This is a genomic window from uncultured Paracoccus sp. (genome assembly GCF_945915435.1).
In the GTDB taxonomy this organism is placed as follows: Bacteria; Pseudomonadota; Alphaproteobacteria; order Rhodobacterales; family Rhodobacteraceae; genus Paracoccus.
On record NZ_CAMEFG010000002.1, the window covers coordinates 56,012 to 112,632 of the forward strand.

General features: G+C 65.4%; 53 protein-coding genes and 1 pseudogene (1 of these 54 cut by a window edge). 39 read left to right on the forward strand and 15 right to left on the reverse strand.

The window, feature by feature from the left end; all coding sequences use genetic code 11:
* The 15 genes from Q0O97_RS01165 to allE form a co-directional block, all read left to right on the forward strand.
* Positions 1–1,229 carry the 3' portion of a hydantoinase/oxoprolinase family protein gene (locus Q0O97_RS01165; protein ID WP_294923611.1) on the forward strand. The gene continues 856 nt to the left of window position 1, outside the view, so only the last 1,229 of its 2,085 coding nucleotides appear in the window; its start codon lies off the left edge, out of view; its stop codon occupies positions 1,227–1,229.
* 12 nt (positions 1,230–1,241) lie between these two features.
* A complete protein-coding gene (locus Q0O97_RS01170; RefSeq protein ID WP_294923614.1) occupies positions 1,242–2,978 on the forward strand; it encodes a hydantoinase B/oxoprolinase family protein in 1,737 nt (578 codons plus the stop codon).
* Positions 2,978–3,823 carry a sugar phosphate isomerase/epimerase family protein gene (locus tag Q0O97_RS01175; RefSeq protein WP_294923617.1) on the forward strand — a complete coding sequence of 282 codons (846 nt, stop codon included), beginning with the start codon at positions 2,978–2,980 and terminating at the stop codon, positions 3,821–3,823. The genes Q0O97_RS01170 and Q0O97_RS01175 overlap by 1 nt, the downstream gene beginning before the upstream one ends.
* 32 nt (positions 3,824–3,855) lie before the next feature.
* Positions 3,856–4,524 carry a TetR/AcrR family transcriptional regulator gene (locus Q0O97_RS01180; RefSeq protein ID WP_294923619.1) on the forward strand — a complete coding sequence of 223 codons (669 nt, stop codon included), beginning with the start codon at positions 3,856–3,858 and terminating at the stop codon, positions 4,522–4,524.
* Between the two features lie 47 nt (positions 4,525–4,571).
* Complete coding sequence (locus tag Q0O97_RS01185; RefSeq protein ID WP_294923621.1) at positions 4,572–5,420, forward strand: EamA family transporter; 849 nt, start codon at positions 4,572–4,574, stop codon at positions 5,418–5,420.
* A gap of 188 nt (positions 5,421–5,608) precedes the next feature.
* Complete coding sequence (locus Q0O97_RS01190) at positions 5,609–7,255, forward strand: thiamine pyrophosphate-binding protein (protein WP_294923623.1); 1,647 nt, start codon at positions 5,609–5,611, stop codon at positions 7,253–7,255.
* A 76-nt stretch (positions 7,256–7,331) separates the two neighbouring features.
* Entirely contained in the window at positions 7,332–8,363 is a 1,032-nt protein-coding gene (locus tag Q0O97_RS01195; protein WP_294923625.1) for an extracellular solute-binding protein, read from the forward strand.
* A gap of 3 nt (positions 8,364–8,366) precedes the next feature.
* A complete protein-coding gene (locus Q0O97_RS01200) occupies positions 8,367–9,425 on the forward strand; it encodes an ABC transporter ATP-binding protein (RefSeq protein ID WP_294923626.1) in 1,059 nt (352 codons plus the stop codon).
* Positions 9,422–10,279, forward strand: a complete 858-nt coding sequence (locus Q0O97_RS01205; RefSeq protein ID WP_294923629.1) for an ABC transporter permease — start codon at positions 9,422–9,424, stop codon at positions 10,277–10,279. The genes Q0O97_RS01200 and Q0O97_RS01205 overlap by 4 nt, the downstream gene beginning before the upstream one ends.
* Entirely contained in the window at positions 10,276–11,088 is an 813-nt protein-coding gene (locus Q0O97_RS01210; protein ID WP_294923633.1) for an ABC transporter permease, read from the forward strand. The genes Q0O97_RS01205 and Q0O97_RS01210 overlap by 4 nt, the downstream gene beginning before the upstream one ends.
* A gap of 40 nt (positions 11,089–11,128) precedes the next feature.
* Positions 11,129–11,866 (forward strand): aspartate/glutamate racemase family protein, encoded by a 738-nt coding sequence (locus tag Q0O97_RS01215; protein ID WP_294923636.1) that lies wholly within the window; start codon positions 11,129–11,131, stop codon positions 11,864–11,866.
* Complete coding sequence (locus Q0O97_RS01220; protein ID WP_294923639.1) at positions 11,863–12,765, forward strand: polysaccharide deacetylase family protein; 903 nt, start codon at positions 11,863–11,865, stop codon at positions 12,763–12,765. The genes Q0O97_RS01215 and Q0O97_RS01220 overlap by 4 nt, the downstream gene beginning before the upstream one ends.
* A gap of 4 nt (positions 12,766–12,769) precedes the next feature.
* Positions 12,770–13,708 (forward strand): polysaccharide deacetylase family protein, encoded by a 939-nt coding sequence (locus tag Q0O97_RS01225; protein WP_294923642.1) that lies wholly within the window; start codon positions 12,770–12,772, stop codon positions 13,706–13,708.
* Between the two features lie 2 nt (positions 13,709–13,710).
* Positions 13,711–14,835, forward strand: a complete 1,125-nt coding sequence (locus Q0O97_RS01230) for a M20 family metallopeptidase (RefSeq protein ID WP_294923645.1) — start codon at positions 13,711–13,713, stop codon at positions 14,833–14,835.
* Positions 14,832–15,566, forward strand: coding sequence for a (S)-ureidoglycine aminohydrolase (allE, locus tag Q0O97_RS01235; RefSeq protein ID WP_294923648.1), 735 nt, complete (start codon positions 14,832–14,834; stop codon positions 15,564–15,566). Before Q0O97_RS01230 ends, allE begins: the two co-directional genes overlap by 4 nt.
* Positions 15,567–15,574: 8 nt before the next feature.
* On the opposite strand, the gene Q0O97_RS01240 is transcribed toward allE, so the two are convergent.
* Positions 15,575–16,498, reverse strand: a complete 924-nt coding sequence (locus Q0O97_RS01240; RefSeq protein WP_294923651.1) for a LysR family transcriptional regulator — start codon at positions 16,496–16,498, stop codon at positions 15,575–15,577.
* A 40-nt stretch (positions 16,499–16,538) separates the two neighbouring features.
* On the opposite strand from Q0O97_RS01240, the gene Q0O97_RS01245 reads away from it, so the two are divergent.
* Complete coding sequence (locus tag Q0O97_RS01245) at positions 16,539–17,975, forward strand: FAD-binding oxidoreductase (protein WP_294923655.1); 1,437 nt, start codon at positions 16,539–16,541, stop codon at positions 17,973–17,975.
* Here the strand turns inward: Q0O97_RS01245 and Q0O97_RS01250 are convergent.
* Positions 17,967–18,536 (reverse strand): cupin domain-containing protein, encoded by a 570-nt coding sequence (locus tag Q0O97_RS01250; RefSeq protein WP_294923657.1) that lies wholly within the window; start codon positions 18,534–18,536, stop codon positions 17,967–17,969. The two genes, Q0O97_RS01245 and Q0O97_RS01250, sit on opposite strands and share 9 nt — an antisense overlap.
* Positions 18,537–18,736: 200 nt before the next feature.
* On the opposite strand from Q0O97_RS01250, the gene tpa reads away from it, so the two are divergent.
* From tpa to Q0O97_RS01300, 10 genes and pseudogenes are all read left to right on the forward strand, one after another.
* On the forward strand, positions 18,737–20,116 hold the full coding sequence (tpa, locus tag Q0O97_RS01255) for a hypotaurine--pyruvate aminotransferase Tpa (RefSeq protein WP_294923660.1): 1,380 nt from the start codon (positions 18,737–18,739) through the stop codon (positions 20,114–20,116).
* Between the two features lie 277 nt (positions 20,117–20,393).
* A pseudogene (locus Q0O97_RS01260) lies at positions 20,394–20,543 on the forward strand (IS5/IS1182 family transposase); the annotation flags it as partial.
* Positions 20,544–20,838: 295 nt separating this feature from the next.
* On the forward strand, positions 20,839–21,630 hold the full coding sequence (locus Q0O97_RS01265) for a FadR/GntR family transcriptional regulator (protein ID WP_294923663.1): 792 nt from the start codon (positions 20,839–20,841) through the stop codon (positions 21,628–21,630).
* A complete protein-coding gene (rpiB, locus tag Q0O97_RS01270; RefSeq protein ID WP_294923666.1) occupies positions 21,611–22,057 on the forward strand; it encodes a ribose 5-phosphate isomerase B in 447 nt (148 codons plus the stop codon). The genes Q0O97_RS01265 and rpiB overlap by 20 nt, the downstream gene beginning before the upstream one ends.
* Positions 22,058–22,119: 62 nt before the next feature.
* Positions 22,120–23,043, forward strand: coding sequence for an NAD(P)-dependent oxidoreductase (locus Q0O97_RS01275; RefSeq protein WP_294923669.1), 924 nt, complete (start codon positions 22,120–22,122; stop codon positions 23,041–23,043).
* Positions 23,040–23,717 (forward strand): amino acid ABC transporter permease, encoded by a 678-nt coding sequence (locus Q0O97_RS01280; protein WP_294923671.1) that lies wholly within the window; start codon positions 23,040–23,042, stop codon positions 23,715–23,717. The genes Q0O97_RS01275 and Q0O97_RS01280 overlap by 4 nt, the downstream gene beginning before the upstream one ends.
* A gap of 9 nt (positions 23,718–23,726) precedes the next feature.
* Positions 23,727–24,401, forward strand: a complete 675-nt coding sequence (locus Q0O97_RS01285) for an amino acid ABC transporter permease (RefSeq protein WP_294923674.1) — start codon at positions 23,727–23,729, stop codon at positions 24,399–24,401.
* A 20-nt stretch (positions 24,402–24,421) separates the two neighbouring features.
* Positions 24,422–25,147 (forward strand): amino acid ABC transporter ATP-binding protein, encoded by a 726-nt coding sequence (locus Q0O97_RS01290; RefSeq protein ID WP_294923677.1) that lies wholly within the window; start codon positions 24,422–24,424, stop codon positions 25,145–25,147.
* A gap of 47 nt (positions 25,148–25,194) precedes the next feature.
* Positions 25,195–25,986, forward strand: coding sequence for a transporter substrate-binding domain-containing protein (locus Q0O97_RS01295; protein ID WP_294923680.1), 792 nt, complete (start codon positions 25,195–25,197; stop codon positions 25,984–25,986).
* Positions 25,987–26,064: 78 nt separating this feature from the next.
* Positions 26,065–26,961 carry a ribokinase gene (locus Q0O97_RS01300; protein WP_294923683.1) on the forward strand — a complete coding sequence of 299 codons (897 nt, stop codon included), beginning with the start codon at positions 26,065–26,067 and terminating at the stop codon, positions 26,959–26,961.
* Positions 26,962–27,164: 203 nt separating this feature from the next.
* On the opposite strand, the gene Q0O97_RS01305 is transcribed toward Q0O97_RS01300, so the two are convergent.
* The 8 genes from Q0O97_RS01305 to ssuD all read right to left on the reverse strand — a co-directional run bounded on the left by Q0O97_RS01305 (position 27,165) and on the right by ssuD (position 34,204).
* Positions 27,165–27,767, reverse strand: a complete 603-nt coding sequence (locus Q0O97_RS01305; RefSeq protein WP_294923685.1) for a nitroreductase family protein — start codon at positions 27,765–27,767, stop codon at positions 27,165–27,167.
* Between the two features lie 125 nt (positions 27,768–27,892).
* Positions 27,893–28,366, reverse strand: a complete 474-nt coding sequence (locus Q0O97_RS01310) for an Lrp/AsnC family transcriptional regulator (protein ID WP_294923688.1) — start codon at positions 28,364–28,366, stop codon at positions 27,893–27,895.
* Between the two features lie 55 nt (positions 28,367–28,421).
* Complete coding sequence (locus tag Q0O97_RS01315) at positions 28,422–29,201, reverse strand: ABC transporter ATP-binding protein (RefSeq protein WP_294923691.1); 780 nt, start codon at positions 29,199–29,201, stop codon at positions 28,422–28,424.
* Positions 29,188–30,009 (reverse strand): ABC transporter permease subunit, encoded by an 822-nt coding sequence (locus Q0O97_RS01320; protein ID WP_294923693.1) that lies wholly within the window; start codon positions 30,007–30,009, stop codon positions 29,188–29,190. Before Q0O97_RS01320 ends, Q0O97_RS01315 begins: the two co-directional genes overlap by 14 nt.
* 11 nt (positions 30,010–30,020) lie before the next feature.
* Positions 30,021–30,986 (reverse strand): aliphatic sulfonate ABC transporter substrate-binding protein, encoded by a 966-nt coding sequence (locus Q0O97_RS01325; RefSeq protein ID WP_294923696.1) that lies wholly within the window; start codon positions 30,984–30,986, stop codon positions 30,021–30,023.
* A 10-nt stretch (positions 30,987–30,996) separates the two neighbouring features.
* Positions 30,997–31,581 carry an NAD(P)H-dependent oxidoreductase gene (locus Q0O97_RS01330; RefSeq protein ID WP_294923699.1) on the reverse strand — a complete coding sequence of 195 codons (585 nt, stop codon included), beginning with the start codon at positions 31,579–31,581 and terminating at the stop codon, positions 30,997–30,999.
* Between the two features lie 21 nt (positions 31,582–31,602).
* Positions 31,603–33,039, reverse strand: coding sequence for an FAD/NAD(P)-binding protein (locus Q0O97_RS01335; protein WP_294923702.1), 1,437 nt, complete (start codon positions 33,037–33,039; stop codon positions 31,603–31,605).
* Between the two features lie 4 nt (positions 33,040–33,043).
* Positions 33,044–34,204: an FMNH2-dependent alkanesulfonate monooxygenase gene (ssuD, locus tag Q0O97_RS01340; RefSeq protein ID WP_366125237.1), complete on the reverse strand. Its 1,161-nt coding sequence runs from the start codon at positions 34,202–34,204 to the stop codon at positions 33,044–33,046.
* A gap of 391 nt (positions 34,205–34,595) precedes the next feature.
* Here ssuD and rarD point away from each other — a divergent pair, with 391 nt between their 5' ends.
* From rarD to Q0O97_RS01400, 12 genes are all read left to right on the forward strand, one after another.
* Positions 34,596–35,525 (forward strand): EamA family transporter RarD, encoded by a 930-nt coding sequence (gene rarD / locus Q0O97_RS01345; protein WP_294923836.1) that lies wholly within the window; start codon positions 34,596–34,598, stop codon positions 35,523–35,525.
* Positions 35,526–35,903: 378 nt separating this feature from the next.
* Positions 35,904–36,110 carry a hypothetical protein gene (locus Q0O97_RS01350; RefSeq protein ID WP_294923708.1) on the forward strand — a complete coding sequence of 69 codons (207 nt, stop codon included), beginning with the start codon at positions 35,904–35,906 and terminating at the stop codon, positions 36,108–36,110.
* Positions 36,107–36,394, forward strand: a complete 288-nt coding sequence (locus Q0O97_RS01355; RefSeq protein WP_294923711.1) for a DUF1971 domain-containing protein — start codon at positions 36,107–36,109, stop codon at positions 36,392–36,394. Before Q0O97_RS01350 ends, Q0O97_RS01355 begins: the two co-directional genes overlap by 4 nt.
* 98 nt (positions 36,395–36,492) lie before the next feature.
* The gene (locus Q0O97_RS01360; protein ID WP_294923714.1) at positions 36,493–37,488 is read left to right on the forward strand and encodes an MqnA/MqnD/SBP family protein; all 996 of its coding nucleotides are present in this window, start codon (positions 36,493–36,495) and stop codon (positions 37,486–37,488) included.
* A complete protein-coding gene (locus Q0O97_RS01365) occupies positions 37,485–38,300 on the forward strand; it encodes an ABC transporter permease subunit (RefSeq protein WP_294923716.1) in 816 nt (271 codons plus the stop codon). Before Q0O97_RS01360 ends, Q0O97_RS01365 begins: the two co-directional genes overlap by 4 nt.
* Complete coding sequence (locus tag Q0O97_RS01370) at positions 38,297–39,046, forward strand: ATP-binding cassette domain-containing protein (protein WP_294923719.1); 750 nt, start codon at positions 38,297–38,299, stop codon at positions 39,044–39,046. Before Q0O97_RS01365 ends, Q0O97_RS01370 begins: the two co-directional genes overlap by 4 nt.
* Positions 39,043–40,203 (forward strand): NnrS family protein, encoded by a 1,161-nt coding sequence (locus Q0O97_RS01375; RefSeq protein ID WP_294923723.1) that lies wholly within the window; start codon positions 39,043–39,045, stop codon positions 40,201–40,203. The genes Q0O97_RS01370 and Q0O97_RS01375 overlap by 4 nt, the downstream gene beginning before the upstream one ends.
* Before the next feature lie 302 nt (positions 40,204–40,505).
* Positions 40,506–41,423, forward strand: coding sequence for a DUF2189 domain-containing protein (locus Q0O97_RS01380; RefSeq protein WP_294923726.1), 918 nt, complete (start codon positions 40,506–40,508; stop codon positions 41,421–41,423).
* A gap of 202 nt (positions 41,424–41,625) precedes the next feature.
* Positions 41,626–43,452 carry a sigma 54-interacting transcriptional regulator gene (locus Q0O97_RS01385; protein ID WP_294923729.1) on the forward strand — a complete coding sequence of 609 codons (1,827 nt, stop codon included), beginning with the start codon at positions 41,626–41,628 and terminating at the stop codon, positions 43,450–43,452.
* A gap of 123 nt (positions 43,453–43,575) precedes the next feature.
* Positions 43,576–45,729 (forward strand): hydantoinase/oxoprolinase family protein, encoded by a 2,154-nt coding sequence (locus Q0O97_RS01390; protein WP_294923733.1) that lies wholly within the window; start codon positions 43,576–43,578, stop codon positions 45,727–45,729.
* A gap of 15 nt (positions 45,730–45,744) precedes the next feature.
* Positions 45,745–48,054: a hydantoinase B/oxoprolinase family protein gene (locus tag Q0O97_RS01395; RefSeq protein ID WP_294923736.1), complete on the forward strand. Its 2,310-nt coding sequence runs from the start codon at positions 45,745–45,747 to the stop codon at positions 48,052–48,054.
* 49 nt (positions 48,055–48,103) lie between these two features.
* Positions 48,104–48,607, forward strand: a complete 504-nt coding sequence (locus tag Q0O97_RS01400) for an acetone carboxylase subunit gamma (protein WP_294923738.1) — start codon at positions 48,104–48,106, stop codon at positions 48,605–48,607.
* Between the two features lie 160 nt (positions 48,608–48,767).
* Here Q0O97_RS01400 and Q0O97_RS01405 read toward each other — a convergent pair whose 3' ends face one another.
* A complete protein-coding gene (locus Q0O97_RS01405) occupies positions 48,768–49,778 on the reverse strand; it encodes a putative sulfate exporter family transporter (protein WP_294923741.1) in 1,011 nt (336 codons plus the stop codon).
* 165 nt (positions 49,779–49,943) lie between these two features.
* On the opposite strand from Q0O97_RS01405, the gene Q0O97_RS01410 reads away from it, so the two are divergent.
* Positions 49,944–50,852, forward strand: coding sequence for a LysR substrate-binding domain-containing protein (locus Q0O97_RS01410; protein ID WP_294923744.1), 909 nt, complete (start codon positions 49,944–49,946; stop codon positions 50,850–50,852).
* A gap of 52 nt (positions 50,853–50,904) precedes the next feature.
* Here Q0O97_RS01410 and Q0O97_RS01415 read toward each other — a convergent pair whose 3' ends face one another.
* The 4 genes from Q0O97_RS01415 to Q0O97_RS01430 form a co-directional block, all read right to left on the reverse strand.
* On the reverse strand, positions 50,905–52,719 hold the full coding sequence (locus Q0O97_RS01415) for an ABC transporter ATP-binding protein (protein ID WP_294923747.1): 1,815 nt from the start codon (positions 52,717–52,719) through the stop codon (positions 50,905–50,907).
* A complete protein-coding gene (locus Q0O97_RS01420; protein ID WP_294923750.1) occupies positions 52,716–53,558 on the reverse strand; it encodes an ABC transporter permease in 843 nt (280 codons plus the stop codon). Before Q0O97_RS01420 ends, Q0O97_RS01415 begins: the two co-directional genes overlap by 4 nt.
* Complete coding sequence (locus Q0O97_RS01425) at positions 53,555–54,562, reverse strand: ABC transporter permease (RefSeq protein WP_294923752.1); 1,008 nt, start codon at positions 54,560–54,562, stop codon at positions 53,555–53,557. The genes Q0O97_RS01420 and Q0O97_RS01425 overlap by 4 nt, the downstream gene beginning before the upstream one ends.
* 145 nt (positions 54,563–54,707) lie before the next feature.
* Positions 54,708–56,267: an acetolactate synthase large subunit gene (locus Q0O97_RS01430; protein ID WP_294923755.1), complete on the reverse strand. Its 1,560-nt coding sequence runs from the start codon at positions 56,265–56,267 to the stop codon at positions 54,708–54,710.
* Positions 56,268–56,621 lie beyond the last annotated feature (354 nt).

The window sequence follows — 56,621 nt, forward strand, 5'->3', positions numbered from 1 at the left end:
AAAACCTTGTCATCTTCGACATGGGCGGCACCACCGCCTCGGCCTCGCTGGTCAATGGCGGCGAGTTGAGCCGGGTCAGCGAATATGAATTCCGTGCGGGGATATCGACGCCTTCGCGCTTCATCAAGGCGGGCGGCTACATGATGAGCGTGCCGACCGTCGATGTCGCCGAAGTCGGCAGCGGCGCAGGCTCGATCGCCTCGCTGGACAGCGCCGGGCTGGTCCGGGTGGGTCCGGTTTCCGCGGGCGCCGATCCGGGACCGGCCTGCTACGGGCTTGGCGGCGACAAGCCGACGGTGACCGACGCGAACCTCGTTCTGGGCTATCTGCCCGAGGAACTGGCGGGCGGTGCGCGCCATCTGGACAAATCCGCATCCCAGACCGCCATCGCCGCCGGGCTGGGCGAGACGTTGAAACTTGATGTCACCGAGGCCGCCTATGGCATCCGCGAGGTCGTGAACGCCAACATGGCCCGCGCCATCCGTGCCGTGACGGTGGAACGGGGGGTGGATCCGCGCGACTTCACGCTGGTCGCCATTGGCGGGTCCGGTCCCGTCCATGCCGCCGCCATTGCACGGCTTTTGTCGATGGACAAGCTGCTGGTTCCGGCCACGCCCGGCGTGTTCACCGCTATGGGCATGCTTTCGAGCGACGTCGAACGTTATTTCACCGCCCCCGTCGGCGATGTGGTCGAGAATGTCGATCTGGAGAAACTGGCCTGCGCTACTGCGGAACTGCGCCAGCAAGCCGTGGCCATCCTGCGGGACGAGGGTATCCCGGACGATGTCATGGAGCTTTTGCCCGAAGCGAACATGCGCTTTCGCGGACAGGAGATGTCGCTGGCAATTCCCTTTGCGGAACCCTTCGATCCCGCCCGCGTGCGCGAGGATTTCCTTGAGACCTACCGCTCGATCTACAGCTATGTCTCGTCCGATGCCGTCGAGGTCGTCGGCATCCGCATGACCGGGCGAGGACTTCGGCAGGGGCGGCTGGATTTCCGCAAGCTTTCGGCCCCCGATCACGAAGAGGCGGGGCCGGTCGCACAGCGCAGGGTCTATTTCGGCAAGGATACCGGCTGGATCGAAACCCCGGTCTACGACCGCACACGTTCGCCGCGCAAACTGAATGGCCCGGTCATTGTGGAATCGAACGACAGCACGGTGGTCGTGCCGCCGGATGCCACGGTCGAGCGCGACGACTTCCTGAACCTCCACATCCGTCTTTCGTAAGGAGCGCCGGTCATGACCGAGATATCCACCAACGACCCGATTACCTTCGCCGTGCTGAAAAGCGCCGTCGAATCCATCGTGGACGACATGGCCTATACGGTGATGCGGACGGCGCGTTCGCCCATCGTCCGCGACGTGCTGGATTATTCGACCACCATGTGCGACGCCAAGGGCCGTATCCTGGCGCAGGCCAAGACCGTGGCGCTGCATCTGGGGGCGGTTCCCGACGCCATGCAGGCGCTGCTGGCACGGTTCGAAGGCGACCTGCATCCCGGCGACGTCATCATCTTCAACGACCCCTATGAAGGCGGCATGCACCTGCCCGACATCTTCATGTTCAAGCCGATCTTCCACGGCGACGAACATCTGGGTTTTTCGGTGGTGATCTGCCATCATTGCGATGTGGGTGGCCGCGTGCCCGGCTCGAACGCCAGCGACTCGACCGAGATATTCCAGGAAGGGCTGCGCCTGCCGCCGCTCAAGCTTTACGATCGCGGGGTCCGCAACGAAATCGTCTTCGACATCATCGGCCGCAACGTGCGCCTGCCGGATCTGGTCATCGGCGATCTTGAGGCCCAGTTGGCGACCTGCGCGCTTGGCGAACGGGAATTGCTGCGCATCGTCGACAAATACGGCGCGCCCGCCTTCAATCGATTCCTTGCTGATTTCCTCGATTACGGCGAGCGTCTGACCCGCAACGAGATCGCCAGATGGCCGGACGGCAGCTATGAGTTCACCGATTACATCGACGGCGACGGCTTCGATCCGGCGCCGATCCCGATCAAGGTGACGATCACCGTCAAGGACGACCATCTGGACGTGGATTTCACCGGCAGCGCGCCGCAGGTCAAGGGTGCGATCAACTCGACCCTGTCCTTCGTCAAGTCCGCGACCTATCTGGCGATCCGCTGCACGCTGGACAGCGAGGTGCCGAACAACTCGGGCATGTATCGCGCCGTCGACATCCGCGCACCCAAGGGCAGTTTCCTCAACCCGCACTTTCCGGCGCCCGTCGCGGCGCGCGCCCTGACCGGCTATCGCGTGGTCGATACCGTGCTTGGTGCGCTGTCGAAGATCGTGCCGACGCGCGTATCCGCGGCGGGCGAGGGCGGCAATTCGGTGGTTTGCCTGGGCGGCTATGACAAGCAGACCCGCCAGCCCTTCGTGATGGTCGACATGATCAACGGTGCCCTGGGTGCGCGTGCCACCAAGGACGGCATCGACGCGATCACCAACCCGTCGCAGAACATGTCGAACATGCCGGTCGAGCTGATGGAATCGACCTATCCGATCCGCATCGAGGAATATTCGCTGCGCACCGATTCTTGCGGGGCGGGCAGGCAGCGCGGTGGCCTGGGCGTGGTGCGCCAATATCGCCTGCTGGCCGAGGATGCGGTGCTGCAACTGCGCGCCGACCGTTACGAGCATCGGCCCTATGGGCTGTTCGGCGGCAATCCGGCGGCGCCCTCGCGCAATCTGCTCAGCCTGAGCGGCGGCGCATTCGAACTGCTGGACAGCAAGGTCACGCGCAACGTCGGCAAGGGCGATGTGATCCGCCATGAACAGGCTGGCGGCGGCGGTTATGGCGACCCCTTGCAACGTCCGCTGGAAAAGGTGCTGGAAGATGCGCTGGATGGCAAGATCACCCCGGCTTTCGCCCGTGAGCATTACCGGGTCGTGATCCACGACGGGCAGATCGACGAAAAAGCGACGGCGGAGTTGCGTGATCGTCAGCCGGAGGTCGTCTGATGTCCCCGCTGCGGCGTTTCGCGATCAACCAGATCACCACGCGCGACTGGACCCTTGAACAGGCGGTGAACGGCTATGCGCGGCAAGGTGTCGCCGGGATCGGCGTCTGGATGGAGTATCTTGACGCTGCCGGGATCAGGCAGGGTGCCCGGCTGATCCGCGATGCCGGGTTGTTCGTGCCCTGCCTTTGCACCAGCGCCTGGGTGAATATTGCCGACAAGGATGGTTTCAACGCAGCCCTTGACGAAAACCGCCGCCGGCTGGACGCCGCCGCCGAGATCGGTGCGCCCTGCCTGGTGGTCGTGCCGGGCGGGCTGGCGACGGGCGAGAAGGATCTGGCGGCGGCGCGGTCGCGGGTGATCGGGGCGCTGGAGGAACTTCTGCCCCATGCCCGCGAGGTCGGGGTCAAGCTGGGCCTTGAGCCTCTGCATCCGATGTATGCGGCGGATCGCAGTTGCCTGAACAGCTTTGCCCATTGCCTGGATCTCTGCCGCAGTCTGGGCGAAGGGACCGGCATCGTCGCCGACACCTATCATTGCTGGTGGGACGCCGGTTTCATGCCGGGTTTGCGCGCGGCAGGGCCCGAGAACATTCTTACCTTTCACCTTTGCGACTGGCTTGTGCCAACCCGCGATGTATACCATGACAGGGGCATGATCGGCGACGGCGTGATCGATTTCGCGGCTTACAAGGCGCTTCTCGACGAGATCGGTTACGACGGCCCCTTCGAGATCGAGCTGTTCTCGAAACTCGACTGGTGGTTGCGTGATGGCAACGAAACCGTCGCCGTCTCGGTCGAACGATGTGCGCCATATGTGGCGGAAAGGCGGAAGGCGCCGTGCTGAACGGTCCTTCGACGGAAGTGGTAGGGGGGCAGATGGCGGAGAAACCCGCTATTCGGGACGCGATACGGACACAGGAAAAGATCCTGGCGGCGGCACAGGCCGAGTTCGCCCGTCGTGGCTATGATGGTGCGCGCGTCGATGCCATCGTGACGCGGGCGAAGGTCAGCAAGAACCTGCTTTACCACTATTTTCGCGGCAAGGAGGATCTGTATATCCGCATCCTCGAACGCACCTACGAGACGCTTCGCCGCCGGCAGAGCGATGTGCCGGTGAACGGACTCGATCCGCTCAACGCGATGATCCGGCTGTGCGAGAACACCTTTCGCGTTTTCGTCGAGGAACCCGACGTGATCGTGATGCTGAACACCGAAAACCTGCATCGAGCCAGGCATCTCGCCAAGTCGACGATCATCCGCAGCATGTATGACAGGCTGTCCGAAAACCTGCGCGAAATCCTGCAAGCCGGGGAAGAGCAGGGCGTGTTTCGCAAAGGCGTCGATCCGGTCGAGCTTTACATCTCGATTTCGGCTCTGGGCTATTTCTACCTGTCCAACAGGCATACCCTGTCGATGCTGTTCAATCGGAAACTGAGCGCGCCCGAGAATATCGAGCATCGCCAGGCGCATCTGGTCGATATGGTCATCAGCTATCTGACGCGCGAACCGCAGCCGGGCGACTGGACGCCGGAACTGGCGCGCTGAGCGGGTCGATCACCGCAAACCGCAATGTCGCGACCACGAGGATTGGCATGTCCACCCATAATGCTGGCCGCTTCATGGGCACCGCCATCGGGCCGATGCTGTGGGGCACGACCTATGTCGTCTTTGTCCAGACGCTGCCGACAGACTATCCCCTGCTGATCTCGGCGCTGCGAGCGTTGCCGGCAGGGCTTTTGATGTTGCTGTTCGTTCGTCGCCTGCCGTCGCTTCGGATCCTGTTTCCCGTCACGGTTCTGGCGCTGACGAATATCGGGGTGTTCTTTGCGCTGCTGTTGATCAGTGCCGCGCGCTTGCCGGGTGGCATCACCGCGACACTGGCCGCGTGCCAGCCGCTGCTGGTCGCACTTCTGGCATGGCCGCTGCTGGGCCTGCGGCCGGGGGCAGGCCGGATCGCGCTGGCCGTGCTGGGAATGGCCGGCGTCGGCCTGATGGTGCTGAACGGCGGCCTTGCCTACGATTTGACGGGCGTGCTGGCCGGGATCGGAGCGGCCCTGTCGATGGCGCTTGGCATCGTGCTGATGGAGCGCTGGCGCAATCTTGCGCCGCCGAGGCAGATGGCGACATGGCAACTGTTGATCGGGGGCGCGCTGCTTTTGCCGGTCGCGCTGCTTGTCGAGGGATTGCCGACGCATTGGGACAGCCGGAACACCTTGGGTCTGGGCTATCTGACGCTGTTTGTCACCGCCCTGGGATACTGGCTCTGGGTCAGCGGGGTGCAGAGACTGGGCAGCCGGGTTTCGGTCCTGGCCTTTCTCAGCCCGGTGGTGGCGCTGGTTCTGGGTATCGGGGTCATGCAGGAAACCCTGAATGCCCAGCAAATTCTGGGCGTGGCGATGGTTTTCCTGTCAATCGGCCTGACGTTGAAAGGCCGGGGTTAGACGCGGAAGCGCATCGCCATGAAGCATGCCGGAACGGCGCTTTGCTGAACCTGCATGCAGCTTATGAGGTGGTCCGTATCCATGTCCGGTTTAAAGTTCCAAAATGGAACTTTAACGGTCTTAAATTGAGCTTTTCCCCTTGATGGTGCTTGGTTAGCCTTTGATCGAGCCAGAGTAGAGATGCTGCCGTGAAAGATGCCGCCCCCGTCATGAAGTTGCACCAGTTGCTTGCGGAAAGCCTCATCCGGATGGGGGTGACGCGGTTGTTCGGGCTGGTTGGCGATGCGAATCTGTTCCTGGTCGATGCTTATCGCAGGAACGGGCAGGGGCGTTATATCGCCTGCACGCACGAGGCGAATGCGGTGCTGGCAGCCATCGGGGCAGCGCAGGTGACGGGGCGGACCGGCGTTGCGACCGTCACGCATGGACCGGCGCTGACCAATGTGATGACCGCGCTGACCGAGGCCGCAAAGGGCGGCATTCCGTTGGTCGTGCTGTGTGGCGATACGGCGCCGGGGGATACGCAACATCTGCAAAAGATCGACCAGCGCGAAGTGGTTGCCGCATCCGGCGCCCTCTTTGTCGAGATGCACGGTCCCGACACCGCCATCGACGACCTGGCCCGCGCCTTCAGGCTTGCCGCCCACCATCGCAAGCCGGTCGTGTTCAACATGCGCATTGATCTGCAATGGCAGGATGTCCGGCCGCGCGGCATTCCGATGGAAATGCAGGCCGTTCGGATGGCTGCCGCCTCGGGCGAGTTGCTGGAGGAGGCGGTCGGCATGCTTGCCTCGGCCCGCCGGCCGCTGATCCTTGCCGGGCGCGGTGCCGTGTCAGCCAGGGCGCGCGAGGCGATCCTGCAGCTGGCGCGGCGGATCGAGGCGCCGCTGGCGACGACCCTGAAAGCCCAGGGCCTGTTTTCGGGCGAGCCGTTCGATCTTGGCATCTGCGGCGGTCTCAGCCACCCGACCGCGACGGATCAGATCGCCGGTTCGGACTGCATCCTGGCCTTTGGGGCAAGCCTCAGCAAGCATACGACCGAGATGGGCGCCTATACCAAGGACAAGCGCATCATCCAGATTCTGCCGGATATGCAGGAAACGCCGCGGCTGGATGTGCCCTCGATCCGGCTGTTCGGCGACCTCCCCGCTACCGCCGAGGCGATCATCGAACTGCTCGACATGGCCGAGATCCCGGCATCGGGGGCCACGACCGAAGATCTGGCATCGCGCATCGCCGACGAGGCGCGCGCGGCGGGGCAGGACCTGCCCTTTGCGGCGATGGCGCCGGGAACGGTCGATTTCGCGCCCGCTTTGCGGCGTCTTGGCAAGGCGCTGCCGGATCGGCGTGTGTTGGTGGCGGACCTGGGCCGGTTCGTTACCACCGCGTGGCGGCATCTTCCGGTCTCGTGCCCTTCGGACCTGGTCTATACCAGCCATTTCGGCGGGATCGGCTGCGGCATGGGCCAGGCGGTCGGAGCCGCGGCGTCGGTATCGGATCGCCCGACCGTGCTGGTCGTCGGCGATGGCGGTTTTCTGCTGTCGGGCCTGTCCGAACTGTCGGTTGTCCGGCGCGAAAAGCTGGATCTGATCATCATCGTTTGCAACGACGGCAGCTATGGCGCGGAACATGTGCAGTTCACGAACCGCAACATGCCCCCCGACCTGTCGATGATCGACCCGCCCGATTTCGCGGCAGTCGCACAGGCGATGGGTCTTTGGTCGCTTCGCGTGACGGATCGCGACCAGCTTGAAGCAGCCTGTCTTGCCATTCGCGAACGGCGGGGACCCGTGCTGATCGACCTGCGGCTCGATCCGGCGAAAATCGAAATGTAGCCAAGCCCCGCCAGAGGGACAGGCATGACCGCTGCGGACAACCACGCGGCAAACCAACCAACAGGAGTCACCAGCCATGAGCCTTTCCAGACGCAACTTCCTGCAACTGTCTTCGGGCGCGGCAATGGCCAGCGCCTTCGGCCTGCCTTCTTTCGCGCAGGATGGTCCCTTCACCGTCAACATGTTTGGCGGACGTTGGGAAAACGACTGGCGCCAGCATGTCATGCCGCGCTTTTCGGAACAGGTGGGCCGCCCGTTCAACCTCGATATCGGAATGGGCACCTCGTGGGTGGCGAACTTCCGCGCTGCCGGACCCGAGAACCCGCCATTTCCGGCGGTCATGCTGAATGAGCGCTACACGGCCATGCTGCGCAACGAGGGCTATTTCGCCACCCTGACGCCCGAAAATGTGCCAAACATCGCAGATGTCATCGAGCCTGCGATCCTGAAGGGCAATACCGGCGTGACCGGTATGCTTGCGCCGTTGGTGATCGCTTATCGCACCGACATGGTCGAGCAGGCGCCGCGTGGCTGGGCGGACCTCTGGGATGAACGTTTCCGTGGCCAGATCGGACTTTACACGATTACCAACTCGGCCGCCGTGATGATGGCATTGTGGGCTGCCGAGCATTTTGGCTCGGGTCGCGACGATGTCGAAACTGCCGTGGCCAAGTTCAAGGAACTGGCGCCGTTCCCGCAGCTTGGCTATTCCGCGCAGCTTACGCCCCTGATGATGCAGGGTCAGATCGCAGTTGCCCCCCTTGACGTGGGCGAGGTCAAGACGATGCAGGATCAGGGCCTGGCGGTCGACTACGTCGTGCCCGAGGAAGGGATGCTGGTCTTCGATCATTCCTTCTCGGTCTTTGAACACAGCCCCGACAGGCAGCTTGGCTTCGATTATGTGAACTTTGTCCTCAGCCCCGAGACGCAGCTCTGGATGGCCGAGAACTGGTTGATCGCGCCTGTCAACAAGACGGTGGAACTGCCCGAAGATCTTGCCAGATGGCCGCTGCAACCCGAACTCGTGTCGCAGGCCATCCGTTTCGACTGGGACGAGGTTCTGACGATCAGCCCGCAGTTGAATGACCTTTGGGAACGGACGATCTGAGCAATGGCGGCGGTTGAAGTCAGGGACCTGCGCAAGCGTTACGGAAGCTTTCTGGCCCTGGACGGCGTCAGCTTGACGGCGCAGACGGGCCAGCTGGTAACGCTGCTGGGTCCGTCCGGGTGTGGAAAAAGCACGACGTTGCGTTGCCTGGCGGGGTTTCTCGACCCCGATGGCGGCAGCATCTCGATAGATGGGTCGGACATCCTTGGCGTCCCTGCCAACCGTCGTGGCTTCGGGGTGGTGTTCCAGAACTATGCGCTTTTCCCGCACATGACCGTGGCCGGCAACATCGGCTATGGGCTCAAACTGCAGAAGCGCCCGAAGACCGAAATGGCCGAGCGGATCGCGGACGCCATGCGTCTGGTCCGGCTTCAGGGGCTGGAGGACCGTTATCCGCGCCAGATCTCGGGCGGGCAGCAGCAGCGCGTCGCGCTTGCGCGCGCGTTGGTCCTGCGGCCTCGTTTGCTGCTGCTGGACGAGCCGCTGGCCAATCTGGATGCGCGCCTGCGCGACGAAGTGCGCTGGCTGATCCGCGACGTCCAGCAGGAATCGGGCATCACCGCCTTTTATGTGACGCACGACCAATCCGAAGCGATGGCGATGTCGGACATGGTCGCGGTGATGAAAGAGGGGCGGGTCGCGCAATTCGCCACCCCCCGCGAAATCTACCAGAAACCCGTCGAACGCTATGTGGCCGACTTTACCGGCGAGGCGAATTTCCTGTCCTGCACCCGTGTCGCACCCGTGGCGGGAGGTTACGATATCGAGGTTGCCGGCGCACATCTGCGGGTTGCGGGCGTTCCCGGTATCCGCGACCGGGCCGAGCTTCTGCTGCGCCCCGAAGCCCTGTCCATTGCCCCCGATACCGGGCAAGCCCTGTTTCAGGGCCGGGTGGAAAAGCTGGCATTCCTGGGTGCTTCGCAGCATTGCGAGGTTCGGCTGCCGGACGGCGGCGCGCTGAAGCTGGCCGTTCAGGCGAACCGCCCGGTTGGGGTTGGCGATCAGGCCGGCATCAGGATCGATAGCGAACACGCCTGGCTGATGCCCGAGGTCCGGCAATGACCCGCGGTGCCCGGCTGAGACTGCTGCTGGCTCTGCCCGCAGTCGCGCTGATCTTCGTCTTCATGGTCCTGCCGATCACCAATATGGTCGAGATGAGCTTTCGCACGCTCGGCACGACCGCACCATTCGGTGACAGCTATACCACCGGCCATTATTCCCGCATCCTTTCCGACGGTTATTACTGGCAGGTGCTGCTGAGGTCGCTGGTGACGGCGTTGCTGGTGACGTTGCTGTGCCTTCTCGTCAGCTACCCGATCGCATGGCACATGTCGAAGGCGCATGGCTTCAAGGCGGTCATGCTTTATGCGCTGATCGCATCGCCGCTGATGACGGGCGTGCTGGTGCGCAACTTCGGCTGGATGATCGTAACCGCGTTGAACGGTCCGCTGAACGAGACGCTGCTGGGGCTGGGTATCATCGAACGACCATTGAGGCTGCTCTTCACGCAGGGGCTTGTGGTGCTGGCGCTTGTCCATGTCTTTGTTCCCTTCATGGTGCTGCCGATCAACAACGCGCTGCGCAATATCCCGCCCGCGCTGGTCGAGGCGTCCTCGTCGATGGGAGCTAATCGCTGGCAGGCGTTTCGGGACGTGATTCTGCCTCTCAGCTTTCCGGGCATCTATCCGGGCGTGATCCTGGTCTTTGTGTTGTCGATCGCGGCCTATGTGACGCCCGCGCTGCTTGGTGGCCAGATGGTCAGCTACATGCCCACGCTGATCGTGGCCGAGTTGAACGGCACCTTCCGCTGGCCTCTGGGATCGGCCCTGGCCATCGTCCTGGCGGTGGTGACATTGATCTGCGTGGCGGCCTTTACCCTGCTGACCGCAAAATTGATGGAGAAGTCGCGCGCATGACCGATCAGACGAACACCTTCGGCAATCGGCGTGTCATGGCCCCGGCGTTCGGGCTGTTGATCGTGCTGCTATATGTCTTCCTGCTTGCGCCGCTGGTCACGATCGTCGGCGCGTCGTTCACCGGCGGGCTGTTGATGCGCTTCCCCCCCGAGGGGCTGTCGCTGCAATGGTATCGCGAATTCTTCGCGCGCCAGGATCTGGTGGATGGGCTGCTTATGTCGCTGCGGATCGGCACCGTCACGGCAGTCGTCACCACTGCCGTCGCCATCATGGCGGGGTTGGCGGGGCAGGTGATCTCGGGGCGTTGGTCGGGATGGTTCCAGATCGGCATGACGCTGCCGCTGCTGGTTCCCGAATTGCTGACGGCCATCGGGCTTTTGTTCTTTCTCTACAAGATCGAGCTTGGCAAATCCGTGATCGGACTTCAGATCGGACATATCCTGATGTCCTTCCCCTATGCCTATGTCTCGATCGTGGCGGCGTTGCGCCAGGTTCCGGTCTCGCTTGAGGAAGCCTCGGCGAGCCTGGGGGCAAGCGGCTGGCAGACCTTCCGGCTGGTGATCCTGCCGCTGGTCATGCCCGGCGTCGCGATGGGGGGCATCTTTGCCTTCATCAACAGCTTCGACCTCTACACCGTGTCGCTGCTGTTGAAGCCCTTGGGCGGCAATACGCTGCCGCTGGCCCTGTTCGATTTCCTGACCTACGAGTTCAAGCCCACGGCTGCCGCCGCCGCGACCATTTCCATCCTGCTCTCCATTCTGGGGGTCGCGCTGGTCCAGCGGCTCGTCGGGCTGCAACGCGCCTTCTGAAGGGGGGCCGTCCCAGATGTCACAGAAGAAAGCCGCATCCATGTCTGCCCAGACCGGCACGCCCCGCATCCTGTATCAACTGGTCAGCCCGCTTCACCTGACGGCGGGTGAGGCCGAGATCGCCCGGCGATTGCGGATGTTGCAGGACTGGGCGCCTGCATCGGAAATCCTCATAGCATCGCCTGATGATGGTCCGCAGGCCGTGCAATCCGCTGCCGATGCGGCAATGGTCTTTCCCCATCTGCGCGATGCGGCCACGCGTTGGGCGGCATCCGGGCTGGATGCCGTGGTGATCGGCTGCTTCAGCGATCCCGGCGTCGAGGCGCTGGCCGAGATTTCCGGTCTGCCCATCATCGGTCCGGGCGAGGCTGGTATCCTTGCCGCGATGCTGAGCGGCGAGCGGTTCTCGGTCCTGTCTTCGGACCCCACGCCGCCGGGTTTGCGCCGCCGTATCCGAGGTATCGGGGCGGAACCGATGTTCGTGTCCGAGGCGCTGATCGGCGGTGCCGTCGGCGATCTTGTCCGCGAACCCGACCGTCACCTGTCCGGCATCATCGAACAAGGGCGAAATTGCCTTCGCCAGGGGGCGGGGGTGCTGGTCCTGGGCTGCCTTGCGCTTTCCTTCATGGAAGGTTTGCCCAAGCGGCTGTCCCAGGAATTGGGCGTGCCCGTGGTGAACCCCGTCATCGCCGGGTTGAAGGCGGCCGAGGCGGCAATTCTATACCGCGCCGGCCTGCGTGCGCGCCAAACCGACATTGCAGGAGTGACCGACACATGAAGGACGACAAGCCCGGCGCATTCGACGCCGACCACCACGGCGCGCTTTTGCGCGCGGCGGATTTCCATCGCCGCCGCCGCGTTGCGATCCCCGAGTTCCGTTATCCCGACGGCGTCAGGATCGCCGTGAACTTCACGCTGGATTTCGACGCCATGCTGCTGCGCAGGCTTCTGAACGAACCGTGGGGCCAGAAGGCAAAGGGCGAATTCGGTGGCCGGGTCGGCGTCTGGCGGATCCTGGACATGTTCGACGCCCAGGACGTCAAGGTGACGCTGTTCACGCCCGGCCGCATCTGCGAGCTTTATCCGCAGGCCCTGAAAAGGGCAGTTGCTGCCGGGCATGAACTGGCCGATCACATGTGGCAGCACGAAGTCCCCGAGGACCCCGTGATTGAAGACGCGCACCTGTCCCGCGCCATCGCCGCCCTGGAACGCTTTGCCGGACGAGCGATCACCGGCACCCGGTCCAGCCATACGCCCGCGCTCCTGCGCTCAAAGGGTATCGTCTACAACTCGTTCACCTCGGCGGGTTACATGCCGTTTTACGAACTGGACGAGGGGGGCGGCAATCCGATCCTGCAACTGCCGTTCCACTATGCGCTGGACGACGCGATGTATTTCAGCTTCGGCTGGCTGGACACGCCCAATGCCGCGCAGCGCATCATGGACGTGGACGAGGTCTTTGACATCTGGTGGTCCGCATTCGAGCAGCAATACAGGCAGGGCGGTTATGTCAACTTCCTGCTTCATCCCTTCGTTTCGGGCCATGCAATGCGCGTGGACATGATCGAGCGGCTGATCCAGCGAATGAAGACCTTGCCCGGAGTCTGGTTTCCGACCTGCGACATGCTGGCGCAGCATGTGCTGACCAACCATCCTTATCGGCCTGTGACGGAGTAAGCGGATGCCCTGGAAGGACAATTACACGACCTCCGACGAAATCGGCATCCGTGACGAAGATATCGTCTGGCCGCTGGGCCGCCAGATGGCATTGGCGCTGACCGTCAACCTCAACCCTGCCGCGACCGGCAAGGGGGTGCAGGCCGGGGACCTTGCCTATCCGGCCTGGCATTTCGGCCTGCACGAGGGGCTGGATGCGTTTCTGGGCCTGTTCGCCGCGCTGGGCATTCGCGCGACATTCGCCGTGCCGGCGCTTGTCGTCGAGGCGTTCCCCGACCGCATGAAGGCCATCCTCGACGGCGGGCACGAAATCGCCGCCCAAGGGCTTTACGGCGAAAGCGCGCTGCTGGTCGATCCCGCAACCGAGGCCTCGCATATGGACCGCGCCACCGAGATCATCGCGACCGCCCTTGGCTGTCAGCCCAAGGGGTGGTTCGCCTTGCCGCGCCCCGACGACCGTGCCGCGACCGGCAGCGTTTCGGACCATACCGCAAGGCTTCTGGAACAGCGCGCCTATCGCTATCTGGGCAATGGCCTGGCTGACGACGCGCCCTATTGGTGGGTGACGGATGCCGGCAAGGGCACGGCCTTGCTGACGCTGCCCTATTATTATCATTTCGACGACACGTTCTTTCTGATGTTCCCGCGCGAGGGCACGGGGCTGGAACGTCCGCAAGCCCTGCTGCGCGGTTGGCATGCCGAATTTCGCGCCCAGTATCGCCGCGGGCGCTATTTCAACATCTGCGTGTCGCCTGCGCGGTCGGGCTGGGGGCACAGGTTCGTCAACCTGTCCTCATTCCTGCGCGACGCGATGGCACACCCTGCCATCTGGGCTGCGACGGGCGCCGAGATCGCGGCGCATTGGCACGACGCATTTCCGGCATCGCGCAGGTTGAAACTGGAGCCGTCGATCTGGCGGGATTACGAGGACAGCCTGAGTTGAGCATGGACAGCGAAGACATCCTGCGCGGCCTTCTGGAATGGGTCGCGATCGAGACGCCTACGGGCCATGTCGAAAACATCGGCAAGCTTGTCGACCTGATCGCCCGGCAGTTGTTGCCCTTGGGCGCCAGCCTCGAACGGGTGCCGGGCCGCGATGGCATGGGCGATCACCTGATCGCGCGTTTCGCGGGTGGCAGCGGTCCGGGCGTGCTGGTCACAAGTCATATCGACACGGTTTGCGAGCCGGGCGCCGTCGCAATACGGCGCAAGGACGACCGCCAATATGGTCCAGGCATCGCCGACATGAAGGGCGGAGGGTTCCTGGCGCTTTGCGCGATGCGCAACATCACGGCAACCGGCGGGCGCCTGCCCGGTCCCGTGACGCTGATCTTCAACAGCGACGAGGAAATCGGTTCGCCCACGTCATCCAAGCTGATCCAGGCCGAGGCACGCCGCCACGGTGCCGCCCTGATCCCCGAGCCGGCACGTGGCGACGAGGTCATCACCTTTCGCAAGGGCCGCGCCAAGTATCGGTTGCAGATCACCGGGCGCGAGGCACATGCAGGTTCGGCCTTTGCCGATGGCCGGTCGGCGATCTCGGAACTGGGCCGGGTGATCGCACGGCTGGACGCGATGACCGATCTTGCGGGTGGAACGACGGTCAATGTCGGGCGCGTGCAGGGCGGGACCGAACCGAATGTCGTGGCCGGAAAGGCATCCTGCGAGGTGGATGTCCGCTTTGCCGACGACCGATTGGGACAAGAGGTCGAGCAGGCGATCCTGGCCATGTGCGCGGAAGGTGACGGCACGAGGATCGAGGTCAAGGGCGAAATCGAAAAGCCCTGCCTTGCCCGCACCGAAGCGACGCTGGCACTTTGCGAAGCCGCACGGCAGATCAACCAGGCCGCCGGATGGCCGCTGGCCGAGACGCGCTCGGGCGGGGGCAGCGACGGCAACTTCACCAGCACGGTCGGCGTGCCCACCTTGGATGGGCTGGGCGTGATCGGCAACGACTGGCATTCGCCGCAAGAACATATCCTTGTCGGTTGCCTTGCCCGGCGAGAGATGCTGCTTCGCCAGCTTATCCTGCGCTTTGCCGGAGAGCGGCCCCTGGGAAAAACGCCATGATTCCGAATTTCGGGATGACCCGATCCGATATCCGCGCCCGCCATGCGCTGCTGACAAGCGAAAGCCATGAATGGATCACCCAGCCGGGTTGGACGGGGGCCGAGTTCGCATGTCTCATCTCGCCCGATATGGGCGCGAAATTCGCGATGTCGCTGGTGCGCTGCGTGGACGATTGCATTGCCGTTCCCGCGGATGCCGGGGTTGCCCGGTTCCTGTTCTGCCTCGGCGGGACGGTGACGCTGCCCGACGGGACGAGGCTGGAACCCGAGGCATTTGCCTTCCTGCCCCCGGATACCGATAGCGGCTTGCGGATTGCCGGGGGCACGCGCCTTGTCCTGTTCGAGTGGCGTTTCCTGCCGCGAGGGCCGGTCCCCCCACGGGTGCTGGGCCGCGTCGATCCCGGCAAGGCCGTGCCGCTGCGGGGCGACGACTGGCTGATGGTGCAGAAGCTGCTGCCCACGGACGATTCCTTCGATGCCGAGTTCAACATCATGAGCTTTCGCCCCGGCGCCTCGCTGGCCTATGTCGAAACGCATTTCATGGAACACGGGCTGCTGATGCTGGACGGCGGAGGTGTCTACCGGCTGGACGACCGATGGTATCCCGTCGGTGCGGGGGACGCGATCTGGATGGGTCCGCATGTGCCGCAATGGTTCGGGGCATTGGGGCGCGATGGCGCCCGCTACCTGATCTACAAGAACTACAATCGGCCCCCGCTCGAGTGCAGATGAAGGCCCGATCAGCCGCCGCCATATTGCGCGAAAATCGACTTGATCGCCGCCGCGAAGGCGGTTGCCGAGGTGGTGGGCGCACGACCGACCAACCGGCAGCAGGTCAGCGGTTTGCGCACGAACACGGGGTCGTCGATTTCGACAAAGGCGATCTTTTCGCGCCGGGTCTGCAGGAACCGCCCGATCACCACGCTGACGCCCATTCCATCCTGCACCATCTGGCGCAGCAAGGTGAAGGAATTGGTGGTCATCACATTGCGGACGCTGACCTGCGAACGCACAAGCGCATCCTGCAACATCTGGTAGAGCGCCAGAGAAGCGTCGGGAAAGATGAAATCCTCGTCGGCAATGTCCTCCAGCCGGACCTTGCGCAGGCGGGCAAGGGGATGGGTCAGCGGCGTGATCAGGAAAGCACGGCGGTGCAGCGTGGCCAATGTCTCGATATCGGGCGAGGGCGGGAAATTGTAGCCAAGGCCGATATCTATATCCCCGTCGCGCATCCGTTCGAGCATGATGGGGGTATTCTCGACCAGGATCGTGAACTGAAGCTTGGGATGGTTGCGGTGCATGTTGTTCAGGATGCCGGGCAACAGGTCCGATGCCAGCACCTCGTTCACGCCAAGCCGCAGATGCCCCCGTTGCAACCCGCGCAACTCGTGCAGTTCATCCTGTGCGATGTTGAGTTCGTTCACGACCGAGGCGCAGCGGAACATCAGGATCTCGCCCGCCTCGGTCAATTCAAGCCCGCCGCGTCCCCGGTCGCGGCGAAACAGTTCCACGTCCAGGCTTTCTTCCAGATTCTTGATCTGCTTGCTGACGGCCGAGGGGGCGACATGCAGCCGGTCGGCGGCGGCCCGGAAGGAACCTTCACGGGCAACCTCGATGAAATGGCGAAGACCCGGAAGGCGGGCAAGGATCTTGCTGGATGCCAAGGAGAACCTCTTGGAGCCTGTATATGGGGATGAATCATAGATGACAGGTGCAGCCTTGCAAGACGGCGTTATCTTGGCCGAATTGGCCGATGTCCTTGGTTCGCATGCGGTTCTCGTGGATACGGCGGATCGCGAACGCTACCGATGCGATCAGTCCGGTCATGCCGCCGGAATGCCGATTGCGGTGCTTCGGCCCGCGACGACCGAAGCCGCAGCCCAGGCGGTGGCGCTCTGTGCGCAACACCGTGTCGCGATCGTGCCGCAGGGAGGACGCACGGGTCTGTCGGGTGGCGGTTCTGCAATCGACGGCTGCGTCATTCTCAGCCTTGAACGTCTTGTGGGGGTGGAAGAACTGGACGCCGCTACCATGACCATGACCGTTCGCGCCGGAACGCCCCTGGAACAGGTGCAGGAAGCCGCGCGCAGGCATGGGCTGGATTATCCGGTCGATATCGGCGCGCGCGGCACGGCAACCATCGGCGGAACGATCGCCACGAATGCCGGCGGCATCAGGGTGCTGCGCTTCGGCATGACGCGCCACCATGTCCTGGGACTCGAGGCCATCCTGCCTGACGGCTCGATCTTGTCACGCATGGGGCGAACCGCCAAGGACAATACGGGATACGACCTGAAACAGCTTCTCATCGGATCCGAGGGCACATTGGGCGTTATCTGCCGGGCGGTTTTACAATTGCGCCCGTGGCGCGCGAACAGCGCGCTTGCCCTGGTTGGGCTGCGCGATCATGCGGCGGCATTGAGATGCCTGACCTCGCTGCGGCAGCGTTTCGACACCCGGCTCATCGCTTTCGAAGGAATGTGGCCCGACTACTGGAAGCTGGTTTGCCACGATTCGGGCCTGGCCAAGCCGCCGTTTGCCGGGGGTCACGGGTTTCATGTGCTGTTCGAGGTCGAGTTGCCGGACAATGAAGGCCCTGGCGATGTCGAAGACTGGTTTGCCGAAGTGTCCGAAAACGACTTGGTGCAGGACGGTGTCCTTGCGCAGTCGCTGGCCGATCACGGCGCCTTGTGGCGCTTGCGCGAAGCCGTCGGAGAGATCGACGACGCGCTTGGGCCGCACATCAATTTCGACATCGGGATCGATCCGTCCCGCCTTGGCCGTTTCTGCGATCAGGCAGACCGTATGCTTGATGCGCTTCCTCAGGCAGGCCGCACTGTGAAGGTCGGCCACGTTGGCGATGGAAATGTGCATCTTCTCGTTGCCCATTCCGGCTTGTCGAAGGACGTCAAGATAGTCGAGCAGGCGATCTATGGCCTGGTCCAGGACTATCGGGGTGCCGTCACCGCCGAGCATGGCGTGGGACGGCTGAAGGCCGACTGGTTGCGCCATAGCCGCAGTGATACCGAGGTAGCGGTCATGGCAGCGGTCAAGTCAAGCCTCGACCCACATGGCATCATGAATCCCGGTTCCGTATTGCCTTGCGTTCATCGTGGCGCGGGCCACTTCGGATCAAAATGAAGGTGGCGTGCATGCAGAGACGACCTCGCAGACCGTGGTGCCGACATTGCGGAATCGATGGGGTTGGGAACTGTTGAAATAATACGCATCTCCATCGTGCAATATATGCACCTTATCCCCGACCGTCACTTCCAGTTTGCCGCTGATCACAACTCCGCATTCTTCGCCGTCATGGGATAATGCATGGCGGCCCGAGTCCGCGCCCGGCTGGTAAAACTCGTGCAGCATTTGAATGTCACGTTGTCCCCGCTGCGCGGCGATCAGAAGATACCTGATCCCAGGAGCCCCTATGTTGACATGTTCTTCCCGGCGGAACACATGGGTCTGGTTCGCCGAAAGCTCAAAGCTGAAGAAAGTGGCGAGATCCATCGGAATCCCGTCAAGGATCTTCTTGAGGACAGAGACGGAGGGCTGAATCGTATTCGATTCGATCTGCGAAACAGTCCCGCTGCCCACCCCGGCACGCCTTGCGAGTTCGCGTTGAGAAAGGCCGTTGGCCTTGCGAATCACGCGCAACCTCATCGCAACCAGTGGATCTTCGGTCTCTTGTATCTTTGACATTGCTTCGGTGCTTCATATTCGAAGCGGATTTTGGAATATTCAAGCAATTCCAGCAAGATGTTCTTTGGCCGAAATCGGAATTGCCGGGTCATGGGCAATCGTGCAGGATCTTGCCGATCCGGAGGCATTGCACTGCCGCTGGATGATCAGACGTCGTGAAAACATATCAGCATTCTTGGCAGCACCGAAGGAGCCAGGCCATGTCCCTTGAGCGCATTCGCAACGATCTTGGCGCGGTGGTTTCCGCGGACCGTGCGCATGTCTGGCATCATCTCAGCCAGCACAAGCAATATGAGACCACCGACCCGCGCGTTTTTGTCGAAGGCAAGGGGCTGCGGTTGTGGGACGCGGCCGGCAGGGAATACCTGGATGCCGTTTCGGGGGGCGTGTGGACGGTCAATGTCGGCTACGGCCGGACCAGCATCGCCGATGCGGTGCGCGACCAGTTGGTCAAGCTGAACTATTTCGCCGGGGCGGCGGGCAATATCCCCGCGGCGGTCTTTGCGCAGAAGCTGGTCGGGAAGATGCCGGGGATGAGCCGGGTCTATTACTCGAACTCGGGGTCCGAGGCGAATGAAAAGGCCTACAAGATGGTCCGCCAGATCGCCGCGCGCCATCACGGCGGGCGCAAGTGGAAGATCCTGTATCGCGAGCGCGACTATCACGGCACCACGCTTGGCACGCTGGCGACCTCGGGCCAGCCCGAGCGGGCGATGCAATACGGCCCCTTCCCCGACGGCTTCGTGATGGTGCCGCATTGCCTTGAATACCGCAGGCAATGGGACGTGGAAAACTATGGCACCCGTGCGGCGGATGCCATCGAAGAGGTCATCCTGCGCGAAGGCCCCGACAGCGTGGGCGCGATCATCCTGGAACCCGTGACCGCGGGCGGCGGGGTGATCACGCCCCCCGACGGCTACTGGCCGCGCGTGCAGGAGATCTGCCGCAAGCACGACATCCTGCTGATCCTGGACGAGGTGGTCTGCGGGCTTGGCCGCACCGGCGCCTGGTTCGGCTATCAGCAATACGGCATCCAGCCCGATATCGTGACGATGGCCAAGGGCGTGGCCTCGGGCTATGCGGCGATTTCCTGCACCGTCACGACCGAGCGGGTGTTCGAGATGTTCAAGGACGCGCCCGAGGACGGGCTGAGCTATTTCCGCGACATCTCGACCTATGGCGGCTGCACGGCGGGTCCGGTGGCGGCGCTGGAAAACATGCGCATCATCGAGGACGAGGGGCTGCTGGAGAACACCACCCGCATGGGCGAGCGCGTGCTGGCGAACCTGCGCGCGCTGATGGAGAAACACGCGGTGATCGGCGACGTGCGCGGCAAGGGGCTGTTCTGCGGGGCGGAACTGGTCGCGGATCGGGCAACCAGGGAACCGTTGGACGAAAAGCGCGTGCAGGCGGTCGTTGCCGATTGCGCGGCCAACGGCGTGCTGATCGGGGCCACCAACCGCTCGCTGCCGGGGCTGAACAACACGCTGTGCCTCTCGCCCGGCCTGATCGCTACGGCAGACGACATCGACACCATCACCAACGCAATCGACAGCGCGCTGACGCGCCTGGAAGGGTGATCGCAGCTTGCTTGGCCAGACAAGTCGGTTGATTGACTGCCATACGCTCTAGTAGCCACCGTTTTGTCAAGCATCTGGGTGAAGAGGTGATTTCCCGCGTCGGCGGCGTCAGGCCGCCGTTCGACGGGTTTCTGGATTCATGTGCTTCCAAAGCCCGTCTGCTGGGTATGATGGAACTTCTTGAAGCCGCCTGACGAAGCCGGGATGATGTGGGGTTCTGCCGCACAAATCGGTTGAGAGTATTCATCTTGAGAATTCAGCGTGGTAGCTGGTCCCCATGAGCAGACCCGCACCTCCGACCTACAGGACCCGGAACCGGGCCGCTTACAACGAGGCGCTGAAGCGCCGTGGCGCGCTGACGATCTGGTTCGATCCCGCCATGACCTGGGAAGCCGCCCCCACCGGCAAGCGCGGGCGCCAGCCAGCCTAGAGTGACCCGCAAGAACGCCAAACCCTGGAAGCCCGACACCGCCGGGGCAATCGCCCGCGACGATATCGCCCTTTCGATCCTGCTGCGGACAAGCGAAAACAGGCGATCTGGCATCGCCTTTTCCAGGAAATCTTCGGAACCGGCGCTTCCCGCGCATGCCGGGTGCGCAACCGCGGCGGGCGAAGCAGGGCGGTTTCATTCTTCGCGGTCTCAGCACAGGACAAAAATCGTTGACAGCTTCTGCCTATCTGATACCAGTGGTCGGACCACGGTTATATGACTGGACGGATCTGTGTCGATTCTTCGTGACAAGGCGGAAGGCAAGGGCGGCTATGAAAGCGTCGTGGCCTATCTGCGCGAGCAACTGCTGTCGGGCGAACTCAAGACCGGCGACTGCCTGTTGCCGGAAAGAGAGCTTTCGGCACGGCTGGGCGTCAGCCGCCAGGTCCTGCGCGAGGCCCTGCGCGCGCTGGCGATGATCGGCGCGGTCGAGATCCGTCATGGCGTCGGCACCATCGTCAGCCGCCCGAACGTCTCGACCCTTGGGGAATTCTTCACCTTCGCCCTGGCGCAGCAATCGCAGGTGATCGACGACATCATGGAGGCGCGGGTCGCCATCGAGCATCACGCCATCCGCCTGGCCTGCCGCCGGGCCGGGCAGGCCGATTTCGACCGCCTGGCCGAACGGCTATGCGATATCGTCGAAACGATCCGCGATCCCGAGGCCGGTGGCCGCGCCGATTTCCGCTTTCACGAGGCGCTGGTGCAGGCAGGAGGGTCGCCGACCCTCATCAGTCTCTACGCCTCGATTTCGTCGCTGATGATGCGCTCGCATCTCGACCGGCGCGAACAGATCATCCAGGTCGATGGGATCGAGGAATTCCTGATCGTCCACCACCGCAAGATATACGAGGCCATCGTCGCGCGCGACCTGGCCCAGGCGGACGAACTTCTGGCCCGACATTTCGAGATCGGCGCCGATTTCCGGCGCCGGGCCAGCTTTCGCAGCGCGGCCGCCGGTCTTGCCGCCTCGTCCGCGACAGTCATCACGCAAGGAGAACAGAATGCAGATCGTGATCGGTAGCGACCACGCCGGATATCACCTGAAGGAAGAGATCGCAGGCTTTCTGCGCGAATTGGGCCATGACCCGATCGATATCGGCAGCTTCGACCCCGATCCGGTGGATTTTCCGGACATCGCCCGCAGCCTCTGCGGCAAGATCCGCGAGGGCGAGGCCAAGCGCGGCCTGCTGATCTGCGGCACCGGCGTCGGCGCGGTCATCGCCGCCAACAAGATCAAGGGGATCCGGGCCGCCGTCTGCCATGACGTGCATTCTGCCCATCAGGGGGTCGAGCATGACGATGTGAACGTGATGTGCATCGGCGCGCAGATCGTCGGTCCCTGGCTGGCGCGCGATCTGGTGCAGTCGTTCCTGGATGCGCGTTTCGTGCAGGACGCGGATTTCGTCCGCCGCGTCGAGAAGCTTGCGCAACTGGAAGAAGAAAACTGACGGCAGGTGCGGCCGGGCCGGTCCCGGCCATCGCCGCAAGCCGAACTGGGAGGAGCCAGACGATGTCTGTTCAGATGGGGGGAAGCGTCGGCTTCCTTGGGCTGGGGGTCATGGGCCGCGAGATGGCCCGCAATCTGGCGGCGGCCGGTTTCGCGGTGCGCGCCTATGACGTCGTTCCCGCCGCAATCGAGGCGATGGCCGGAACCGGGGTCACGCCCGCCGCAAGCATCGCCGATGCCGCCGCAGGGGCCGATATCGTCATCTCGATGCTGCCCGACACCCCGCAGGTCCAGGACGTCGTGCGGGGCGAGGGCGGGCTGCTGGCCAACCCGCCGCAGGGCGGGCTTTATGTGGACATGAGCACCATCGCCCCCGGTGCGACCCGCGAACTGGCCGCCGAACTGGCGAAGGTGGGCGTTCGGATGCTGGATGCGCCGGTCTCGGGCGGTCCCGTCGGGGCAAGGGATGCGGCGCTGACCATCATGGCCGGCGGCGATCCTGTGGGCTTTGAACAGGCGCTGCCCTTCCTGCGGGGCATGGGCACGACGATCAACCATGTCGGCGCCTCGGGTGCGGGGCAGACGGTCAAGCTGTGCAATCAACTGATCTGCGGCATCAATCTTCAGGCCATCTGCGAGGCATTTGCGCTTGGCCGGGCCTGCGGTGTCGATCTTGCCCAGATGCGCGAGGTGCTGATGGGTGGCTCGGCCAATTCCTGGATGCTGGAAAGGCTGGGCCAGGCGATGATCGAGGGCGATACCTCGGCGGGTTTCCGCATCGACCTGATGATGAAGGACCTGCGGCTGGTTCTGGGCGAGGCGCAGCAAAAGCTGGTCCCGCTGCCCGCCACCGGCCTCGTCGCCTCGCAATATATCGACGCGCAGGCGCATGGAGAGGGCGCGAACGGCAACCAGGCCCTGTTCCGGGTCTATGACCGGATGACCGGGCGGCCCACCCGGCCCGATGCTGCGGCAGGCCCGGCATGATACTGGATTTCACGCCCATCCTTGCCCGCTGGCAGATGCTGATGGATGGCGCGTGGCTGACCATCCAACTGGCCGTGGCGACGACGCTGACGGGCTTTTTGCTGGGAACCCTTTGCGCCGTCGCGCGCCGGTCGCAGTTCCGGCTGGCCGCCGCCGTTGCGGGCACCTATGTCGAGGCGATCCGCAACACCCCCTTCCTCGTGCAGATCTTCCTTGTCTATTTCGGCCTGTCCAGCCTTGGCCTGTCCCTGTCGGCGGTCACCGTCGCGATCATCGCCCTGACGATCAACGTCGGCGCTTATACCGCCGAGATCATGCGGGCGGGGTTCGATTCGATCCACAAGGGCCAGTGGGAAGCTGCCGAAACCCTGGGCCTGAGCAAGGTCCAGCAATACTGGCACGTCGCGCTGCGCCCGGCGATGGAGCGGGTCTATCCCTCGCTGTCCAGCCAGTTCATCCTGCTGATGCTGGCGTCTTCCGTGACCTCGCAGATCTCGACCGAGGAACTGACCGCCGCCGCGAACTTCATCCAGTCGGCGACCTACCGCCCCTTCGAGACCTATCTGGTGATCGCGCTGATCTATGTGGCGCTGTCGCTGGCCATGCGCGTCGTGTTCTGGGCGATCAGCATGGTCATCTTTCCGCGCCGCCGCCGCCTTGGAACCAACCTGTAGGACCCGGACATGGATACGGCTCTCAATCCCAATCATATCAGGTTCCTGCTGGACGGCGCGCTGTGGACGCTGGTGCTGTCGCTGATGGCCTTCGTCGGGGGCGGCCTGGGCGGGTTTGCGGTCGCAATGGGACGGATCGCGCCCTCCCGGATCATCCGCATCGTGGTGACGGGCTATGTGCAACTGGTCCAGGGCACGCCCCTGCTGGTGATCATGTTCGTGACCTATTTCGGGCTGCCCACCCTGGGCTTTTCCATCTCGCCCATGTTCGCCGCGGGCCTGTCGATGACCATCTATGTCAGCGCCTATCTGGGCGAGATCTGGCGCGGCGCCATCGAATCCGTGCCGCGCGCCCAGTGGGAGGCCGCCGAATGCCTGGCGATGAGCCGGGCACAGCGGATGTTCAAGGTGATCCTGCCGCAGGCGATCCGCATCGCCACCCCGCCCACGGTCGGCTTCTCGGTCCAGATCATCAAGAACACCTCGCTTGCGTCGGTGGTGGGCTTTGTCGAACTGACCCGCGCGGGCCAACTGGTCAACAACTCGATCTTCGAGCCGTTCACGATCTATCTCATCGTGGCCGGTCTCTATTTCTGCCTGTGCTTTCCCGTTTCGCTGCTCAGCCGCCGGCTGGAGCGGACGGGCAGCGCCCGCGCAAGGAACCTCGAAGCCCTTTCCGCCTGAGTTTCAATTCGGAGCATCCCATGTCCATCGTCGTCCTCGACAATGTGAAAAAGAGTTTCGGCGCAGTCAAGGTTCTGCACGGCGTGTCCTTCTCGGTCGCGAAGGGGCAGGTCATGGCGCTGATCGGCGCCAGCGGCTCGGGCAAAAGCACCGCGCTGCGCTGCATCGACCGGCTGGAACAGATCGACAGCGGCCGGATCGAGGTCTGCGGCCATCAGGTCGCCGACCCCGGCCTGGACCTGCGCAAGCTGCGGCTGGATGTCGGCATGGTTTTTCAGAGCTACAACCTGTTTCCGCATCTGACGATCGAGCAGAACATCATGCTGGGTCCGGTCTCGGTCAAGCGCATCCCCCGCCCCGAGGCGAAGGGGATCGCCGCCGAAGTGCTGGCCAAGGTCGGGCTGGCCGACAAGGTCACCGCCTATCCCGAGCAGCTTTCGGGCGGCCAGCAGCAGCGCGCCGCCATCGCGCGTTCCTTGGCGATGCAGCCCAAGGTGATGCTGTTCGACGAGGTGACCTCGGCCCTCGATCCCAAGCTGACCGGCGAGGTGCTGCGCGTCATCGAGGAACTGGCCCGGACCGGCATGACCATGATCATGGTCACCCATGAGATGAACTTTGCCCGGCGCATCGCCGACAAGATCGTCTTCATGCACGAGGGCAAGGTGCATGAACAGGGCGGCCCCGAGATCCTGACCGCGCCCGCGACGCCTGAACTGCGCGATTTCGTTTCAAACGAGCTTTGAATGCCCGGATGGGATCACCCGAGGGCACAACGGAGGAGGAGAAGAACATGAAGACCATCAGGAAGATGCTGGCCGCCGGCGCGGTGATGGCCGCGCTTGCGCCCGGCCTGGCCGTCGCGGATCAATATGCCGACATCATGGCCGCCGGCAAGATCCGGGTCGCCACGGACCTGGCGATCCCGCCCTCGGGCATGCTGGACGCCGATCTTCAGCCGACCGGCTCGGACGTCGAAACGGCCCAGCTTCTGGCTGCGGACTGGGGGCTGGAACTGGAATTCGTCGAAACGACCGGCGCGACGCGGATCCCGAACCTGCAAACCAACAAGGCGGATATCGCCATCTCGACCCTTTCGGTCACGCCGGAACGCGCCGAGGTCATCGACTTCTCGAAACCCTATGCCGCGCTGCGTTCGGTCGTCGGCGCCCCTGCCGCCGCGGAAATTTCGGGTTGGGATGACGTTCAGGGCGTGGCGATCTCGGTCACGCGGGGCACGACGCAGGACACCCATCTGACGCCGCAGGCGGGCGAGCGCGGCTTCACCGTCACCCGCTATGACGACGATGCGACAATGGTCACCGCCGCCGTCAGCGGCCAGGCGCGGGCCGTCGCCACCTCGGAAACGCTGGTCAAGCAGATCGGCGAGCGCAATCCCCAACTGGCCTTCGAGCCGAAATTCACCATCGAGACCTTCGATCTTGCGATCGGGTTGCGCAAGAACGAACCGGAACTGAAGGCGAAACTGGATGAATGGGTCGAGACGAACCTGAAGAACGGCAAGCTGAACGAGATCTACGAGAAATATCACGGCACCCCGCTGCCCGAAGAGATGCTGCAATAACGGCAGCGCCGGGACCGGCTGGACAATCGGCGGCGGCGGATCCCCTGCCGCCGCCATTTCACGGGGCAGGGCTTTCGGATGATCATCGTATTCGGTTCCATCAATGTCGATCTGGTCGCGCGCGTCGCCGAAATCGCCCGGCCGGGCGAAACCGTGCTGGCGCCGGGCTATGATACCTTTTTCGGCGGCAAGGGGGCCAACCAGGCGGTGGCCGCCGCGCGCGCCTCGGATCGCGGCGTGATGATGGTGGGGGCGGTGGGCGACGATTCCTTCGGGCAGGGCTGTCTCGGCAACTTCGCCGCGCATGGTGTCGATACCGCCGCCGTCCATTGCGTGGATGCGCCGACCGGGCTGGCCTTCATCTCGGTCGATCGGGGCGGGGAAAACGCGATCACCGTCGCCAGCGGGGCAAATGGCCTGATCTCGGCGCAATGGCTGGACGGGCTGGTTATCGACGCCAGCACCATCTGCGTCATGCAGATGGAAGTCAGCCTTGCGGAAAACCTGTCCTGTGCCCGGCGGGTTCGGGCGGCGGGCGGCAAGGTGATCCTGAACTTCGCCCCCGCAGGTCCGGCCAATGATCCGCAGGGGGTGGACGAGTTGTTGCAACTGATCGACATTCTGGTGGTGAACGAGCCGGAATCGGAAGCGATTGGCCGTCACGTTCTGCCCGATTCGGGAACGCCGGCCGAAATGGCGCGCAGGATCGGGTGCGACCTGATCCTGACGCGGGGTGCGTCAGGGGTCGATCTGCATGGGGCGGACGGCAGCTTTCTGCATGAAGGCGCCCCGCCCATCGCGGTCATCGACACGACCGGCGCCGGGGACACCTTTGTCGGCGCCCTTGCCGCTGCGCTGGATGGGGCGGCGTCTCTGCCACAGGCCGTTGCGACGGCAACCCGGGCAGCCTCGCAGGCCTGCACCTGGAACGGCGCGCAACCCGCCCCGAACCGCGGCAGGCAACCGGATCCGTGATGCGCGCCATGCTATTCGCCGTCGGGTTGGTCGAGAGTTGGGCAGCGCGCCATCTCAAGCGGCGCGCGTCCTGCGCGAGGTTGGGTTAAGGACATGTCGCCTTGCCGCCCATGCGCCCTGAGACGGTGCGGGCGATGCCGGGCAGGTCGCCCATGCCACTCTGCCAGGACGGAAAAAAGGGCCGCGAGGCCCTTTTTCGCATGTCATTTCCCAAGCGTGATGAACCGCTCGGCGTCGCCGATGAAGGTCTTTGGCGGTATTTCGGCCTCGTTTGAACCGAAGGGCATCTGTGCGATCAGCTTCCAGCCTGTGGGCACGCCGAAAGCCTGCGCCAGGACATCGTCGGCAATCGGGCTGTAATGCTGCAAGCTGGCACCGATCCCCACCTCGGCCAGCGCGGTCCAGACGGCAAGCTGCGCCATTCCCGCCGAATTGCCCGAAAAGCCCGGAAATGCATCGGCGTAAAGCGGAAACTTCTCTTGCAGGTTCCTGATCGTGTCCTGATCCTCGTAGAACAGCACGGTGCCCACGCCTGCCGCGAAGCCTTTCATCTTTGCCTCGGTCGAGGCGAAGGCATCCGCGGGCACGATCCTGCGCAGCTCCGCCTCGATCAGCGACCAGGCTTTTTCGCTGTCCTCACCGAACAGAATGACGGCCCGCGAACTTTGCGAATTGAAGGAGGACGGCGACAGGCGGACGGCCTGCCTGATCAGGTTTTCGACCTCGTCACGGGTCAGGGGGATGGATTTGCCAAGGGCATATTGGGTCCGCCGCTTGGCGAGCAGTTCGATTGTTTGACTGGTCATTCGGATAGGCTTCCAGGCTTCAGAAAAAATGCGAGAACATTCGTGCGGGACGTATCTGCGCCCCATCGCGGCAAGCCGCAACCCCCTGCCTTGCCGCCATGAGCGGTCATCTTGCCGTCCGCCGTTCAGCGGCTTTGGGTGTCCACCGGATATGCGGTCGTGAACTTCATCCGCTCCATCGCGAAATGCGAGGTCACGTTCTTGATCGTGATCGTCTCGGTCAGGCGCTTGTAGAAGGCGTCGAAGGCCGCCATGTTCGCCACGGCGATGCGCAGCAGGTAGTCCATCTCTCCGGCCATGCGATAGACCTCCATGATCTCGGGGAAAGAGGCGGCGACGGCGGCGAAGCGCGCGCGCCACCGGGCCGAGTGATCGGGGGCCTCGATGCCGACGAAGACGGTCAGGCCGAAGCCCAGCCTGTCGGGATCGGCCAGCGCGACGCGGCCGGTCAGCACGCCGCTTTTCTGCAACCTCTGGATCCGTTTCCAGCAGGGGGTTTGCGACAGGCCGACCTTGTCCGAGATCTGCGCGACGGGCAGGGTCGCGTCGCGCATCAGTTCGGCCACGATCTTGCGGTCGATCAGATCGAGTGTGTCCATCGGGCTTTCCTCTTCCGCGGTCGTCATCCTTCGGCACCCCCGATCGGCCAAGGGGCTAGCGGGCGAAGATCGCATCGAGGATCCCGGTCTCGATGGCGGCCAGTTCGGCGCTGCCCCGCGTGGTGGGACCTGCGCGCAGGATGCGGGTTTCGGTCAGGATGCCGCCTTGCCCCAGCACGATGACGCGGTCCGACAGGGCCACCGCCTCGGCCACGTCATGCGTGACCAGGATCGCGGTGAACCCGGCGCGGTCGTGCATGTCGCGGATCAGGTTCTGCATGGTCAGCCGCGTCAGCGCGTCCAGCGCGCCAAGCGGCTCGTCCAGAAGCAGCAGGCCCGGATGGCTGACCAGCGCGCGGGCCAGCGCGGCGCGCTGGCGCTGGCCGCCCGAAAGCTGCGCGGGCCAGAAGCCCGCCTTGTCGGCAAGCTGGACCTGCTCCAGCGCCTCGGCCACGGCCCGAGGGTCGGGACCGCGCGGCAGGCCGATGGCGACGTTTTCGGCGACCGAGGCCCAGGGCAGCAGGCGCGGCTCCTGGAACATGATGCGCAGGTGGTCGCCCGCCTCATGCGCGGGCAGGCCGCCAACGGTGACGCTGCCCGAGGTGGGCCGATCCAGCCCCGCGACCAGGCGCAGCAGCGTGGACTTGCCGCAGCCGCTCTTGCCGACGATGGACAGGAACTCGCCCGGCGCCACGTCCAGGTCAAGGTTCACCAGCACGCGCTGGCCGCCGAAGCTGCGGCCAAGGTTGCGGATGGCGATTTCCACGCCCTCGGGCGCGTGGCGCAGCATGGGCGGGGTCGGGACGCCATGGGCGGCAAGGTCAGGCATTTGCATAGGCGGGGCTCCATTTCAGGGCGCGGCGTTCCAGCGCGCGGGTCAGCGTGTCGGCCAGCTTGCCAAGCGCCGCGTAAAGCAGGATCGACAGCACCACGACGTCCAGCACCATGAATTCGCGCGCCTTCATCGCCATGTAGCCAAGCCCGGACGAGGCCGAGAGCGTTTCGGCCACGATCAGCGTCAGCCACATGATCCCCAGCCCATAGCGCAGCCCGACGAAGATCGAGGGCAGCGCGCCCGGCAGCACCACGCGGAAGAACAGCCTGCGCCCGTTCATGCCATAGGCGCGGCCCATCTCGATCAATTGCGGATCGACGTTGCGGATGCCGTGCAGCGTGTTCAGGTAGATCGGGAAGAACACGCCAAGCGCGACCAGGAACAGCTTCGCGCCCTCGCCGATGCCGAACCACAGGATGACCAGCGGGATCAGCGCCAGGTGCGGGATGTTGCGGACCATTTGCAGGGTGCTGTCGGTCAGCGTCTCGGACAGGCGCGAAACGCCGTTGGCGACGCCCAGCAGGAAACCGATGCCGCCGCCGATCAGCAGCCCGGCCAGCGCGCGGGCCGCCGAGACGCCCAGATGGGTGAACAGCTCGCCCGTCAGCATCATCTGCACCGCCGTCGCCAGGATGACCGAGGGGCGGGGCATCACCGTTTCGCGCACCAGCCCGGTGGCCCCGGCGATTTCCCACAGGATCAGGATGGCGGCGGGCACGGCATAGGGCAGCAGCGCCTGCAAGGGCGGCAGGCCGGGGCGCCAGCCGGCGCGGGTTCGCGCGGGCTTGATTGTGTCTGTCAGGCTCATCTCGTCCTCCTTCAGCTTGCGGTTTGCGGGGTCCAGACCGCCGCGGCGATGTCCAGACGGCGCGGGATGATGCCCAGGTCGAAGAATTCGTCCGCGATGCCCTGCTCATAGGTGACATGTCGCGGTTCGATCAGGCCGACGCGGCCCAGGTCGGCTTCCTTGCGGGTCAGGGCGCGTTCCATCACCGCCTCGGACAGGCCGGTTTCCTGCGCGAAGGTCCTGATGGTGCCGGGCAGGTCGGCCTGGCCTTGCTGGCCCACCTGGCGCACCAGCCCGATCAGTTGCGCGATCAACTCGGGGTTCTGCCTGGCATAGTCGCCATTGGCGGAATAGAAGCTGAATTCCGGCTCCAGCGCCTCGGTGGTGGACAGGACGCGGGTGTTCGGGCGGTCCTCGGCCATCGCGAAATAGGGGTCCCAGATCGTCCAGGCGCCGATCACGCCCGCGTCGAAGGCGGCGATGGCGTCGGGTGGGGACAGGTCCTGCGCCCGGATGTCGTCCAGCGTCAGCCCGGCCTCGCGCAGCAGCTTGATGGTGGCGTAATGGGCCGAACTGCCGCGCTTGAAGGCGATGGTCTGGCCCTTCAGTTCCTCGACCGACTGAAGCGGCGAATCCTTGGGCACCAGGATCGCATGCCCCTCGCGCGAGCCCTGGCTGGCGCCGACAAAGACCAGGTTGCCGCGCGCGGCATGGGCGAAGATCGGCGGCACGTTGCCGGTATAGCCGAAGTCCAGCGCATTGGCCGACAGCGCCTCCAGCAGCGGCGGACCCGAGGTGAATTCGGACCAACTGACCCGGATGCCCTGTCCTTCCAGCGCCTGTTCGAAAGCGCCCGATCCCTTGACGAGGCCAAGCAGCCCGCCTTTCTGCCAGCCGACGCGCAGGGTTCTGGCAGGGGATGCGCGCAGGATGGCCGGGGCGGCGAGGGCGCTCAGCCCCAGACCGATGGCGGCGCGGCGGGAAAATGTCGTTGTCATGTCGGTCCTCTCAGAATGCTTGCAGCAGCGGGGCCGGTTCGGCCTCGGGCTGGGGGATGGTGTAGGGGGCAAGGAAGGGTGCGAACTGGTTCACGGCCCGCACCAGCCGCAGCCGCGCGGCATCGTCGACCAGTTGTCCGCCGACGAATTCACGCTGGGCCACATAGACGCCGGTGGCCAGCGCCTGCGCCTCGAAGAAGGCGAGCAGGGGGCGAAGCTGATGCTCGATCACCAGCGCGTGCCGGTCGCCGCCGCCGGTCGCGGCCAGCAGCACCGGCTTGCCCGCCAGCATGTCGGGGTCCAGCAGGTCGAAGAGATGCTTGAACAGCCCCGCATAGCTGCCCTTGTGGACGGGACTTGCGACGACCATCGCATCGGCGCGGATCAGCGCGGTGACATGGGCCAGCGCCTCGGGTTCGAGATCGCCCAGATGCCGGGCGTGACCCAGCGAGGGGCCGAGATCGGCAAGGTCGAAGACATGGCCCGCCGCGCCGAAGCGGGTGGTGGCCAGATCGACGGCGGCCTCGACCAGCGCGCGGCTGCGCGAGGGCGCGTTGAAGCTGCCGGCAAAGCCGGTGATGGTCAGGGTGGTCATCGTGATCTCCTGTCGTTCGTGTCAGGACGGTTGGGCGGTCCGTTCCGAAGCCGCGGGCCGCAGGATGGACGCCAGCATGGCGTGGCGGGCGATCTGGCGGGCGATTTCCCGCGATTGCGAGGCGCATTCGGGCGCCCCGGTCAGCTCGCCCAGATGGCCGCGCGCCAAGGGGCCGGCGATCAGGATGCGGTCGCTTTCGCGTCCCTGCGCATCCACCGCCTTGCAGATCGCCGTGGTGGCGAGGCCAAGCCCCAGCGGGCAGGGCGCGATCAGCCCCAGCCGGGCCAGCGCGCCAAGCGCCGGGTTGGCGGCGATACATCGGTCCTGCGCCGGGCCGGTGGTCAGGATCAGGCGGTCGAAATGGCCGACCCGCACCTGCGGCTGGCTGCGCGGACGCCAATGCGCCTCGATCCGGCCTTCGTGCAGCCGGGCCGAGACCAGACGCCCGGCGGCGAAGTGCAGCCGGCCCTCGGCGCTCATCCGGTCCAGCGCTGCCTCGGTCTGGGGCGCGAGGCGATAGCGATGCACGTCCCACCACACCCGCAGGTGCCGCAGGAAGCGCCGTTGCGCGTCCGGGTCCAGCGCCGCCCAGATCTGCGGCGCCTGTGCGCGCAGCCGCCAGAAGGTCGCATGCCAGCTTTCGCCGCGCGCCTGATCGTCCACGATGGCGTGGCGCACCCGGCGCAGCAGATCGGAAACCCGATGCGAGGGCGGGTCGGTGAAATCGGCCTCGCTGCCCTGACCGCCGCCTTGCCCGCGCGGGCGCAGGCCACGGCGCGACAGGCAGGTGACCCGCCCGCGATGCCCTTGCCGGTCCAGCGTGGCGATCGCGTCGGCGGCGGACAGCCCCGAACCGAGGATCAGCACGTTGGCACCCGGCGGCACCTCGGCCAGCCGCCCGGCATCGCCGGGATCGGCGATCAGCGTGCCGCTGTCCGCCAGTCCCGTCACCGGGGCGGGCAGGGCAGGGGCCGGATGGCCCGTTGCCAGCACCAGCAGGTCGGCGCGGATCTCGCGACCGTCCGACAGCTTCAGCCACAGCCCGCCGCCTCCGCCGCGCTGGGTATCGACGACCCGCGCGCGGATATGGCGGACCGCGCCCGAGGCCAGATGCGGCGCCAGCCGTTCGGCCACATAGCGCCCGAACAACGCGCGCTGGACATGGATATCGCCGTTCGGCGCTACTGCCTCGGGGTCCGCCGCGTCCGGATTGTCCGCCAACCAGTCGCTGAAATCGGCGCAATTGTCGGGGTCGATGGACATCCGATGCGCGGGCACGTTCAGGCGATGGGTGGGGTCGGGGGCCGAATAGGCCAGCCCCCGGCCCAGATCGGCGCGCGGCTCGATCACCGTCAGCCGGGCGGCAAGCCGCATCCGGGCCAGTTGCCAGGCCAGCGAGGCGCCGGTGAAGCCACCGCCGACGATGACCACGCGCAGGGGGTGCCGGATCGCATTCATCGCCCTATCCCCCCGCAAGGGCCAGTTGGGGACGGGCGGCGGGGCGATAGTCGTTGCCCACCGTCTCGCCGAAGGGGCCGTTGTGCAGCGGAACCTGATCCTGCGGCAGAGGGTGGTCCAGCGGCAGCAGGGGCAGGACACGCTCGCCGAAGCTATAGGCTTCCTCCAGATGCGGGTAGCCCGACAGGATGAAGCTGTCGATGCCGATGCGGCGGTATTCGTCGATCCGCTCGGCCACGGTTTCGGCGTCGCCGACCAGCGCCGTGCCCGCACCGCCGCGCACCAGCCCCACGCCTGCCCAGAGGTTCGGACTGATCTCAAGCTTGTCGCGGCGCCCGCCATGCAGCGCCGCCATGCGTGCCTGTCCCACGGAATCCATGCGCAGGAAGTTTTCCTGCGCCCGCGCGATGGTGGCGTCGTCCAGGCGGCTGATGAGTTGCTCGGCAGCTTGCCAGGCCTCGGCATTGGTGTCGCGGACGATCACATGCAGGCGGATGCCGAAGCTGACCTCGCGGCCCTCGGCCTCGGCCAGGCGGCGGACCGATTCGATCTTGTCCCGGACCTGCGCCGGAGGCTCGCCCCAGGTCAGGTATTTGTCGATCTGCCGCGCCGCCACCGCGTTCGCGGCATCCGAGGAACCCCCGAAATACAGCGGCGGGCCGTTTTTCTGGAAAGGATGGAACAGCAGCTTGCCGTCCTCGATCCGCAGGTGGCGGCCTGCGTGGTTGACCGTCTCGCCCGCCAGCAGGGCCTTGTAGACGTTCAGGAATTCCTCGGTCACTTCGTAGCGCTCGGCATGGGACAGGTGGATGCCGTCGCCCGCGTTCTCGACCGGATCGCCGCCGGTGACGACGTTGATCAGCAGCCGCCCGTTCGACAGCCGGTCCAGCGTCGCGGTCATCCGCGCGGCCAGCGTCGGCGATTGCAGGCCGGGCCGCACCGCGACCAGGAAGCGCAGCCTTTCCGTCTGCGAGGCCAGCGCGGCGGCGGTCACCCAGCTATCTTCGCAACTGCGGCCGGTGGGCAGCAGCACGCCGTAATAGCCAAGCGAATCGGCGGCCTGCGCGATCTGGCGCAGATAGGGCAGGTTCACCGCCCGCCCGCCTTCCGACGTGCCCAGATAGCGGCTGTCGCCATGCGTGGGCAGGAACCACAGGACGCGGATCTTTTCGGGGGTTGGGATGCTCATGTGCCGTCCTTTCCTGTTCGGGGCCGTCTGCGCGGCCCGCCATTCGTCATGCGGGAAAGAAAACATCAAAACACGACCGAGTATATAGTGATTAAGCGAAACAAGGAAATCAGGGCAGGATTCCCCCCTTTGCGTGCCTGTTGGAGAAGCAGTTTCCTGCCGCTTGCCCGAATCCAGAGATAATATTTCCATTGCCCTGCGTGGAAAGCCGGGTGGCGGGGGCGAATCGACCCTCTTGCCTGCCATCGCCTGCGAACCGTTTCGCGGTGCGGGTGGCTTGCCGACGGATGCGCGGATTGCGCCCGATCATCGCGGGCGCGGCCCGCAGCATCTGGCGCGGGCGCAGGTTGCGGCTTATGCAACCCATATGCGCAGCCCTGCCGATCTCGACAGCGATTCCCCCCGTGGCCTGGTCCTCGTGACCTTGACCTATGCCCTTTGGGGGTTTCTGCCGCTGTACATGAAGGCGCTGGCCCATGTGCCGCCGATCGAGGTGATCGCCCATCGGGTGGTCTGGTCGCTGCCCATCGCGGCGGCGGTGCTGGTCTGGCAGCGGCGCAGCGCCGAGGTGATCGCGGCCCTGCGCAGCCCGCGCCTGCTGGCGATGGCGGTGCTGACGGCGATGCTGATCTCGGTCAACTGGCTGATCTATGTCTGGGCCATCGTCAGCGGCCAGGCGATGGAGGCGGCGCTGGGATATTATATCAACCCGCTCTTCAGCGTCCTTCTGGGGGCCGTGCTGCTGAAGGAACGGCTGGGCCGGACCCAGCTTCTGGCCATCGCGCTGGCGGCGGCGGCGGTCCTGATGATGACCGTGCAGGCGGGCCGCCTGCCGCTGGTGGCGCTGGGGCTGACGCTGAGCTGGGGGTTTTATGCCTATTGCAAGAAGAGCCTGCCGCTGGGTCCCAATCAGGGCTTCACGCTTGAGGTGCTGGTCCTGTGCCCCTTCGCGGCAGGCATCCTGCTGTGGCTGACGCTGACCGGGCAGTCGCATTTCGGCGCAGGCTCGGGGCGCGACACATTGCTGTTGCTGGGCTGCGGCGTCATCACGGCCATCCCGTTGATGATGTATGCCAATGGCGCCAAGCTGGTGCGCCTGTCGACCGTCGGCATCCTGCAATATATCACGCCAACGCTGATCTTTCTGTGCGCGGTGCTGGTCTTCGGCGAGCCGTTCGACCAGTCGCGGCGGATCGCCTTTCCGCTGATCTGGGCGGCGCTGGCGATGTATTCCCTAGGGCTGTGGCGTCAATACGGCGCCGCGCGCAAGGCAGCCGTGACCGGCCGGATGCAATAGGCTTGCCAGGCAAGCGGGCCGCCGGACTGGCCGGGATCGAACCGCGCACGGCGTCCCTGCCCCTCGCAACCGCCGGCAATCATGCGAAACCAAGGGGGTCCGCCGCTGCCGGGGCATTATCGTTCGAGCGCCCCCGCTTTCGTCCTGTCCGGCGGGGTCACGATGATGTGCCCGGCCCCGTTCTGGACGAGGCAGGGCACGATCGCGCGGATGGCGTTGCAGGTGCCGGTCGGCATCCCATCGGGCGGCGCCGCGCGGGTTGGACGGTCGCATGGGTATTTGGGTGATGAAGAAAGCGAGGCGCCGCGCCCCTCCGCCCGGCATTGACCCGCTGGTGTGCCCCGTGCTTTCGTGCGGGCGGATCGAGGAGGCCCCCGCATGCGACTGACCAGCTTTTCGGATTACGCCCTGCGCCTGCTGATCCATGCCGCGCGCCATCCCGTCCGGCGGGCGATCATGGCAGCAGCGGCTCGTGGCGTTTCGCGCGGCCATCTGACCAGGGCGGCGAATGTGCCGGGGCGGGCGCCGTTTCAGGCCGCGGACGATCCCAGGTTGATCCGTCTTTACGATTGGCCCGCCGCATGACCCTTGACTGGCCCGCCGACGCCGCCCCCTATCGCCGCACGCCCGAGTTCACGGAAACCACCGTGCCGGGCGGGCTGACCCGCGCCCATTCGACCAAGGTGGGAACATGGGCGCGGTTGCATGTCTTGCAGGGGCGGCTGATCTTTCGCGATCTGGTGGACGGCACCGAGGTGGTGCTGGGCCCCGGCATCCACCCGCTGATCCACCCCGAGCGCCTGCACGAGGTCGCGACCTGCGGCCCGGTGCGCTTCTTCGTCGAGTTCTGCGCCCGCCCTGCGTCCTGATCGAAGTCAAGGACAGAAGGCCCGGCCTGCGTTATCCTTGCCCAACGCCAGCCCTTCGCCAGCGAATCCGTTTCCTTTCGCCTGACAGGAGGGCCGTCATGTCCCGTTCCGTTCCTACCCCCTCGCGCCGCCTGGTCCTTGCCGGGGCGGGCGCGCTGGCCGCTGGTCTGGCGGCGCCCTCGCTGCTGCGTGCGGCACCCCTGGCGCGGCTGGCGCTTTACGGCCCGCCCGCCGGGCCAAGCATCACCCTGGCCCATGCGGTCGCCAGCGGCGCGCTGGCGGATCTGTCGGGGGATGTCTCGCTGACCGTCTGGCGCAGCCCGGACGAGTTGCGCGCCGGGCTGACCTCGGGGGTGATCGATTTGTCGGTGGTGCCGGTGCAGGTCGCCTCGAACCTCTACAATCGCGGCATGGGGCTGCGGCTGGTCAATACCATGACCGACGGGCTGCTGTTTGTCGTGGCCCAGGATGGCGCGGTCCGCGACATGGCGGGGCTTGAGGGCAGGCGGCTGGCCCTGCCCTTCGTCAACGACACGCCGGATTTCGTGCTGCGCGCCCTGCTGGCGCGGCATGGGCTGGCGGAGAAGGTGGAACAGGTCGCCGTCGGCAGCCCCATTGAGGCCGCGCAGATGCTGCTGTCGGGCCAGATCGACGCGGCGCTGCTGAGCGAGCCTGCATCCTCGGTGGCGATCCTGCGCGGGGCGGAGGCGGGCAAGGGTTTCGTGCGCGCCATCGACCTGCAAGAGGAATGGGGCCGGATGGCCGATGCCGGGCCGATCCTGCCGCAGGCCGGGCTGGCCGCGACCGAGGGCTTCATGGCTGCCGGTGCGGATACCCTGCCCGCGTTGCAGGACGCGCTGACCCGCGCCAATGCCGAGGTGCTGGCCGATCCTGCCGCCGCCGCCGCCCATGCCACCGGCCCGCTGGAGATGCCGGCGCCGGTGCTGGCGGCCTCGATCCCCCATGCGCGGCTGGCGGTGCGCCCGGCCAGCGAGGCGCGGCCCGCCATCGAGGCGATGCTGTCGCTGATGGCCGAGACCGATCCCGCGATCATCGGCGGTAAGCTGCCCGATGACGGGTTCTATCTGCTGTGAGCCTTGGCGCCTGTCTCGACCGGCTGGCGCGGCTGGGGCGCTTCCTGTGGTCGGCATGGGCGGGGCTGGCCGGCCTGTGCCTGATCGCCGCCTTGTGGCAGGCGGGGCACGAGGCCTACGGCGATTTCGTCCTGACCGCGCCGCTGGATACCATCGCGGCGGCGGCGCGGCTGCTGCGCGAGGGCGAGGCGCAGGACCTGCTGGCCCTGACCACAAGGCGCGCGCTGACCGGCTTCGCGCTTTGCGCCGTCGCAGGCGGGCTGGCCGGGGTGGCGGCGGGCTATTCGCCCGCAGTGCTGCGCCTGTCGCGGCCCATCCTGACGCTGCTTCTGGGCGTGCCGCCGATCGCCTGGATTGTGCTGGCGATGATCTGGTTCGGGCCGTCCGATACCACCGTCGCGGTGGTGATCCTGATCTCGGCCACGCCACTGGTCTTTGTCGGCGCGGTCGAGGGCGTGGTGACCCGCGACCGCGGCCTCGACGACATGGCGCGCGTCTTCGGTGCGGGGCCGCTGCGGCGGTTCGCTTTTGTCTCGGCCCGGCAGATTTCGGCGCAGCTTTTCCCGGCGCTGATCCTGGCGCTGGGATCGGCCTTCAAGGTGGCGATCATGGCGGAACTGCTGGCCAATGCCGGGGGCATCGGCGGCGCATTGGCGCGGGCGCGCGCCATGCTGGACATCGCCGAGGCGCTGGCCTGGGTGATCCTGGCCGTGGCCGCGCTGATCGTGGTGGAATATGTGCTGATCCGCTCGGTTCGCGCGGAACTGGAACGCTGGCGCGAGGCCGCCGCGCCCTGGGGCGTCAAGCGATGAGCCTGCTGGAACTGGACGGCATCGGCCACAGCTTCTTCGGGCGCACCGTGCTGGCGGGGATCACGCTGCGGATCGCGCCGGGGCAGATCGTGGCGCTGGTGGGGCCTTCCGGTTCCGGCAAATCGACGCTGGCCCATATCGCCGCCGGGCTGGTTCAGCCGCGAGAGGGCCGCATCACCCGCCGCTATGCGCGTCACGCGATGGTGTTCCAGGACCCGCGCCTGCTGCCCTGGGCGACGGCGGCGGGCAATATCGGCTTTCCCCTGCGCCTGACCCGCGCGCCGCGCCGGGCGCGCCCGGCGATGATCCGCGCCGCCGCCCTGCGTGCGGGGCTCTTGCCCGAGGACCTGGGCAAATACCCCTCGGAGCTGTCGGGGGGCATGCGCCAGCGCGCGGCCATCGCCCGCGCCTTGGTGACGGAACCCGATTTCATCTATTTCGACGAACCCTTCACCGCGCTGGACATCGCGCTGAAGCGCCGGATGCAGGACCTGGTGATCGAGGCCGCCGCCTCGGCCCGCTTCGCCGCGCTGTTCATCACCCATGATCTGTCCGAGGCCATCCGCATCAGCCACCGCATCCTGGTGCTGGACCCGCAAGGCCAGGGCATCGCGGGCCAGCGCGGCCTGCCCGGAGCGCCCGGCAGCCGCGACGACGCGGCGGTCTTTACCCTGCGCCAGCATTGCCTGAACGACGACCCGCTGTTCGCCCATATCGACGACATAGACGAGCGGTTGCGCCCATGACCCCCCTGCATCGCGCCCTGTCCGACGAGGGCTTCCGCCTGTTCTTCCCGCTGGCTACGCTGCACGCGGCGCTGTGGCCGCTGGCTTGGGTGGCGCTGTGGTCTTTTGACTTGCCGCTGGCCCGCGAGATCGCGCCCGGCACCTGGCATGGCTATGAGATGATCTTCGGCGCCTGGGGCGCGGCGCTGATCGGTTTCCTGACCACCGCCGCGCCGGAATGGACCGATACGCCGCGCCTGCGCGGGCGGGTGCTGTGGGGGCTGGCGGCCCTGTGGGGTGTGGCGCGGATCGCCGGAGTGTTGGGGGCGGATGCGCTGGTCCTGCCCGCGATGCTGGCCGATCTGGGCTGGCAGGCGGCGCTGATCGTCTATCTGCTGCGGATTTCCTGGGCGAAACGCACGGCGCGGGTGCTGTCCTTCGCCGCATGGCTGGCCGCGCTGGCGCTGGCTTGCCTGATGGCGCGGCTGGCGATGCTGGGCATGGGCGATGCGGGCCATTGGCTGCGGGTCTCGGGGCTGGTCTATCTGGGCCTGCTTGGCCTGGCGCTGGCGCGGATCACGGTGCCGGTGACCAATGCGGTGCTGGACCCCAGCGAAAGGACCGCGCCCTTTCGTCCGCATCCGGGGCGGCTGAATCTGCCCTCGGGGCTGGTGGCGCTGGCGTTGACGGCGGAACTGGCGGGGCTGTCGCCCGCCGTTGCGGGCTGGCTGTGGATCGCGGCGGGCGCGGGCTTCATGGACCGCATGGCCGAAGGCTTCGTCGGCCGCGAGGCGCTGCGGGCCGAGATCATGGTGCTGGCGGGCGCTGCCGGTTTCGCCGGGGCCGGGCTGCTGACGCTTGGCGCGGCGGGGCTGGGCGCGCCCTGGGGGGCAGCCGGGCCGCTGCATCTGGCGCTGATGGGGGGCCTCGGCCTGGGCGTGCTGGCGGTTCTGGCCATCGCCGGGCGCTTCCATACCGGGCAGGGGCTTGGCCTGAACCTGCCGACCCGCGCCGGTTTCCTGCTGGCCGGCGCTGCCGCGCTGCTGCGCGCCCTGCCCGAGATGGGGCTGGCCCCCTGGCCGCCCGGCCCGCTGCACCTGCTGGCCTCGACCCTGTGGGCGGCGGCCTTCCTGCTGTGGCTGGCCGACTACTGGCCCGCCATCCGCAGGCTGGATTAGCGGGGCGGGCGCTGGCGCAACTGCCGCAGCGTCAGCATGAATGTGGCAGCATCTTGTCCGGCCCCGTGGATTTGCCCGCCATCCCCCACCAGCCCAGCTTGCAGCCAGGTCCGCCCCTCTGTTCGCCGGGTTCCCTGCCGCTTTGGAATGGCCCGCGCCGAAGGGGTGGGGTGCAAATTCGCGCCGGTTCTGCTATACTGACAGGCTGAGGATGGATCGGCCCGGCAGGTTTGCGGGCGTTTGCCGGACTCGCCGGTGGCGCATCGCCCGGATCCGGGCCTTCAAGGCAGGGAGGATGAACCATGCCCCGCGAGACGACCGGAAACCCGCCAGGCCTGAGCGCAGGGCAGCCGTCCGGCATGGGCGGCGACCCTGCCGAGGCGACAGGCGGCCACGGTGCGGTCCAACCCCGGATCATGCAGATCGGCACGGACGACATCCGCGCTGCGCTTCGTCAGGGCGCCCGCGATTTTGCCGTGTTCCGCTCGGACGTGATCTTTGCCGTGGCGCTTTATCCGCTGATGGGCTTCGTCCTTGCCTTCTGGGCCTTCAACTCGGGGCAGGTGCATCTGCTTTTCCCCCTGATCGCGGGCTTTCCGCTTGTCGGGCCGGTCGCAGCGGTCGGCCTTTACGAAATGAGCCGGCGGCACGAGCGGGGCGAGGAAACGCATTGGAGCGCGGCGCTGTCCGCGCTGAGGGGCCGGATGCTGGGACCCGTGCTGACGCTTGGCTTCATCCTTGCGGTGATCTTCGTCGTCTGGCTTTATGCGGCGCATGTGATCTGGACCTTCACGCTGGGACCCGAGCCACATGAGGGCATTGCAGCATTCCTTGGCGAGACGCTGACCACCGGCGCGGGGTGGACGATGATCGTCCTTGGAATGGGCGTCGGCCTTGTCTTCGGCATCGCGGTGCTATGCCTTGGCCTCGTGTCCTTTCCGATGCTGATCGACCGCCCGGTGGGCGTGGGCGTGGGCGCGGCAGTGGCGACCTCGCTTGCCGTCGCGCGCCGCAACCCGCGCACGACCGCGCTTTGGGGGCTGATCGTCGCGGTCCTGCTGCTGCTGGGGTCGATCCCGCTCTTTGCCGGGCTGATCGTCGTGCTGCCCGTCCTCGGCCACGCGACATGGCACCTTTACCGCCGCGCGGTAACCTTCCCGGACGAGAGGTTGGGGCAGCAGCCAGAGAGCGGGCCGAAACCATTCACCAAGAAGGTATGAACGAAGTTTCGCATTGGAAACCAACCGCAAGCGTCGCTGGCTGCGCGTCTGCGGCCCTGCCGGACTGCGATCTGCCGCGGCAGGCTGTTTTGCTGATCTGCGCCGGATGTTCTGATGGTGGACAAGGCGCTGAAGGCGACACGGCGGGGAAGGTTAACAGTTGCGATGAGGCATCCCCATGTGCCAGTAATGCGAGTCAATAATGCATGGACCGTTCGTCGAGGAGGGGCTGATGGTCGCCAGCATTTCAAAGGTTGACTGGGAAAATTATCGTGCTGTCGGCAAGGTGCCGCCCAGCATCCGCGAGGTCGTGCTGCAAAGCTGGCAGCGGTCGGCGCGGCTGGCGCCAGAGCCTGCGGCACGTGCGCCATTGCTGGCCGAGGATGAAATCCACGCCACCCGGCAGCATTCCCACCATTTGCGCCGGGCGGCGGGGCTGGCGCTGTCGCGGGCGGATTACCTGCTGCAACGGACCGGCAACATGCTGCTGCTTTGCGACCGCGACGGCATCATTCTGGATGCCGTAGGCGATTCGGCCACCTTGTCGCGCGGGCGCGAAAACCACCTCGGCCACGGCGGCCGCTGGAGCGAGGCGGCCATTGGCACCAATGCCATCGGCACCGCGATCCACCTGGGCCGCCCGGTCCAGATCAACGGCACCGAACATTACAGCGAGGAAATCCAGCGCTGGAGCTGTGCGGCCAGCCCGGTCAAGGATCCCGGCACCGGCAGGCTGCTGGGGGTGATCGACATTTCCTGGCCGCAGGGGATGCGGCAACCGGGCAGCACCGCCCTGTCATCGGCGCTGGCCTTGCAGGTCGAAAGCGAATTGTCGCGGCAACTGGCCCAGGAACGCCAGGCGCTGCTGGAATATCTTCATGATGGCCGCATGTCCGACCAGGTCCTGCTGCTGGACCGTGCCGGCACGCAGATATTTGCCAGCGAGGGCTTTTCCCGCGCACTGGACGATCCGCAGGCCCTGAATGCCCTGCGCGAACGGATTCCAGACCTGATCGACGGGCTGCGCGACCGTGGCCGCGAGGCGATGCTGGACGCCTTGGCGGATTGCCTGCCCGGTGCCTCGCTGACCGTGATCGAGCCGCATTCGGACGCCATCGGCGTGATGGTCTCGCTGGCCGCCCGGCGCCGCCGCGGGCCGGAACGGGGGGCGGCCAGCCTGGCGCGGATCGCGGCCAGCGGCCCGGTCATGGCCGAGATCGTGGCGCAGGCGCGGCGCTTGCTGCAAACCGGCCTGCCGATCCTGATCGAGGGCGAGACGGGCACGGGCAAGACCCATCTGGCCCGCGCAATTCACGACGAAAAGACGCCGGACGACCAGTTCACCTTGCTGGAATGCGCTGCCCTGACAGCCGCCGTGCTGCGCGAGGACCTGGCGCAGGGCCGTCTGCGCCTTCAGGGCGGCACGCTGTGCCTGGACAAGCCGGGCCGCGCCTCGCCCGAGGTGCAGAAGCTGTTGCTGAGCCTGATCGAACTGGCGCAGCAATCGGGGACGCGGGTGATCACGCTGGCGGCGCGCCCGCTCTACCAGGCGATGCAGCAAGAGGCGTTTCGCAGCGATCTCTATTATCGGGTCGCGGGCGCGCGGCTGCGGATTCCGCCGCTGCGTGACCGGCGCGACGAAATCCCGGTCTTCCTGCGCGAGATCCAGCGGCGGCAGCAAGAGGATGGCGGGCGCCGGTTGCGCTTTACCCATGCCGCGATGACGGTCTTGCAGGCCCATGCCTGGCCCGGCAACCTGCGCGAGATGCAGAACATGGTCTCGGCCCTGTCGGCGCTGTCGTCCAATGCGCTGATCGACGAGCGCGACCTGCCGCCCGAGATGCGCCAGCCGGCCACGGCCGGGACCGGCGAGGAAACCCTGCGCGACGTGGAAAGGGCCGAGATACTGACCGCCATCAAGGCAGCCGGCGGGAACCTGACCGAGGCCGCACGGCGCCTGGGGATCGCCAGATCGACGCTGTATCTGAAGCTGGATGCCCACGGCATCGCGCGGGGGCGAAAGACCTGATCGCGTCCGCAGCATGTCCGTCGGCCCGTCCGAATTTCGGACAACCCTGACAGCCCGACCGATTCCATCCTGAATGCCAGCCCGCCCGGTCAAGGCGGGTCCGGTCAAAGGGAGGAGTTTGACGTGCCACTTGACAGAAAGAACGAACGTTCCGTGCAGGTGCTGGGCATCGACGCCGGCGGCACCATGACGGACACATTCTTTGTCGACGCGAATGGAGAGTTCGTCGTCGGCAAGGCCCAGTCCACGCCCGAAAACGAGGCGCTGGGCCTGATCGAATCCTCGAAAGAGGGGCTGGAGCATTGGGGGATCAGTATCGAGGAGGCGCTGTCCTCGATCCAGACCGGCGTCTATTCCGGCACCGCGATGCTGAACCGCGTCGTCCAGCGCAAGGGGCTGCGCTGCGGGCTGATCGTCAATGCGGGGATGGAGGATTTCCACCGCATGGGCCGCGCCATCCAGGCCTATCTGGGCTTTGCCTATGAGGACCGGATCCACCTGAACACCCATTATTACGACGATCCGCTGGTCCCCCGTCACCTGACCCGCGGCGCGATGGAGCGGGTGGACATGTTCGGCACGGTCGTGATCCCGCTGCGCGAGGACACCGCCCGGCAGGCCGCGCGCGAGTTGATCGAACAGGATGTCGAAGGCATCGTGATCTCGTTGCTGCACAGCTACAAGAACCCCACCCACGAACGCCGCGTCCGCGATATCGTGGCCGAGGAACTGAAGGCGGCGGGTAAGGACATCCCGGTCTTTGCCTCGGTAGATTACTATCCGGTGCGCAAGGAAACCCACCGCACCAACACCACCATCCTGGAAGCCTTCGCCGCCGAACCCTCGCGCCAGACGCTGAAAAAGATCTCGGCCGCCTTCAAGGACAACGGCTCGAAATTCGACATGCGGGTGATGGCGACTCATGGCGGCACGATTTCGTGGAAGGCCAAGGAACTGGCCCGCACCATCGTGTCCGGCCCGATCGGCGGCGTGATCGGCGCGAAATACCTGGGTGAGGTGCTGGGCTACAAAAACATCGCCTGTTCCGATATCGGCGGCACGTCCTTTGACGTCGCCCTGATCACCCAGAACGAACTGACCATCCGCAACGACCCCGACATGGCGCGGCTGGTGCTGTCCCTGCCGCTGGTCGCGATGGACTCGGTCGGCTCGGGCGCGGGGTCCTATATCCGCCTCGACCCCTATACCAAGGCGATCAGGCTGGGGCCCGACAGCGCCGGCTATCGCGTCGGCGTCTGCTGGGCGGAATCGGGGATCGAGACGGTCACGATTTCCGACTGCCACGTCATCCTGGGCTATCTGAACCCCGACAATTTCCTGGGCGGGCAGGTCAAGCTGGACCGCGAACGCGCATGGAACGCGATGAAGGAACAGATCGCCGATCCGCTGGGCCTGTCGGTCGAAGAGGCGGCGGCGGGCGTGATCGAACTGCTCGACAGCGAACTCCGCGACTATCTGCGCGCGATGATCTCGGGCAAGGGCTACAGCCCCGGCTCGTTCACCTGCTTCAGCTATGGCGGCGCGGGGCCGGTCCATACCTACGGCTATACCGAAGGTCTGGGCTTCGAGGACGTCATCGTGCCGGCATGGGCCGCGGGCTTTTCCGCCTTCGGCTGCGCGGCGGCGGATTTCGAATATCGCTATGACAAGTCGCTGGACATCAACATCCCCGAAGAGGCGCCGGACGCGGAAAAGGCGGCCGAGGCCCGGCTGCTGAACGACGCCTGGGAGGAACTGGCCAAGCGGGTCCTGGAGGAATTCGCGGTGAACGGCTATTGCGCCGATCAGGTCACGCTGACCCCCGGTTATCGGATGCAGTATCGCGGCCAGTTGAACGATCTGGAAATCGAAAGCCCGATCAAGACCGCCGGCCAGCCCGGTGACTGGGACAAGCTGGTCGCGGCGTTCAACGACACCTATGGCCGGGTCTATGCGGCCTCGGCCCGCTCGCCCGAACTGGGCTATTCCGTGACCGGCGCGATCATGCGCGGCACCGTGCCGATCCCCAAGCCGAAAATCCCGAAAGAGGAAGAGGGCAGCCCGACGCCCCCCGAAGACGCGAAACTGGGCACGCGGCAATTCTATCGTCACGGCAAATGGGTCGATGCGCAGCTTTACCAGATGGAGACGCTGAAGCCCGGCAACCGCATCACCGGCCCCGCCATCATCGAATCCGACGCGACCACCTTTGTCGTGCCGGGCGGGTTCGAGACATTCCTGGACGGCCATCGCCTGTTCCACCTGAAAGAAGTCTGAGGGGAGGAAATACGAATGAATATTCAAACCAAGGTCCAGGGAATCGTCCGTGGTGGCGAGACCCTGAAACAGCACCGCGACCGGCTGATGGAGGCCACAAAAAGGACCGGCCATTACGGCGGCATTGACAGGATGGAACTGCGCGACAGCCAGCCGATCATGTATAACAAGCTGTTCTCGCGCCTGCGGGCCGGGGTGGTGGACGCGCGCGAAACCGCCAAGAAGATCGCGGCCAGCCCCATCGTCGAGCAAGAGGGCGAACTGTGCTTTACGCTGTATAACGCGGCGGGCGATGCGATCCTGACCTCTACGGGCATCATCATCCACGTCGGCACGATGGGCGCGGCGATCAAATACATGATCGAAAACGATTGGGAATCCAATCCCGGCATCAACGACAGGGATATCTTCTGCAACAACGACAACCTGATCGGCAACGTCCATACCTGCGACATCCACACCATCGTGCCGATCTTCCACGAGGGCGAGTTGATCGGCTGGGTCGGGGGCGTGACCCATGTGATCGACACCGGCTCGGTCGGGCCGGGCTCGATGTCCACCGGCCAGATCCAGCGTTTCGGCGACGGCTATCAGATCACCTGCCGCAAGATCGGCCAGAACGATACGCTGATGCGCGACTGGCTGCATGAAAGCCAGCGTTCGGTGCGCACCACGCGCTACTGGATGCTGGACGAACGCACCCGGATCGCCGGCTGCCACATGATCCGCGACCTGGTCGAGCAGGTGATCGCCGACGAGGGTATCGAAAACTATTGGAAATTCGCCTATGAGGCGATCGAGCATGGCCGCACCGGCCTGCAAGCCCGCATCAAGGCGATGACCATTCCCGGCAAGTATCGCCAGGTCGGTTTCGTCGATGTGCCCTATGCCCATGACGACGTGCGCGTGCCTTCGGATTTCGCGAAGGTCGACACGATCATGCACACGCCCTCCGAGATCACCATCCGCCCGGATGCGACCTGGCGGCTGGATTTCGAGGGGTCGAGCCGCTGGGGCTGGCATACCTACAACGCCCATGCGGTCAGCTTCACCAGTGGCATCTGGGTGATGATGACCCAATCGCTGATCCCGACCGAGATGATCAACGACGGCGCCGCCTACGGGACCGAGTTCCGCCTGCCCAAGGGCACCTGGATGAACCCCGACGACCGGCGCGTGGCCTTCAGTTATAGCTGGCATTTCCTGGTCAGTTCCTGGACATCCTTGTGGCGGGGCCTGTCGCGGTCCTATTTCGGCCGCGGCTACCTGGAAGAGGTGAACGCGGGCAACGCCAACACCTCTAACTGGCTGCAAGGCGGCGGATTCAACCAGTTCGACGAGGTTCACGCCGTGAACTCGTTCGAATGCGCCGCGAACGGGGTGGGCGCCAGCGCGCACAGGGACGGGATCAGCCATGCCGCCGCGATCTGGAACCCGGAAGGCGACATGGGCGACATGGAGATCTGGGAACTGGCCGAGCCGCTGATCTATCTGGGCCGCGAGATCAAGGCATCGTCCGGCGGCGCGGGCAAGTATCGCGGTGGCTGCGGCTTCCAGTCGCTGCGCATGGTCTGGAACGCCAAGGACTGGACGATGTTCTTCATGGGCAACGGCCATATCAGTTCGGACTGGGGGCTGATGGGCGGCTATCCGGCGGCATCGGGCTATCGCTTCGAGGCCCATGACACCAACCTCAGGCAGATCATCGCGAATGGCGGCGAAATCCCGCATGGCGGTGACAAGGATCCCGAAAACCCGGTCTGGGACGGCCTGATCCCCGATGCGCTGATCAAGCGCGACAAGCAGGCCATCACCACCGAGGCGATGTTCAAGGATTACGACCTTTACCTGAACTACATGCGCGGCGGGCCGGGCTTCGGCGATCCGCTGGACCGCGAACCGCAAAGCGTGGCCGATGACGTCAATGGCGGCTATCTGATCGAACGCTTTGCGGGTTCGGTCTATGGCGTCAGGCTGGTCAAGGGCGCGGACGGGCTGTTCGGTGTCGATCAGGCCGCGACCGAGGCGCGGCGCGCCGAAATCCGCAAGGAGCGGCTGGCCAGGGCCGTGCCGACCCGCGACTGGATGGCCCGCGAACGCGAACGCATCTTGGCCAAGGATGCCGGGCTGCATGTCCAGCAGATGTTCGCCGCCAGCTTCAAGCTGGGGCCGAGGTTCGAGGAAAGCTTCCGCAAGTTCTGGGACCTGCCCGCGGACTGGCAGTTGATGGAGGCGGATCTGCCGATCCCGTCCTATGGCCGCGAATATTCCATGGACATCTCGGAACTGCCCGACGTCAAGACCGTCCGGTTCGTGGACGAATAAGCGCAGCGGGCCGCCCCGGCGGCCCCCTCTTGGATCAGGAGAGAAACCGATGGCTTACACGAAATCGAAGATCAAGGATCTGGTGGAAGGCAAGATCGACCGCGACACGCTGCACACCATGCTGTCCACCCCCAAGGACCGCGAGCGTTTTCAGATCTATCTGGAAATCCTGCAGGAAAGCGTGCCCTGGGACGACCGGATCATCCTGCCGCTTGGCCCCAAGCTGTTCATCGTCCAGCGCAAGGCGGACAAAAAGTGGGTGGTCAAGAGCATCGCGGGGCATGAGTTCTGCGACTGGCGGGACAACTGGAAGCTGCATGCGGTGATGCGCGTGCGCGAAACGCAGGAAGAGATGGAGGAGCTCTATCCCCGCCTGATGACGCCGACCTCGAGCTGGCAGGTGATCCGCGAATATTACTGCCCGCTGTCGGGCGACCTGCTGGATGTCGAGGCGCCCACCCCCTGGTATCCGGTGATCCACGACTTCGAACCCGATATCGACACCTTCTATCAGGACTGGCTGGGCATGGAACTGCCCGAACGCGCCGCCTGATCCGGTGTCCCGACTTGGCGATTGCGGCCCCGCCCCCCACGGGGCCGCATCTGTTTCGTCCAGCGACGGCGAAGGGCCTTCCAAGGCCAGAAGGTGAACAGCAAGAGCAACGGCGAAGCAGCAGGAAATCAGTTTTTCGCCACTGGCGCACGGCTGGGGATCAACCGATCCAGGCGGCGACACCAAGCCCCGTGATGGCGATGAAGGCAAAGGCGATCCCGCCCTGGATGAGGGGTTTCACCCCCAGCACCCGCAATTTGTCGAAGCGCGTGGCCAATCCCAATCCGGCCAGTGCCGCCGCCAGCATGATCGGCGTCAGGGTGGCCGAAACAAGGCGGGCCTGCTCGGGAAGAAGTCCGAAGGAGTTCAGCGCCGCCAGTGCCAGAAACATCAGGACGAATCCCGGAATGCCCGCGCGCTGGCCGCCGGCCGCCTCGGGGCCGTGCCAAAGCCGGGCAAGACCGAAGATCACCGCGGCCAGCATCAACACGCGGCCAAGCTTCATCGCGATGGCGGCCTGGCCCGAGATATCGCCGACGGCGAAGCCCGCGCCGACTGCCTGCGCGACCTCATGCAGCGACAGCCCGGCCCAAAGCCCCAGTTGCACATCGCTTAGTCCCAACGCGCCTTGCAGCAGCGGAAGGCCGAACAGTCCGATCGTGCCCCAGATGGTGATGACGGCGACCGCATAGGTCACGAACTCCTCGCGCGCGCGCAGGATGGCATTGGCCCCGGCAATGGCCGACGCTCCGCAGATGGCGGTTCCCGTCGCCACCAGCATCGACAGGTCGCGTTCGATTCCCAATGCCCTGCCCGCCATATAGGCAAAGCCCAATGTCAGCATGACGGTCGCGACCAGCCCCACGGCGCCAGCCCAACCGAAGGCGGTCAGTTCCGCCAATGTAACCTGTGCCCCCAACAGCGCCACGGCAAAACGCAAGAGCGTTCGGCTGGCGAAGGTGATCCCGGGCAGCGACGGCGCCGTCACACCCACGACATTGGTAAAGAACATGCCCAAAAGGATCGCGAGGATCACCGGGCTGAGACCCGCCAGCCACGGAAGCCCCCGCAGCCCGAAGGAAGCGGCGGTGATCAGGGCGACGAGAAGCAGGCCGGGCAAGAGATCGAGCAGGACCGATCCGACCCGCGCGTGCAGGGCAGTAGGGGACATGAAAACACCGTAGAGGCTTGATGGGGAGAATCCTGTTCTCTGTAGGCAGGAAATAACAGAATGGCATTCCTTCTGTCCAAGTGTTTATTATGGACAAATCATCCTGTTTTTCCGATTGTTTATTTTCGGCCGTGGAACGGTTGTGCGATCAAGGGAAACATCTGCATGACTTTGGAACAGCTTCGCATCTTTCTGGAGGTCGCGCGCCATCAGCATGTCACGCGGGCATCCCAAGGGCTGCATCTGTCGCAATCGGCGGTCAGCGCCGCGATCACCGCGTTGGAGGAACGGCACGGCATACCGCTGTTCGATCGGGTCGGGCGGGGAATCAGTTTGAACCAGGCGGGCCGTTGCTTCGTGCCGCATGCCGAAGATGTGCTGCGCCGTGCCGCCGAAGCGGCGGCCTGGCTTTCGGAATTGCGGGACGGCGAGGGGGGAAGGTTGCGTATCCGGGCCAGCCAGACGGTCGCCAGCTATGTCCTGCCCCGCCACCTGATCCGCTTCCACGAACTTTATCCGCGCGTCGAACTGGAATTCCGGCAGGGAAACACGGCTTCGGTCGCCGCCGCAGTTGCGGCGGGCAAGGCGGATCTGGGCCTTGTCGAGGGGCGCGTCGACAGCGACGAACTGACGGTCGAACGGCTTGGGGGGGACCGGCTCGTGCTGCTTGTGGGGCGTGGTCATCCCTGGCAGGACGGGCGGGCCTGGCAGGACGGGCGGGCGCTGCGCCCCGAGGATCTGGCTCGTGTCGATTGGGTGCTGCGCGAGGCCGGATCGGGCACCCGCGCGGCAGTCGATGCGGAGTTCGCGCATCTGGGGTTCGGGGCGGACGAACTGAACCTGTTGCTGGAACTGCCCTCGAACGAAGCCTGTATCGCCGCGGTCGAGACGGGACGCTGCGCGACGGTCCTTTCGATGCTGGCGGCCGCGCCGCATCTGGCGCAGGGGCGGATATTCGAAGCGGGATTTCCCTTCCCCTCACGCAGCTTTTCGGTGCTTGCCCACCCGGAACGGCATCGCAGCCGTCCGGCGGAAAACTTCATCGCCCTGATACGGGCGCCCAAAGCGCCATGACCACCTGCCCGATCGCTTCGGATCGACGCATGACGAGCGCAGATCGCCGAAATCAGCCTGCCTTCATCACCAGGTGCCCCGGCGCGACCTCGTGATAGACCCGTTCGGGGGGTTCGTAGCCATGCGGGCGCACCGGGCTGCGCAACTCGTTCAGCGGAACGCTGCGCAATTCGCCCCGCCGCGAGGGATCGGGGATCGGCACCGCCGCCATCAGGCGCTGCGTATAGGGATGGCGCGGATTGCCGAAGATTTCGGCCCGCGGCCCGATCTCGACGATTTCGCCCAGATACATCACTGCGACGCGGTGGCTCACACGTTCGACTACGGCCATGTCGTGGCTGATGAACAGATAGGAAAGCCCCAGCTTGCGCTGCAATTCCAGCATCATGTTCACCACCTGCGCCTTGATCGAGACATCCAGCGCCGAAACCGATTCGTCTGCGACGATCAGGCTTGGCTCCAGCGCCAGCGCGCGGGCGACGCAGATCCGCTGGCGTTGCCCGCCCGAGAACTCATGCGGCAGCCGGTCGGCCATCTCGGGCTTCAGCCCGACCTGCGCCAGAAGCTCCAGCACCCGTGTCCGGGCGGACTTGCGGTCCAGCAGCCTGTGGACCACCAGCGGCTCGGCAATGGCGGCGCCCACGCTCATGCGCGGGTCGAGACTGGCGAAGGGGTCCTGAAAGATCATCTGCACCCGCCTGCGCATCCGTTTCAGATCCTCGCCGCGAATGCCGGCGATGTCGCGTCCTTCAAGCAGGATGCTGCCTCGGGTCGGTTCGTTCAGCCGCACGATGGCGCGGCCGGTCGAGGATTTGCCGCAACCGGATTCGCCCACCAGCGCCAGCGTCTCGCCGGGCTGGATCGAGAAAGAGACGTTCTCGACCGCGTGGACGCTGCTGCCGGTGGCGCGAAACAACCCTGCCCGCCCGCCGAAGCGGACCGAGAGGTTGCGCACCTCGATCAGCGGTCTTTCGTCCGCGCGCACGGTATCGGGCATCAGCAACTCGGACGGCGGCGTGTCGATCCTGCCGGGCGGCGGGAAACGCATCGGCTGGCCGAAACCGTTCATGGCGCCCAGCCGGGGCACCGCCGAAATCAGCGTCCGGGTATAGGCTTCGCGCGGATCGGCGAAGATCGCCTCGGTGGTTCCGCTCTCGACCGCCTGTCCGCCGTTCATGACGACCATCCGGTCGGCGATCTCGGCCACCACGCCCATGTCGTGAGTGATGAAAAGGACGGCCATCTCCTCTTCGCGCTGAAGCGATCGTATCAACTCCAGGATCTGGGCCTGGATCGTCACGTCCAGTGCCGTCGTCGGCTCATCCGCGATCAGGACCGAGGGTCTGGCGGCGATGGCGGTGGCGATGGCGACGCGCTGCCGCATTCCGCCGGAAAAGAGATGGGGATAGTCGGACGCGCGCCGGGCCGCTTCGGGGATGCGGACCAGATCCAGCATCCGCACGGCCTCCTTGCGCGCGGCGTCCCAGCCCATGCCCTTGTGGCGGACGAAGACCTCGGCGATCTGGTCGCCCACCTTCATCACCGGGTTGAGCGTCGAGAGCGGGTCCTGAAAAATCATCGAGATCCGGTTGCCGCGGATATTCCGCATCTCGGCTTCGGAAAGGCGCAGCAGGTCCCGCCCTTCGAACAGCGCATGGGTTCCGGCGATCTCGGCCGGGGGTTCTGGCAGAAGCCGCATCACGGCCTGGGCCGTGGCCGATTTGCCGCAGCCGGATTCTCCGACCAGGGCAAGGATCTCGCCCCGGCGCAGGTTGAACGACAGGCCGCGCACCGCCGGGATGGACTTGCCGGCGCTGCGGAACGCGATCCGCAGGTCGGCGACGTCTAGAATGGGTTCCTGTGTCATTTATGGGTCCCTTGCGGATTGAGCGCATCGTTCAGCCCGTTGCCGAACAGGCTGAGGCCAAGCACCGCGACGAAGATCGCCATGCCGGGAATGGCTGCCATATACCAGGCCGACCGCAGCGCCTCCTTGCCCGAGCCGATCATGCTGCCCCACGAGATCATGTTGGGATTGCCCAGCCCCAGAAACGAGATCGCCGCCTCCAGCAGGATGGCCTGGGCGGCGATGATCGACGCGGTGACGACCACGATCGAGGTCACGTTCGGGAAAAGGTGGCGGATGATGATGCGCAGGTCGCTCAGCCCCAGCACCTTGAGGGTAAGGAGGAATTCGCTGTTGCGCAGGCGAAGCGTCTCGGCCCGGACAAGCCGGGCGATCTGTGGCCAGCTTGTCATGCCGATGGCCAGCACGATGGCCGGGATCGAGGGCGTAAGCGAGACCATGACGACGATGGTGAAGATCAGCGAGGGCATGGTCTGGAACAGTTCGACCAGACGCATGATCACCACATCGGTGAGACCGCCGAAATAACCCGCGCAAACGCCAAGCGTCATGCCCAGGATCACCGCGATGGCCGTGGCCGCCAGCCCGACGATCAGCGAGACGCGGGCACCGTGGACGATGCCTGCCAGAATGTCGCGGCCCAGGATGTCGGTGCCCAGCGGATGGGCGGGCGACTGGCCGGGCCAGATGAAGGGATCGCCGGTGATCGACAGAGGGCTGGCCGGAAAAAGCAGCCCGGCGCCGAGCGCGGTCAGGATCATCAGGATTATCACCACGAGGCCGAAGACTCCGGCCGGGTTGCGCAGGAAGCGGCGTCTGAAGGCGGGCCATCCGGTCATTTCAGGGTGATCCTCGGGTCCAGGGCGCTGTAGATCATGTCGGTCAGGATATTGGCGATGATCACCAGAAAGGAACTGACGAACAGGATGCCCAGCAGCAGGTTGAGATCGCGCCGGAAGATGGCGTCGAAAGCCAGCCGGCCCATGCCGGGCCAGGCGAATATCGTCTCGATCACGACCGAGCCGCCCAGCATGGCGCCAAGTTGCAGGCCGGTGATGGTGACGATGGGCAAAAGCGCGTTGCGCAGCCCGTGGCGCAGCGTGATCCGCGCCGGATGCAGCCCCTTGGCCTTGGCGAAGCGCATGTAGTCCTGACCGAAGATCTCGATCATCGACGAGCGGGTGATGCGGCTGAAGATCGCCAGGTAATAGACGGAAAGGCTGATCACCGGCAGCACCATGTGATAGGCCACATCGGTGACGAAGGCCCAGCCGGTATGGCCCTGATAGACGTTGTACATGCCGCTGGCGGGGAACCAGCGCAGCGTCAGCGAAAAGGCGACGATCAGCATCAGCGCCAGCCAGAACAGCGGCAGCGCGAAGCCCCAGATCGAGATCACGTTGATCACATTGTCGATCCAGCGCCCGCGCCAGACCGCCGAGATCACGCCGAAGGTCACGCCGACGATCAGCGCCACCACAATTGCGGTGAACATCAAAAGCAGGCTGGCCGGGATCCGTTCGAGGATGATCGGCGCCACATGGCCGTTGTAGCCGACCGAATAGCCGAGGTTGAAGGTGGCCACGTTCTGCACATAGCGCAGAAACTGCATTCCCGTGCTTTGATCGAGCCCGAATTCCTTGCGAAGCATTTCGACGATTTCGGGCGACGCACCGCCGGCCTCTCCGGTCAGCACGTCGACCGCATCGCCCGGCGCCATTTGCAGCAGGAAGAAATTGACCGTCAGGATCAGGAACATCGTCGGCAGAACATGGACCAGACGCCGCAGGACGAATATGCCGGTATTGATCGCGCCGTTCAGGCGCCCGCCGCTGCCGCTCATGGCGCGGGCCTCAAGGCTGGAAGGCGGGCGCGTCCTCGGACGGGTCCGGCGATGCTTGTCTGCATGGTCTCTCTCCCTCTGAATGGCGCTGCGCAAGCGCGCAGGTCGCCGGGAAGTTGTCCCGGCGGCAAGTCTTGGGCAAGTGTCACATCATGATTTCGACCAGATAAGGTCCCTTGCCCGCAAGTCCGGCCCTGATGCCGCGCACGACGTCCTCCACGGTGTCGGCGCGCGACCCTGCCACGCCCATCGAGGCGGCCATGGACACCCAGTCGATGTCCGGGTTGCCCAGATCCATCATGTCCAATGCCTTGCGCCCGGCATTGGCCGCGCCGACATTGGTCAGCTCGCCCTTCAGGATCTGGTAGGCGCGGTTCGAGAACAGAAGCGTGATGACATGCGTTCCCTCGCGCGCCTGCGTCCAAAGCGCCTGCAAGGTGTAGAGCGCGCTGCCATCGGATTCGAGGCAGAAGACCGGGCGGTCGGGGCAGGCGATGGCCGCGCCGATGGTCACGGGAAGGCCGTAGCCGATCGAGCCGCCCAGATTGTGCAGCAGGTCATGCGGCTGCGCCTGCATGGTCGCGTTGAAGAAGGTCCGTCCCGAGGTATTCGATTCGTCCACCAGGATCGCGCCTTCGGGGATCAGCGCCGCCAGCGCCTGTCCCAGCTTTTCCGGCGTGATGGCGCCTTCGGGCAGAGGATGGTCGGCGGCCTCGACCCGCTTGGGCCGGGCCTTCGCCGCGCCGAGTTCGTCGGCAAGCCAGGCCAGCGCCTGTTCGACATCCTCGCCCGGCAGCGCGAGGGCATGGATGCGGCAACCGGGATGGGTCAGCACGCTGGGCTTGCCGGGATAGGCGAAGAAGGCGACCGGAGCCTTGGCGCCGACCAGGATCAGCGTGTCCACCTCCTTCAGCATCGCGATCGAGGGGTCGATCGGGTAGGGCAGCCGCTCGACCGGCACGCGGCCCACCCCGCGCTCCATCCGCTTGTTGAAGGTCTGGGAAATAAGCCTTGCGCCGGTGGCGTCGGCGATGCGGCCGGCATTCTCCAGCGCCTCGCCGCGCAAGGCGGGGTCGGTCAGAAACAGCGCCGTCCGCCCGCCGCCGCGCAAGAGCGCGACCGCCTCGTCCACGGCTGCCTGCGACGTCTGGCGCGGCGCGGCCACGTCGGGGACGGGGACATGGCCGCCGTCGGGCAGGCTCGTCACCTCGGTCCAGGCGGTATCGGCGGGCAGGATCAGCGTGGCGATCTTGCCGGGCTTGACCTGCGCCGCCGCGATGGCATCGGCGCCGTCGCGGGCGACATGTTCGGCTGAAGACGAGGTGCGGACCCAATGCGAAAACGGGCGGGCCGCCCCTTCGATGTCCGACGTCAGCGGCGCGTCGTAGCTGCGGTGATAGGTGGCATGGTCTCCGACGATATTGACCATCGAGGTGCCGGCGCGAAGGGCGTTGTGCATATTGGCAAGCCCGTTGGCGAGGCCCGGCCCAAGATGCAGCAGGGTCGATGCCGGCCTGTCCGCCATCCGGGCGAAACCGTCCGCCGCGCCTGTCGCCACGCCCTCGAAAAGGGCCAGCACGCAACGCATACCTTCAACCTTGTCGAGCGCGGCGACGAAATGCATTTCCGAAGTGCCGGGGTTGGCGAAACAGACGTCCACCTTTCCCTCGACCAGGGTTCTCACCAGACTTTCGGCGCCGTTCATCATATTCCTCCTGAGACAATCCTGCCGTCATTGCGGACCCAACCGGGCGAGGCAATCGGTTCCGCAATGGTTCGGTTCCGGGATCGCATCGGGCAATTGAAAATTCTTTCCTTGCCACGGAAAGGAATTTTCCCGTGGCTTGGACGGAATGAAATATCGTTCAATTACAGATAGTTGATCCGGGTCATTCCCCTGCCGGATGTCGCGTCAAAATTAATTTTCGCGACTGCGAAAGATAACTCAATTCCCCTCGCGATCATCGTCCTGTTTGCTGGCAACGAGAAGGCTCCCGCTTGCCGCGCCGCGTCTGGAACGTCCGGGCCAAGGGCGGGACCCGCATCGAATTCGCCCGGT

What these genes read in the sequence shown, in the direction of transcription:
- Q0O97_RS01245 (WP_294923655.1), top strand. Translation starts at nt 16,539, where the DNA reads ATGACAGGTGCAGCCTTGCAAGACGGCGTTATCTTGGCCGAATTGGCC.
- Q0O97_RS01325 (WP_294923696.1), bottom strand. Translation starts at nt 30,986, where the DNA reads ATGACAACGACATTTTCCCGCCGCGCCGCCATCGGTCTGGGGCTGAGC.
- Q0O97_RS01330 (WP_294923699.1), bottom strand. Translation starts at nt 31,581, where the DNA reads ATGACCACCCTGACCATCACCGGCTTTGCCGGCAGCTTCAACGCGCCC.
- Q0O97_RS01415 (WP_294923747.1), bottom strand. Translation starts at nt 52,719, where the DNA reads ATGACACAGGAACCCATTCTAGACGTCGCCGACCTGCGGATCGCGTTC.
- Q0O97_RS01395 (WP_294923736.1), top strand. Translation starts at nt 45,745, where the DNA reads ATGAATATTCAAACCAAGGTCCAGGGAATCGTCCGTGGTGGCGAGACC.
- Q0O97_RS01305 (WP_294923685.1), bottom strand. Translation starts at nt 27,767, where the DNA reads ATGACCAGTCAAACAATCGAACTGCTCGCCAAGCGGCGGACCCAATAT.
- rpiB (WP_294923666.1), top strand. Translation starts at nt 21,611, where the DNA reads ATGCAGATCGTGATCGGTAGCGACCACGCCGGATATCACCTGAAGGAA.
- rarD (WP_294923836.1), top strand. Translation starts at nt 34,596, where the DNA reads ATGCGCAGCCCTGCCGATCTCGACAGCGATTCCCCCCGTGGCCTGGTC.
- Q0O97_RS01360 (WP_294923714.1), top strand. Translation starts at nt 36,493, where the DNA reads ATGTCCCGTTCCGTTCCTACCCCCTCGCGCCGCCTGGTCCTTGCCGGG.
- Q0O97_RS01180 (WP_294923619.1), top strand. Translation starts at nt 3,856, where the DNA reads ATGGCGGAGAAACCCGCTATTCGGGACGCGATACGGACACAGGAAAAG.
- Q0O97_RS01290 (WP_294923677.1), top strand. Translation starts at nt 24,422, where the DNA reads ATGTCCATCGTCGTCCTCGACAATGTGAAAAAGAGTTTCGGCGCAGTC.
- Q0O97_RS01175 (WP_294923617.1), top strand. Translation starts at nt 2,978, where the DNA reads ATGTCCCCGCTGCGGCGTTTCGCGATCAACCAGATCACCACGCGCGAC.
- Q0O97_RS01200 (WP_294923626.1), top strand. Translation starts at nt 8,367, where the DNA reads ATGGCGGCGGTTGAAGTCAGGGACCTGCGCAAGCGTTACGGAAGCTTT.
- Q0O97_RS01350 (WP_294923708.1), top strand. Translation starts at nt 35,904, where the DNA reads ATGCGACTGACCAGCTTTTCGGATTACGCCCTGCGCCTGCTGATCCAT.
- Q0O97_RS01405 (WP_294923741.1), bottom strand. Translation starts at nt 49,778, where the DNA reads ATGTCCCCTACTGCCCTGCACGCGCGGGTCGGATCGGTCCTGCTCGAT.
- Q0O97_RS01205 (WP_294923629.1), top strand. Translation starts at nt 9,422, where the DNA reads ATGACCCGCGGTGCCCGGCTGAGACTGCTGCTGGCTCTGCCCGCAGTC.
- Q0O97_RS01310 (WP_294923688.1), bottom strand. Translation starts at nt 28,366, where the DNA reads ATGGACACACTCGATCTGATCGACCGCAAGATCGTGGCCGAACTGATG.
- Q0O97_RS01430 (WP_294923755.1), bottom strand. Translation starts at nt 56,267, where the DNA reads ATGAACGGCGCCGAAAGTCTGGTGAGAACCCTGGTCGAGGGAAAGGTG.
- Q0O97_RS01275 (WP_294923669.1), top strand. Translation starts at nt 22,120, where the DNA reads ATGTCTGTTCAGATGGGGGGAAGCGTCGGCTTCCTTGGGCTGGGGGTC.
- Q0O97_RS01410 (WP_294923744.1), top strand. Translation starts at nt 49,944, where the DNA reads ATGACTTTGGAACAGCTTCGCATCTTTCTGGAGGTCGCGCGCCATCAG.
- Q0O97_RS01295 (WP_294923680.1), top strand. Translation starts at nt 25,195, where the DNA reads ATGAAGACCATCAGGAAGATGCTGGCCGCCGGCGCGGTGATGGCCGCG.
- Q0O97_RS01355 (WP_294923711.1), top strand. Translation starts at nt 36,107, where the DNA reads ATGACCCTTGACTGGCCCGCCGACGCCGCCCCCTATCGCCGCACGCCC.
- Q0O97_RS01315 (WP_294923691.1), bottom strand. Translation starts at nt 29,201, where the DNA reads ATGCAAATGCCTGACCTTGCCGCCCATGGCGTCCCGACCCCGCCCATG.
- Q0O97_RS01220 (WP_294923639.1), top strand. Translation starts at nt 11,863, where the DNA reads ATGAAGGACGACAAGCCCGGCGCATTCGACGCCGACCACCACGGCGCG.
- Q0O97_RS01285 (WP_294923674.1), top strand. Translation starts at nt 23,727, where the DNA reads ATGGATACGGCTCTCAATCCCAATCATATCAGGTTCCTGCTGGACGGC.
- Q0O97_RS01420 (WP_294923750.1), bottom strand. Translation starts at nt 53,558, where the DNA reads ATGACCGGATGGCCCGCCTTCAGACGCCGCTTCCTGCGCAACCCGGCC.
- Q0O97_RS01425 (WP_294923752.1), bottom strand. Translation starts at nt 54,562, where the DNA reads ATGAGCGGCAGCGGCGGGCGCCTGAACGGCGCGATCAATACCGGCATA.
- Q0O97_RS01250 (WP_294923657.1), bottom strand. Translation starts at nt 18,536, where the DNA reads ATGTCAAAGATACAAGAGACCGAAGATCCACTGGTTGCGATGAGGTTG.
- Q0O97_RS01370 (WP_294923719.1), top strand. Translation starts at nt 38,297, where the DNA reads ATGAGCCTGCTGGAACTGGACGGCATCGGCCACAGCTTCTTCGGGCGC.
- Q0O97_RS01210 (WP_294923633.1), top strand. Translation starts at nt 10,276, where the DNA reads ATGACCGATCAGACGAACACCTTCGGCAATCGGCGTGTCATGGCCCCG.
- allE (WP_294923648.1), top strand. Translation starts at nt 14,832, where the DNA reads ATGATTCCGAATTTCGGGATGACCCGATCCGATATCCGCGCCCGCCAT.
- Q0O97_RS01375 (WP_294923723.1), top strand. Translation starts at nt 39,043, where the DNA reads ATGACCCCCCTGCATCGCGCCCTGTCCGACGAGGGCTTCCGCCTGTTC.
- Q0O97_RS01300 (WP_294923683.1), top strand. Translation starts at nt 26,065, where the DNA reads ATGATCATCGTATTCGGTTCCATCAATGTCGATCTGGTCGCGCGCGTC.
- Q0O97_RS01230 (WP_294923645.1), top strand. Translation starts at nt 13,711, where the DNA reads ATGGACAGCGAAGACATCCTGCGCGGCCTTCTGGAATGGGTCGCGATC.
- Q0O97_RS01170 (WP_294923614.1), top strand. Translation starts at nt 1,242, where the DNA reads ATGACCGAGATATCCACCAACGACCCGATTACCTTCGCCGTGCTGAAA.
- Q0O97_RS01400 (WP_294923738.1), top strand. Translation starts at nt 48,104, where the DNA reads ATGGCTTACACGAAATCGAAGATCAAGGATCTGGTGGAAGGCAAGATC.
- Q0O97_RS01320 (WP_294923693.1), bottom strand. Translation starts at nt 30,009, where the DNA reads ATGAGCCTGACAGACACAATCAAGCCCGCGCGAACCCGCGCCGGCTGG.
- Q0O97_RS01380 (WP_294923726.1), top strand. Translation starts at nt 40,506, where the DNA reads ATGCCCCGCGAGACGACCGGAAACCCGCCAGGCCTGAGCGCAGGGCAG.
- Q0O97_RS01280 (WP_294923671.1), top strand. Translation starts at nt 23,040, where the DNA reads ATGATACTGGATTTCACGCCCATCCTTGCCCGCTGGCAGATGCTGATG.
- Q0O97_RS01185 (WP_294923621.1), top strand. Translation starts at nt 4,572, where the DNA reads ATGTCCACCCATAATGCTGGCCGCTTCATGGGCACCGCCATCGGGCCG.
- tpa (WP_294923660.1), top strand. Translation starts at nt 18,737, where the DNA reads ATGTCCCTTGAGCGCATTCGCAACGATCTTGGCGCGGTGGTTTCCGCG.
- Q0O97_RS01385 (WP_294923729.1), top strand. Translation starts at nt 41,626, where the DNA reads ATGCATGGACCGTTCGTCGAGGAGGGGCTGATGGTCGCCAGCATTTCA.
- Q0O97_RS01215 (WP_294923636.1), top strand. Translation starts at nt 11,129, where the DNA reads ATGTCTGCCCAGACCGGCACGCCCCGCATCCTGTATCAACTGGTCAGC.
- Q0O97_RS01195 (WP_294923625.1), top strand. Translation starts at nt 7,332, where the DNA reads ATGAGCCTTTCCAGACGCAACTTCCTGCAACTGTCTTCGGGCGCGGCA.
- Q0O97_RS01225 (WP_294923642.1), top strand. Translation starts at nt 12,770, where the DNA reads ATGCCCTGGAAGGACAATTACACGACCTCCGACGAAATCGGCATCCGT.
- Q0O97_RS01335 (WP_294923702.1), bottom strand. Translation starts at nt 33,039, where the DNA reads ATGAATGCGATCCGGCACCCCCTGCGCGTGGTCATCGTCGGCGGTGGC.